Below are 48,680 nucleotides of genomic sequence, written 5' to 3' on the forward strand. Positions count from 1 at the left end.
GACGTCACGATGTACGGCCTGTTCGTCGAGCATTACCAGAAGCATCAGACGATCTGGAACGGCAACGGCGGCAAGACGTACTTCTACCAGAACGAGATGCCGTACGACCCGCCCAACCAGGCGGCCTGGATGAACGGCGCGACACAGGGATACGCCGCCTACAAGGTGGCCGACTCGGTGACCAGCCATCAGGCGTACGGGCTCGGCAGCTACTGCTTCTTCAACGTCAACAACAGCGTGACCGCGGAGCACGCGTTCGAAGTGCCCAACAACGCCAATGTGCGTTTCCGCAACATGGTGACGGTGTCGCTGGGCGGTACGGGCACCATCCGGCATGTCATCAACGACAGGGGAGGCCCGTCGAACTCGGCCACCAATGTGGCCAATCTCGTCAGCTACCCCTGAGGAAGCGGACCGGGTCCTGACCTACGGACGGACCGACGAGGAGGAACACCCCGGGCACCGGTGCGACAAGGCTGCCCGGGGTGTTCCTGTCCCTGTCACAGCCGTGCGAGCAGCTTGGCCGTCAAGCGGTCCTGGACCAGCGAGCGGAAGGCTGCTGTGATCAGCCCATGAACGATCTCCTGCCCGCCACGTTCTCCCGCCGGACCGTCGACGCCGACGGCGTCCGGATCCACACGCGCGTCGCGGGCGAGGGGCCGCCCGTCCTGCTGCTGCACGGCTATCCGCAGACGCATCTGATCTGGCGCCACGTGGCGCCGCTGCTCGCCGCCACCCACACGGTGGTCCTCACCGATCTGCGTGGCTACGGCGACAGCGACAAGCCCCCCTCGGATCCCCAGCACGCCGCCTACGCGAAACGGGTGATGGCGCGCGACCAGCTGCTGGTCATGCGTGAACTGGGCTTCGACCGCTTCGCCGTCGCCGGCCACGACCGCGGCGGCCGGGTCGCCCACCGGCTCGCGCTGGATCACCCGGAGGCGGTATCGGCGCTCGCGGTCCTCGACATCGTGCCGACGCGCCACGCCTTCCGCCATGTCGACGCCGACTTCGGGCGCGGCTACTACCACTGGTTCTTCCTGGCGGCGGGGAACGGCATCCCGGAGCATCTCATCGGCGCGGACCCGGACTTCTGGATCCGCACCCGCATGGGCGGGCGGCCCAGCGGGGACACCCCGTTCACCCCCGCCGTGCTGGACGAGTACGTGCGCTGCTTCTCCGACCCGGCCGCGATCCACGCCTCCTGCGAGGACTACCGGGCCGCCGCCGGGATCGACCTCGTGCACGACGAGGAGGACGCCGCCGCCGGGCGCCGGATCGCCTGCCCGGTGCTGGCGCTCTGGGGCGAGCACAGCTTCGTCGGGCGGCAGTACGACGTACCGGCCGTCTGGCGTGAGTACGCCGACGAGGTACAGGGGCAGGCGTTGCCGTGCGACCACTACGTGCCTGAGGAGGCACCCGACCGTACCGCCGGACTTCTCGCCGCCTTCCTGCGCGGTGGACGGTGACGCCGGGGACAGTGACGCGGCGGACAGTGAGTGGGCGCGGCCGGGAAGCGGCTCAGGAGGCCGGTTCGACCTCCAGGAAGCGGCGTCGCCGCGGTCCCCGGTAGAGCAGGGCCTCCCACCCCAGGCGGGTCAGTACGGCGGCGCACTCGGTCAGCGCCCGCTCCTCGTCCTGGGCGGCCCCGCCGCCGTGCGGGCCGAGCCAGTCCACCCGTACGGCAGCGGGCGGCTCGGCCGCCGATACGCGATACCCCGTCGCGACCCGCTGCCCCGAGCCGTCGACGGCGGACGCCGGCAGACCGGCGGCCTCCAGAGCGAGCGCGACGGCACGTACCGGCCGACGCCGCTCCCACTGCGCGGGAACCGCCGCCGGATCACCGGCCCGGGTGTTCGTCAGCCGTCTGATCTGGAGCAGTCCTTCGAACGCGACCCGGACCTCGGCCGCCCGTGCCTGGGGCGTCGTACCGCGCACCGGGCCGTCGCCCGTGGCCGCCTCGAAGCCGTCGGGCCGTTCCGTCTCCTCTTCTCCGCTCGCCATCCCCGCCGCCGTCCCCTTCCGCCATGTGCCTGGACCGGCCATGTGCCTGGACCGGTCATGTTGCCTGGACCGACAGAAGACCCCGACCGGACGGGGGATGCCGGTCGGGGTCGTTCAATGGAGAGCGTGGATGGCGGTCGCCTCGCGGCGATAGGCTCCATGGGGCTTCAGCCGAACGATCTTCCCCACAGGCGATTCTTATATGGGGCCCGGGGACTCAGTTCCATCCACACCCTCACTGGGTCCAACGGCGGGCCCCCGCCGATTGTTCCCGGGGCGGGTGATCAGGACGGAAGCACCCAGATCGGGTTCGAGTAGAACCACAGGTCCTTCCACGGGTCGGCGTCGCCCAGCACGTCCATCGCGGGGCCCACGGGGTCGACGGACGCGCCGTTCACTCCCGCGGCGGTGCGGTTGCCGTCCGTGCCGCGCAGGCGGACGTAGAGCGGTCCGGAGACCCGGCCGAGCTTGTACGTCAGCCGGACGGTGCCCTTCGACTTGTTGACCTCGAAGGACTTCGCGACCTTGGCGGTCGGCGCGGTGAAGGTGTCCTTGTCGTGGACGTTGCCGGTGACGTCACCCTGGATGACATCGACCCGGGCCAGCGTCGGCACGAACTGCGCCCAGTTGGCGCCGTTGGCCAGCGCGATGTCGATGGACAGCTCGACATCCGTACCACGCCTGACGTGCAGCGCGCCGCCGAGCGTGGCCCAGCGGCCGCCGCCCTTGAGCCGGGCGTCCAGACCGCTGATCAGACCGCCGTGGTCGACCCAGATCCGGCCGGCCCGCATACCGTCCATGACCGCCGCGTACGAGAACCGGTCCGCGCCGACGTGCGTACGGCTGTAGTGGCCCGGCCAGTAGTCGCCCTTCCCGAGGTCGAGACCGTTGCCGTAGACGGGGTCGGAGTGCTTGCCGTTGGCGTTGAAGTCATCGTTGGGCCCGATGACGGAGGGCTCGGCGTACACGCTGTGCGAGTCCGAGTTGGCGGTGATCCACCACGGCTTGCCCTCGGCCAGCAGGCTGTCCCAGAGACCGCCGACCGTCGAGGTCATCCAGTCGAAGCCGCCCCAGGTGCGGTAGCTCTCCGCCGGGTAGGCGGCGAAGGAGTTGGCGTTGGGCGCGTTCTCGTAGTAACCGCGGCCACCGGCGCTGCCGTTCGGCTTCGGCAGACCGGCCGCCTGGTGCCCGGGGGCGCCCTCCATGCCGATGGCGATGGGGTGGGCGGACGAGGTGGCGTCACGCCAGCCGCGGATCTCGTGAGGCGAGTCGATGCCGTTGCGGGCCGGGTGGTTGGCGAGCATCACGGCGTCGTCGACCTTGCGCCGGCGCACCTGGTCGGCGAGGAACTGGAGCCCGGAGATGGCCAGCGCCTCATTGGTGGCGTTCGAGGAGCTGGGGTGCAGGCTGCCGTCGTAGTCGGTCTCGAACTTCTTCAGCACCTCCACCTCATTGCGGCCCGGGTGGACGAAGACCGTGGCGTGCTCGGCGCCCGGGATGTTCCACTCCAGGCCCTGGAAGACGAGCTGGTCCTTGTAGGTCTCGCGGGCTTCCTTGATGTCCGGGTTGACCTTCTCCACACCGATCTTGGCGTGCGCCGCGCTGCCGTGGTCGGTGATGACCATCCAGTCGAGGCCGTGCGCGGTGCCCTGGCGCACCTGGTCGACGACGCGGTACTTGCCGTCGCTGCTGTACTGCGTGTGGATGTGGTGGTCGCCCGCCAGCCAGAGGAAGCCGTTGCTCTTGCCCCGGTCGGACGAGCCGCCGGAACCGCCCGAAGTCGCGGCCGCGGTGGCGGCCCCGCCCAGTACGCCCGCCCCGGCCAGGCCCGCGCCGAGCAGACCGGCACGGCGCAGCATCGAGCGGCGCGACAGCTGACTGGGCGACAGCTCACTGTCGGGGACATCGGCGTCGAGCGCCGGAGGCAGGGGACCGGAGTCGGCCTGATCGTGGTGCGTGTGGTCGTGCGGGTGGTGATGGCCGTGGCCCATTGCTGCTCCTCGCCGATGCCTGTGATGCCCAGCAGGCCAGATGTTCGATTGCCGGGATGAAGGCAGGGTGACGAGAGCCCGTACACATCATGTTGAATTCTGAACGGAATGCCGGACCGGGGCGCGTTGGTGCAGGTCATACGGGTGTGAGTGCCTTCACGAAATATCCGGGCGCGAGAAAGCGCCCCGCTATGCACTGTGTGTATACGTGCTATGTATAGTGCGGGTATGTCATTCGGCCATGCCCTGTCCGGGCAACTGACCCCTGCTCCGCCCTGCCCGCTGCCCGCGCCGGCGTTCCACCCCGTACGTCGCGTGACCGGCATGTCGTACATGGCGTAGCCGGCTCGTCGGGCCCTCCGGGCTCGCGGCCGAATCGACTTCACCCGGCGCGCCGTTGCGTGCGCCGGCTCCCACCCGGGCCCGGTGCGGGCTCAGTGCTGCGCGACTGAGGCTCGCTCTCTCACTCATGGGCCACTCAGTCATCGGAAGAGGGATTTGTCATGCAAAAAAATACTTCGACAGTCGGCCCGAGGGCAGCGGGCGTCCTGGCGGCGGTCGCCTCGCTCGGCCTGATGCTGAGCGGCTGCTCCGCGTACGACGCCAACTCGCCCGCCGACGCCAGAGATGACGCCAGGAGCGGGGCGAAGGTTGAGCCCGGCGCGGTCGACTGCGGAAAGGAGCGCTGTATAGCTCTCACCTTCGACGCGGGACCTTCCGAGCACACCCCCGGACTGCTCGACATCCTCAAGAAGGAGAAGGTCCCCGCGACCTTCTTCCTGCTCGGCAAGAACCACGTCGTCAAACACCCCGACCTCGTGCGCCGTATCGCGGCCGAGGGGCATGAGGTGGCCAACCACACCTGGTCGCACAAGATCCTCTCGGACCAGGACCCCGGCTCCGTGCGCGACGAGCTCGCGCGTACGCAGGACGCCATAGCGGAGATCACCGGCCACAAGCCCACGCTGATGCGTCCGCCGCAGGGCCGTACCAACGATGAGGTCGCGAAGGTGAGCCGCGAGCTCGGTCTCGCGCAGATCATGTGGAGCGCCACCGCCAAGGACTACTCGACGACGGACTCCGGGCTCATCAAGAAGCGCATCCTCGACCAGGCGGACCGCGACGGCATCATCCTGCTGCACGACATCTACGACGGGACCGTGCCCGCCGTCCCCGGGATCATCGAGGAACTGAAGAAGCGCGGCTATACGTTCGTCACGGTCCCCCAATTGATGGCGCCGGGACGCGCCGAGCCGGGGAAGGTCTACAAGCCCTGACCTCGCGAAGCGCGCGGCGCGGGCCGCTGCAGAACAGGACAAGTGGGGCAAACCTGTCATGATCGGGTACGTGGACGCCGAATACGTGGACTCCAGACACAGCATGCGCATCCGTGAAGTGGCCGCGCGTACCGAACTGTCCCTGCGCACCATCCGGCACTACGAGGAGACCGGGCTCGTCACCCCCTCCGCACGCTCACAGGGCGGTCTCCACCTCTATACCGACTCCGATGTGGCCCGGCTGATGGTCATCCGCAGGATGGAACCGCTGGGCTTCTCGCTGGACGAGGTGCGCGCCCTGCTCGCCGTCATCGGCCGGCTCGACGCCCAGGAGCCGCCCGCCCCGGACGAGCGGGACGAGCGGGACGAACTCCTGGCGCGTGTGGAGGCATTCGAGCGGGCCACCGCGGAACGGATCGCGGAGCTCCGTGCCCGGCTGGCGCGGGCGGAGGAGTTCGCCGCCACACTGCGGGCGTGGACGGCGCCCACCGCGCACGCGGCATCGGCCTCGCCCGCCGGGCCGCGCGACGGCTGAGTGCTGTCGAGGGGCTGTCGAGGGCCTGCTGAGGGGCCCGAACGGTTCAGGACGGGAATTCGTTTTCGGGGACCTCGCTGGTGGTGGCGTTGCCACCGATCGACTTGGCCAGCGAGAAGGTCAGCACGGTGTACTGCGTACCCCCGCTGACCTCCACGGTTTTGAAGTCCGCCGTGTCGTCGAACTTCTCGAAGGCGCAGTCCCGCGTGAAGGACTTCTTCGCGGAGCTCCAGTCCGAGCCCGAGGTGAAGTACACGGTGTACGAGCCGTCGCCGACGCGGCGCACCGTCGTGCTGGTGCCCTTGCGTATGTACACCGTGAAGGCCGTCTTCTTGCCACGGGTCAGGGAGACCACCGCGTCGGAGTCGGTGCCGTTCTTGACGGTCAGCCGGCCCAGCCCGCCCGAACGCGCGTCCTTCACGAAGGCGCCGTTGCCGAGCCGGCGGTGCTTCGGCTTCTCGGTGCGGGGCAGCTTCAGCCGTACGGGGTAGCCGAGGCCGGTGAGCGTGGTGCTCGCTTCACTGACGCGCCGGGGGCCGTCGGCCGAGCCCAGTTCGACGCGCGGTGAGAGGGCACAGCGCCCTTCGCCGGCCCCCGCGTCCGCCAGGTTCCGGCTCAGATCACGCAGCGAAGCGGCGAGAGCGGCGTTGCCGGTCGTGGCGTCATCGGGGGTGCCGGCCGTCTCCAGCCCGCCGGCGGCGGTGGCGGCCGCGGTGGAGGCCGTACCGAGCGCCTGATTCAGGGCGCGGCCCTCGCTCGCGCGGTCGACCGCGCGCAGGGCCTTGTCGAGCGGGCCGAGCGTGGTGTCCAGCGTGCCGCGGTACGCGGCGGGCTCGACGGTCGGCGTGGGGCTCGGTGTGGGAGTGCTGTCCGCCGCCGTGGACCCCGGACCGCCGCTGTCACCCGCCGAGCACGCGGTCAGTGGTACGGCCAGTGCCAGGACCACCCCCGCGGCCGTCGCCCGTCCCGAGATACGCGCGCGTACGTCACTCACCCTGCTGCCCCGTTTCCCCCGCTCGCCCCCCGGGCGAGCACCGAATGCCCAGGCTTCTCCCGTGCCGGACGGCTGTCAAGACGCCGCGGACCCGGCCTCGGTTCCCTTCCTGCTGGCGGTGGCGAGGGACCGGCCGTACGGTGAAAAAAAGACGACTGACTCCAAGTGATCTGTGCGAGTGACCTGTGTGAGTGACCTGTGCGGTCGGACGGGCGGCGGCGTGATGACGAACAGCGGAGAGCGCGTCGGCGGCTTCATCTGCAGTCATCTCGCGGATGTGGAGCCGGTGACTCCGGACAGCTCCGACAGCTGTACCGAGTGTGTCGCCATGGGCGACACCTGGGTGCATCTGCGGGAGTGCCAGAGCTGCGGCCACATCGGCTGCTGCGACTCCTCCAAGAACAAGCACGCGACCGCGCACCACCACGCGTCCGGACACCCGCTCATCCGTTCGTATGAGCCGGGTGAAAGCTGGTGGTGGTGTTACGAGGACGAGGTCGTCTTCGAGGTCGAGGGCGTTCCGCCGATACGGCCCGCCTGACCGGACGCCCGCCGACGCCCCCGATGCTCCCGGTGCCCCCGGCTCCCGCGTCGATCCCGCCGCGCCGGGTACGCCTCAGTACGGGCGTCAGCCCGACGTCACGGTGAACAGCGCGCCGTCCGGATCGCGCAGCATCGCCTCGGCCGGGGCCCGCGACGCGTCCGGCGGCGAGAGCAGCGCGCCGCCGCCCTTGAGGGCCGCCTCCACCGAACCGGAGACCTCGGGCACCCGGAAGTACACATGCCAGCGCGGCCGGATCCGCGGGTCGGGCGTGGCCTGTACGGCGCCGCCGCGGATCTTGGCGACCACATGCTCGTCCTGCCGCAGGACCGCGTGATCGTGTTCGCGGACGAGGGTGAAACCGCCCTCGGTCTCCGGCGCCCAGCCCAGGACCTGGCTGTAGAACCTGGCCGCGTCGTCGGCGTCGCGGGTACGCAGCTCCAGCCAGGCCGGGGCGCTGCCGCGCCCCACGGTCCAGTCGGAGCGCACCGCGCCCTCCCAGATGCCGAACGCCGCGCCGTCGGGGTCCGTGGCCAGCGCGGCCCGGCCCGTGTGGAAGGCCAGCGGACCCACCGCGACGGTCGCGCCGCGCTCCCTGATCCGGGCCGCGGCCTCGTCGACATCGGCCACCGCGAAGTACGGCGTCCAGGAGACGGCGACCTGGAGCGAGGCCGCCAGAGCGCCGATGCCCGCGACCGGCAGTCCGTCGGAAAGGGCGACACAGAAGTCGTCCCCCAGCCCCGCCGCCCGGTAGGTCCAGCCCAGCACATCGCCGTAGAAGGCCTGCGCGGCGGGCAGTTCACGGGAGAGCAGTGTCACCCAGCAAGGAGCTCCGGCCACCGTCTGTGAATCAATCTTGTCCCGCTCCACACCGCTCACTCCACCCTCGCCCCGACCCTTGTCACGCTCTGCTGTCACTACCTGCTGCCCCCATTCGGTGCCCCTACTCTGCCAGGCCCGGCACCACTTCCCCGCCGCGGAGCGGTTTCGGGGTCCGCCGGCGCCCGGCCCCCCCGGCGCGGCTCAGCGCTGGACGGCCTGTCAGCCGCCTTCCCGGCCCGCGCCCGGCTCCGCGCCGGCGTGCGCCGGTGTGTGCTCCCGGCCGCCGGGGTGCCGGTGGCGCCAGATCCAGAACACGGCGATGGACACGAACGCCCAGCCCGCCAGCACGGCGAAGGGGAACGCGTGCTGGGCCTCGCCGAAATACACCGCTGTGTGGTTGGCGTTGATCGAGGCGCCCGGTGGCAGCCACCGTCCGATGTGCCCCAGCACGGAGGGCAGCAGCGGCCAGGAGACGGCTCCACCGGAGGAGGGGTTGCCCAGCAGCACCAACAGCCCCCAGGTCGGCAGCATCGCCCATCGGCCCGTGATGGTGTTGAACATGGTGAAGACCATCCCGGACGTGAACATCGTGAACGCCAGGATCAGCCAGGACTCCACGAACGGAAGATCGAGCGCGCCGAGCCACCAGTCGACCACCGAGGCGATCGCGAAGCCGCCGAGCAATGAGTACGCGAGGGTGAAGGCGATCCGTTCCCCGGGATTGAGCGCCGGGGCCTGGACGTTCAGCTGAATCGCCCCGACGAGCCCCACGATCACGGCGGCGAGCGAGACGTAGAAGAGCGCCAGTCCGCGCGGATCCCCCTTCTGGAGCGGCTTGACGTCGCTGACCCGTACAGGGACGCCGACGGCCTTGGCCACGGGCAGGGCGGTCTCCGTGAGCAACTGCGCCACGGAGGCCCCGGCCGCGCCGGCCACCGCGAAATCGACGCGGTCCGTACGGAACGTCAGAATCGCGAAGACTTCCTGCTCCTCCACCGCGCGCCGCGCCGCCGCGTCGCTCGGATAGCGATGGAGTTCGAGCGATCCGTTGAGGGCCTTCTCCATGCCGTTCACGAAGGCGGTCGCGTCCGCCGTGTGGATGGGCCCCACCGCGGCGGCGGGGATCCGGTGGGGCGTCGGGTTCGCCATGTTGTACGTGTAGGAACCCGCGAAGACCCCGGCGGACGCGGCGAGGATGAAGGTCAGGACGATCGCCGGGAGGAAGGGTGAGGCGGTGAAGGCGGACCAGCGCTCGCCCAGGGTCCGATGCCTGCCGTGCGCACCGCCGGAGCGTGGGTGACCTTCATGATCCGCGTCCATGAAGGCACCGTAGACCACGCATATCGGAAGAGCTTCGCATAATGCTCGTGCCCGACGGACGGCCCCCGCAGCGGGTTCAGCGCAGCAGAAGCTGAAGACCGCCGAGGACGGTCGCCCCGATCACCAGCCGCTCGAAGAGCCGTTGGTCGATCCGGTCCACACACGCCTTGCCGATGAGGGCGCCCGGGAAGACGAAGAGCACCAGAGCGGCGTCCAGCAGCAGGGAACGGCCGTCGACCAGGCCGAGTCCCACGCTGAAGGGCAGCTTGGAGGTATTGACGATCAGGAAGAACCACGCGGAGGTGCCCAGGAAGCCGAGCTTCCGGAAGCCCGCGGAGAGCAGATAGAGCGACATGACGGGGCCGCCGGCGTTGGCGACCATGGTGGTGAATCCGCCGAGCACACCGTACGAACGTGCCGTGACACGACCGGCGGAGGACGCCCCCGAGCCGCCTTTCCCGGCGACCACCCCCGCCTCTTCCACTCCCTCCGCTGTCTCGGCTCCCTCCGCCTTTTCCCGCTTCTCCTTCGCGCTGTCCGCCCCGCCGCGTCGCCGCCAGACCGTGACGCCCGCCATCAGCAGCAGGATCGCGCCGATCGAAGTGCGGACAGCGGCGTCATCGGCCCAGAGCAGGAAGACCGTGCCCGCCACCACCCCCGCGGCGACCGCGGGAAACAGCCGCCACAGGGTCGGCCAGTGGGCATGGCGCCGGTAGGTGAGCACCGCCACCACATCACCGACGATCAGTATCGGCAGCAGTACGCCCGTCGACTCACGCGCCGGCAGCACGGCGGCGAATACGGCCAGACTGACCGTATTCGCGCCGCTCACCGCGGTCTTCGAGAAGCCGACGAGCGCCGCCGCCGCGGCGAGCGCGGCGAATCCCCACCAAGATATGTCCATTTCGGCAACCGATGCTATGCCCCGGTGCGGGACCGCCACCGGGCGGGCGGCGCTCGAAACGGGACTCAGTCCGGTACGGGCCGGGCCGCCGGGGCGGTCAGCCGGCCCCCGCGCGCCAGCGCGAACACCGCTCCGGCGCAGGCCAGGCCCGTACAGGTCAGCACCGTCCAGGGCAGCCAGCGGGCGTCCTGGCGCTGTGCCACATCCCACAGCGCGCCCGTGCCCAGATTGCCGAGCGTGATGCCCAGCCCGGAGACGGTGTTGTAGAAGCCGTAGTGGGTGGCGACCAGCCGGTCGCCCGACAGCGCGACGACGGTGTCCATCTCGAACGGATAGACCACCGCGCTTCCCACGGCCAGCGCGACGACCGCCGCCACCAGCGCGGCGAGCATCCACAGCCGCGCCGTACGCCCGTCACCGGCGGGGACGAGGGCCGGCGGGACGAACGCCAGCCCCATGACCGTCAGCCCCCGTACCAGCGCTCCCCGCGGACTCCAGTGGCGCGTGGCCCAGCGCGTCAGCCGGGTCTGCCCCACCACCGCCACGGCGGCCGAGATCACGAAGAGCGCGCCCGTGGCCCGCTCGGCGGCCGGCCCCAGCGCGTCGGCGGCGGCCAGCGGCAGGGCCAGATAGACCTGGAAGGTCAGTACGTACGAGCCGATCATGGCCAGCGAGAACAGCAGGAACGGCCGGTTGGCCAGCACCGTGCGCCACCGCGCGGACATCCCCGCGGGTTGTCCGCCCGCGTTCTCCCCGCCGCCCCGGGAGGGCAGCGCACGCCACTGAAGCACCGTCAGCGCGGCGAAGATCACCGCGGCGACCACACACACCAGCCGGAAGTCGGCGGCGAGCAGGGCGAGACCCACCGGCGGCCCCAGCAACATCCCCGCCTGGTAATAGACGTTGAAGACCGCGAAGGCCTCGACCCGCCGCTCGCCCGCCTCGGCCGCCAGATAGGCGCGTACCGCCGGATTGAACAGCGCTCCCGCGAATCCGGTCGCCGCCGAGGCGACGATCAGCGCGGGCAGTTGGTCCACCCACCCCAGCAGCGCGAAGCCGCCCGTGCGCAGCAGACAGCCGGCCATGATCGGTGTCTTGTAGCCGAAACGGTCGGCGAGGGCGCCGCCGATGAGGAACATCCCCTGTTGCGAGAGCGTACGTACGCCGAGCACCAGCCCGACCGCCCAGGCGGCCAGCCCGAGCGCACCCGCCAGATGCGCCGCGAGATAGGGCATGAGCATGTAGAAGGCGAGATTGATGGCGAACTGGTTCGCCATCAACAGGCGTGCCGCGGGCGGAAAGGACCGGGTCGTGGCCCACAGGCCCGTGGCCCCGGCCTGCGGGCCAGGGGCTGTCACGGAGCCCTTCACCGGGCCACCCCCGCCAGGCCGCCGCCCGCCTCCGGGCCGGCCGTGGCGAGCGGGTCCACCACCGTGGTGCAGCGCGTCCACCGGGTGACGGTGCGTTCGCCGGGATGCGAGATCTCCCTCGGACGGTCGGCGGGCCGGTGGTCGAGCAGTCCGTGCTCACGGCAGTACGTGTCGTCGAACACGGTTCCGACATAGCGCTGCGGGCCGTCCGGGAAAACCGCCACGATCCGCTCCCCGGGCGGCCGTACGGCGGCCAGCCAGCGCGCGACCAGGGAGACCGCCCCGACACTCCAGCCGCCCGTCGCGTAACGCGCCCGCGCCAGCGAACGCGCCGCCCAGACCGCTTCCGGGGCGGCCACCCAGTGCACCTCGTCGAAGAGGCCGTACGCGACATTGCGCGGGTGGATGCTGCTGCCCAGACCACGCATCAGCCGGGGCGCCGCGGGCTGGCCGAAGATGGTCGAGCCGGTGGTGTCGACACCCACCACACGCAGAGCGGGGAAGTGGTCGCGCAGCACACTGCCGATCCCGGCGGAGTGCCCGCCGGTACCGACACTGGCCACGAGTGTGTCGATCCGGCCCAGCTGGGACACCAGCTCATGGGCGAGCGGACGGTACGCGGCCACGTTGTCGGGGTTGTGGTACTGATCCGGGCACCAGGAATCCGGATACGCGGCGAGCAGTTCCGTCACCCGCCGCCGACGGGCCTCCTGCCAGCCGCCCACCGGATGCGGCGCCCGTACCAGCTCGATGTCCGCGCCGTACGCCGTCAGCAGCCCGGTCATCAGCGGTTCCATTCCCGGATCGGTGACGACGGTGACGGGATGGCCGAAGACCACCCCGGCCAGTGCCAGCCCCAGGCCCAGCGTGCCGGAGGTGGACTCCACGATCCGTGCCCCGGGCAGCAGTTCGCCGCGCTCCCGGGCGCGCGCCACCATGTACAGGGCCGTACGGTCCTTGATTCCGCCGGGGTTGTGTCCTTCCAGCTTGGCCCAGAAGCCACGGCCGGGGGCCGTGAACGGGGCGCCGATCCACAGCGTAGGGGTGTCGCCGACCAGCGCGGCCGGGCTGTGGGCCGGCTGAGGGGCGGGTGAAACGTCGAAGTGGTCCATCGCGCAGAGCTCCAGTGGCCGGTCGCGCGCGGGCGCGCCCCGGCCGTGGTGAGGGGGGAACGGTCAGAGAGCGTGGAGAGCCACCGGCGGCACGAGCGGGCGGAGCCGCGCGCGTGCTGTCAGAGGCCCGGGGCGCTCGTCAGTTCCGCCACACACCCAGCGCCGCGCGCCGCCGCTGTTCCGTGTCCCGGCCACCGCCGGCGTCCTCGCGTGCCACATGGACGCGTAGGCCCATCGGGTTCCGTACGGCGGTGTCCGCCGCGTTCGACCCGCCGTCGACGGTGAGGGGTACGGCGAACGCGTCGTCCGGGCGCTGCGGCAGGACGCTCGGTTCATCCGTGTCGGTGCAGGAGGCCGCCCCGTGGCTGGCCCGACCGGCGCATCCGGCCACCGGCGTGGGCGTGGGCGTCGCCGCGCTCTGGAGCGTGGCCGCGCTCCGGAGCGGCGCGGCGGAGACCGGACCGTGCGCGCAGCCCAGCACATGGAGCAGCGCGGCCAGCACGGTGAGCAGCACGACGCACGGTCCCGCCCCGCGCCCGCCCTTCCCGTTCCTCACCGCACCATTCATGTAGCGCAGCGTATGTGATCGGTCACCCCAGGTCGCGACCGGAGGGTGTTCGCCGCGCTGCCCGGTGCGTAACCTGAGGCTCCTGACCTGCGGCCGACCGAGAGGTGGAAGCGATGGGCGCGGAGCGACCGCCGGAGTTCGACTCGAACGTGGCCCACCCCGCACGGGTGTACGACGCGTGGCTGGGCGGCACGCACCACTTCCCCGCCGATCAGGAAGCCGCCGAGCTGGCGGCCGTGGCCAACCCGGGCATCGTGCCCGCCGTCCGCGCCAACCGTGCCTTCCTCGGCAGGGCCGTCCGGTATCTCGCCGGGGAAGCCGGGATCCGGCAGTTCCTGGACATCGGTACGGGCATCCCCGCCGCGGACAACACCCACGAAGTCGCCCAGTCCGTCGCCCCGGACTCCCGGGTCGTCTATGTGGACAACGATCGGATCGTGCTGGCCCACGCGCGGGCGCTGCTCGACGGGACGCCCGAAGGACGAACCGACTACATCGAGGCCGACGCACGCGAGGTGGAGACCATCCTCGCGGAGGCCGCGCACACACTGGACTTCAGCCGGCCGGTGGGGCTGATGCTCGTGGCGATCCTCCAGTACATCCCGGACGCGGACGACCCGTACGGCCTCGCGGCCCGGCTGCTCGACGCGCTGCCCTCGGGCAGCCATCTCGTGCTCTCGCATCCGGCGAGCGACATCGGCGCCCACGCGGTGGCCGAGTCGATGCGCGTGTACAACGAGCGGGCCGCCGCCCACGGCGCCGCCACGCCCCGCACACGGGATCGGGTACGACGTTTCTTCGACGGTACGGAACCGCTGGCGCCCGGAGTCGTCGCGCTGCCGGACTGGCGGCCGGACCCGCACGACACGCGGGCCGCGAACATCCCGATGTGGGGCGGAGTGGGCCGTAAACCCTGAGCGCGGAAAACCCGGAGGACACCGGCCGTCGTCATCCGTAACGTCCTGGTGGGCGTGGCACGTGACGGCCGCGTGGGCCGCACCGAGCCGGCCCGACCCCGCCCCGGTTGAGGCCGGGGCCACGAGTTGACGAGTTGACGGGTATGGAGAACGCGATGCACGCTGTCGGCCGACCGATCGTCGATCTGTTGTCCCGGTACCGGACACGGGATCCGCTGGAGGCCGCCGACGCGGCCCGCGTCCGGGCGCTCGCGGAGGGCGCGGACGATCCCTGGCTGCGCTCGATTCCGCTGCATGTGACGGCGTCCGCGCTGATCGTGCACCCCGCGAGCGGACGGGTACTGATGCGCTGGCACGCGCGCCAGCGCTCCTGGCTCCAGATCGGGGGCCATGGCGATCCGGGCGAGAGCGACCCCTTGGAAGTCGTGTCGCGGGAGGGCCTTGAGGAGACCGGGCTCGGGGACCTGGTCCCGTATCCGGACGCGTCCTCCGCGCGGCTCGTACAGGTGGTGATCGTGCCGGTCGCCGCGGGCGGCGGTGAACCGGCGCATGAACACGCGGACCTCCGGTTCGTCCTGGCCACGGCCGCCCCCGACGCGGCACGGCCGGAGAATCCCGACGCCCCGTTGCGCTGGATGACCCCGGCCGAGGCACGGGAGGCCACCTCCGAGGAGAATGTCCGTGAAGCGCTGCGGCGGGTGGAGGAGCTGCTGGCCGTCGCCGTGGAAAGCGGCTGACCGGCGGGCGGACGGCGCGTGCCGGGCGCCCTCAGACTGTGGCGTCGTCCGGCGCCGGCGCCAGCGCGAAGACACAGGCGACCCCCGCCACCAGGACGGCGGCCAGCCCGACGACTCCCGCCAGCGTCGTACGAAGCAGTAGCGCGCCGACCGCCGCCCCGGCCAGCATGGCCAGCAACGAGCCGATCTTGCGATGCGGTTTCGTACCGGTGCCCGTTCCGAGCGCGCTCTCCGCCGTGAGCCCGGTGAGCGTCTGGGTGAGGACGGTCGTCATCAGATCCCGGGGGGCGAGCACGCGCACCGTCGCGTTCTGCAGACCGCTGCAGCCACCGAGGAGCGCGATGATCACCAGTACGAGCCGGCCCTCGGGACGGAGCACCCCCGTACCGAGCAGCAGAGCCGTCAGCGTGAGTCCGGCGGCCTGGCAGGCGAAGGCCCAAACCAGCCAGCACCGGGGCCGGCCGCCGAGGAACTTGCTGAGATGCCCGCCGAAGAACGCCCCCACGACGAAGGCCGCCATGGCCACGATCGGTGCCAGCACCGACATCCGGTCCGTCTTCGCGAGGGAGAACCCGAGGAAGACGACGTTGCCGGTCATATTGGCGACGAAGACATGCCCCAGCCGCAGATAGCTCACCGCGTCCACGAGACCGGTCGCGAAGGTCATGACCAGCAGCGCGCCCACGGCCCACCGCGGTGCCACGGGAAGTCTCTCGGGCACGGGGGGCACCTGCTTTCCTTCGCGCTTGCCCTCAACGGCGGACGGTTTCCCGCGGACGGCCTGTCGCACGGACCAACGGATCGACACCCTAGCTTTGGAGTGCGGGCCGCCCTGTCCGCACCACGCTGGCCGGCGCCGCGTGGTCATGAGGTAAGAAGTAGGGGAATGGGCATGGCCGCCACGCCCGACCGCAGAGAAGGAGAACTCCGTGCTCCAGCCGCCCGGAAGCCCCGATGTTCCCACTGCCCGGGCCATACCTCCGGTGATGAGGAACTGGGCCGGCAACATCACCTTCAACGCGGCCCGCGTGCACACACCCTCATCGGTGGAGCGGCTGCGGGAGATCGTCGCCGGAAGCGGCTCGGTGCGCGCGCTGGGCAGCGGCCACTCGTTCAACACCATCGCGGACACTCGCGGCGATCTGGTCTCGGTGGCCGGACTGCCCCGGATCGTGGAGGTCGACGAGACGGCCGCCACCGTCACGGTCAGCGCCGGTCTGCGGTTCGCCGAGTTCACCGGAGCGCTCCACCGGGCGGGCCTCGCCCTGCACAACCTCGGCTCGCTCCCGCATATCTCCGTCGCCGGTGCCTGCGCCACCGGAACCCACGGGTCCGGGGTCGGCAACGGCACGCTGGCCTCCGCGGTACGCGCGCTCGAACTCGTCACGGCGGACGGCGAACTGCTCGTCCTCGACCGGGACGACGAGGACTTCGCGGGGGCGGTGATCGCCCTGGGCGCGGCCGGCGTCGTGACCCGTATGACACTCGACCTCGTTCCCGCGTACGACATCCGGCAGTGGGTGTACGAGGGACTTCCGTACGAGCGACTGCGCGAGCGGTTCGATGAGGTGCTTTCCGCCGCGTACAGCGTGAGTCTCTTCACCAGCTGGCGTACGGAGCGGATCGAGCAGATGTGGCTCAAGCAGCGGATCGGCGACGGCGACGGCGACCCGGATCCGGCTCCGGACCACCGATTCGGTGCCGTACGTGCCGACGGCACCCGGCACCCGGTGCCCGGTATGGACCCGTCGACCTGCACGGCACAGTCCGGCGTCCCCGGGCCGTGGCATGAACGACTGCCGCACTTCCGGCCCGAGTTCACTCCGAGCAGTGGCGAAGAACTGCAGAGCGAGTACTTCGTCGCGCGGGAGCACGGGCGGGCGGCCTTCGACGCACTGGCGCGGATCGGGGAACGCGTCGCGCCGGTCCTCCAGATCGGTGAGATCCGGACGGTCGCGGCCGACGGACTGTGGCTCAGTCCCGCCTACGGACGGGACACCGTGGCCTTCCACTTCACCTGGCACCCGGACACCGCGGCCGTCACGCCCGTGCTGGACGCGATCGAGGAAGCCCTCGGGCCGTTCGACGTCAGACCGCACTGGGGAAAGCTGTTCACGATGGGCCCGGAGCGGGTGGCGGCGCTGTACGAGCGGTACGCCGACTTCGAGACGCTGACGGCGAAGCTGGACCCGCGCGGAGTCTTCCGTAATGACCTGCTGGAACGGTACTTCCCGGGCGGGCGCGGATAGCGGCGGAGGACGGCGGACAGCGGTCCCCGGCCGATCCGCACCACGTAAAAATGGCGGGATTTACCCCGGAAGATCCTCCGGTCCCGCGCTCGGGGATCACCATTTTGCGGCACTCTACTCGGGTGAGCGCGAACCCCGATGAGGCAGCGGACGATGAGACGGCGGACGGTGAGTCCGCGGGCGAGTTATTCGATGACGCGGCGGCCCGGCGGCTGCTGGAGCTGGGCCAGCGTGAGGAGGCGCTGCGGCGCAAGTTCCCGGTGAACGGCCCGGACTGGGAGCGTACGTCGGTCTCGCATTACACGGCGTATTCGGCGATGCTCCACGAGGACGGGGGCTGGCGGCAGCTCTTTCCGGCCGTTCCCGCCGAGGCGGAGGCCAGGACGGATCTGCGTGATGTGCTGCGAGTACGGGCCATGGACGCGGGCGAGCTGGGACCGCGCTTCACCCGGGCCGCCGAGGCGGTCGTACGCGGCGAGGACCAAGTGATCATCGGCGGTGATGTCTACCGCGTGGTGCGGATCGAGCAGACCATCATCATGACCGGCCACGGTCCGCAGCCGCCGCGGCCACGGGATCAGGAGTTCCCCGAAGTGCTCGACGAACGTCCGGGGCCCCGGGGACCGGGACGGGCGCTGGACGACTGACCGGATCCGGATCCGGTCAGGGCCCGCGGGGGTACGGCGCTCACTCCCGGCGTGCCACCACCAGGGCACATCGAGGGCTCCCGTCGGGGCGTCGGCCGAGATCCGTGAGCGGGCGGAGTTCCGTGGTGAAACCCGTACGGGCCAGTTCGTCCAGTACCCCGGGAAGCCTGAACGTGCGGTAGTACATGACGAATCGCGGATGCCAGAGCAGATTGCGCAGACGCATCGCCGTGTCGAAGCCCCAGAGCGTCCAGTAGAGCGGGGAGCCGACGCGGGGCGGGGCGGGAACGGGAAAGACGAACAGGCCGCCCGGCCGGAGCACCGCGTGCGCCCGCGCGAACAGTACGGGCCGTTCGGCGGGCAGGAAATGCCCGAACGCCCCGAAGCTGACGGCCAGATCGAAGACCGGCGCGAAGGGCAGGGCGCGCGCGTCGGCCCGTACCCAGTTCACGGCCGCCGAGGTGAACTCGGGGGAGGCGGCGGACGCGGAGCGGGAGGCGGAGGCAGCGGCGGCGAGCATGCCCGCGCTGAAATCGACACCGGTGACCCGCTCGTCGCACAACCGCCGCAGCACACTCACTCCGGCCCCGGTCCCACAGCAGATGTCGAGCCCCGTGGCGAACGGCCCGAGCGGCCGGACCGTACGTACCACCGCGTCCAGAAGATGATCGGGCGTACGGAACGGTGTGTGGTCGAACTTCGGCGCCAGCAGGTCGTAGCCGTGCTCGATGGACGAGAACGCCTGCACGGCGAGTTCGCGAAAGGTCGGGCCCTGAGGTGTGAACATCAAGGCCCAGGGTAACGACATGGCCCCCCGCGTCCTCAGGAGGTGCCGGTCACAGACTCCCGAGCCGCCGCGATACGTCCGACAGCGTCCCTGAGACGGTCCGGGGGCTGCGTGAAGGGCAGACGCAGCCAGCGCTCCAGCCGGTCCTGTACGCCGAAGTGGGCTCCCGGCGCGAGGAGCACACCGTGCTGTTCCGCGGCGGCGACCAGACGCGGCCCGATCGGGGACGGCAGCCGGCACCAGAGGACGGCACCACCGTCCGGCAGCCGGAAGGTCCAGTCGGGGCACTTCGCGCGCAGCGCCGCGGCGAGGGTGTCGCGCCGCTCGCGCAGCTCCCGACGGCGCGTCCGCACATGGGGCGCCGCCGGATCGGCGAGGAGTTCGGACAGCCAGAGCTGCTCGAAGAGCGGTGAGCCGAGGTCCAGCGAGACACGGCGCTCGCCGAGCCTGTCGATGAGTTCCCGAGGTGCCCTGATCCAGCCAATACGCAGGCCGCCCCAGTGCGATTTGGCGGGCGAGCCCACAGTGATCGTCCAGCGCGGGGCGAAGGCGGCCAGTGGCGGTGGCGCGGCTCCGTCCGTCCGGTCCGAGGGGTGGCTGAGATCGAGATCCACCGCTGATTCGTCCACGACGGTGTAGGTGCGGGTCGCGCTGAGCACGGCGCCCAGCCGCTCGCGGCCCGCCGCGTCCAGTCTGCGGCCGGTCGGATTGTGGAAGTCCACCATCAGATACGCCAGCCGGGGCGCGGTCCGGCGCACGGTCGCCTCGATACCGTCGATGTCCCAGGCGGGCGCGGCGAACGGGTCGACCGGTACCGGTACCGGCTGGGCCCGCGCGGCCGCTACGGCCGCGAACGCGTGCGGATAGCCGGGCTGTTCGACCAGCACCCGGTCGCCGGGCCCCGCCAGCAGATGGAGCGCCACCACAAAGCCGTGGTGCGCACCGTTGGTGATCATGATCTCGGAGGGCACGGTGGGCAGCCCGCGGGCCGTGTACCGGGCGGCGAGCCGTTCGCGCAGCGACGGGATGCCCAGATCGTCGTAGGTCTCGTCGTGGAGCGCGTCCCGCATCGAGACCCCCGCTGTTTCGAACGCGGGCAGCAGGCCCGGGACCGCCGCAGGGGACGCGCGGGCGAGATTGATCAGGCCGGAACCTCCCGGCAGACCGGTCGTACCGCCCCGTTCGCCGGGGGGAGCGGCGGTCCAGGACCCCGCTCCCTGGCGGGACGCGATCAGACCCCGGTCGCGGAGACGGTCGAGGGCCGCGCCGATCATGGTCCGGCTGACGCCGAGGGCGGCTGCCAGTTCGCGTTCGGGAGGAAGGCGGACGCCTGGAGGCAGCCGGCCGTCGTGGACGAGGGCCGCGAGGCCGTCGGCCAGATCCCTGCCGCCGCTGCGCGGCCCGCCCGTACGCCAGCTCCCGAGGGTGTCCGCCAGCCGGGCGGCGGAGATCCGGCCGGTCACGCGGCTGGGGAAGGGCGGCGTGGCGTTCATGGGGCCACTGTATGCGGATTGGTTGTCCGCGGGTTGGTCACGGAGATCGTCCGCCGGACGGCGGGTGCCGCGCGGGCTGCGCGGGATGCCACAGGGGGCGGCCGGGATGTCACAGGGGGCGGCCGGGGTGTCGCGCGGGTCGGCCGGGGTGTCGCGCGGGTCGGCCGGGGTGCTGCGCGGGGGCCGGGGCGCGATGGGCGGATCCCGGCCACGCGGGCCCGCCCACCGGCGGAATTCATGCGATCGCAATGCCCTGATCTCGACAGATCCCCCCGTGCGGTGCCACTCTCCCGCCATGCACCTCACCGCCCGAAGCCTTCTCCCCGCGCTTCCCGCCCTTCTCGTCATCGCCGCCGCCACGGGCTGCGCCCCGCAGGACAGCTCGACCGAAGCCGACGCGTCGTCCTCCGGCTCCTCCGCGTCCTCCTGCGACCCGGGCGCACTGGCCACGGAAGCGAAGGGGAAGCTGACGGTGGGCACGGACAAGCCGGCCTACGCGCCCTGGTTCCAGGACGACGACCCGGCGAGCGGCAAGGGATTCGAGTCGGCGGTGACGTATGCCGTGGCCAAGGCCCTCGGGTACGAGAAGGACCAAGTCGTCTGGCAGACCGTGCCGTTCAACAACTCGTTCGCACCCGGTGAGAAGAACTTCGACTTCGACATCAACCAGATCTCCATCAGTGACGAGCGTAAGAAGGCCGTCGACTTCTCCTCGGGCTACTACGACGTACGGCAGGCCGTCATCGCGCTGAAGAACTCCCCGTACGCCGAGGCGACGACCGCCGCCGGCCTCAAGGGCGCCAAGCTCGGCGCGCAGGTCGGCACCACGAGCCTCGACACGATCAACCAGATCATCAAGCCGACGCGGCAGCCCGCCGTCTTCCAGAAGAACGACTTCGCCAAGTCGGCGCTGCGCAACGGCCAGGTCGACGCGATCGTCGTCGATCTCCCCACCGCCTTCTACATCACCTCGGCGGAGGTGCCGGACGCGAAGGTGGTCGGCCAGTTCGCGGACTCGGCGGGCGCCGCGGAGCGGTTCGGACTCGTCCTCGACAAGGGCAGCGCGCTCACGTCCTGCGTCACCAAGGCCGTTGACGGGCTGCGGGCGGACGGCACGCTCGCCGCGCTGGAGAAGCGGTGGCTCTCCGACGCCGTGGACGCCCCGGTGCTCAAGTGACCTCCTCGAACACCGTCCGGCTGACGAAGGACGATGGCGAGGACACGTACACGCCCTCGGCGCGGCGGATCGCGCGCGAGCGGTACAAGCGCGCCCGCGCCCGCCGGGCCACCGCCGTCGCCGCGCTCTCCACCCTCGTGACGGGCGTGGTCCTGTTCCTCGTCATCACGGGCTCGCCCGGCTGGCAGCGCACACGCGAGACCTTCTTCAGCGCCGAGTACGCGCGGATGGCCCTGCCCAAGGTCCTCGACGGACTGCTCCTCAATCTGCGGCTGCTGGCGATCTGCGGGGTGTGCGTCCTGCTGCTCGGGCTGCTGCTGGCCGTCGCCCGCACCCTGCGCGGCCCGGTCTTCTTCCCGGTGCGCGCCCTGGCCACCGCCTACACCGACTTCTTCCGCGGACTGCCCCTCATCATCTGCCTGCTGATGGTCGTCTTCGGAGTCCCGGCGCTGCGGTTGGAGGGCGTCACCACGGACCCGGTACTGCTGGGCGGGACGGCGCTGGTCCTGACGTACTCCGCGTATGTCGCCGAGGTGTTCCGGGCGGGCATCGAGTCCGTACACCCCTCCCAGCGGGCGGCGGCCCGTTCGCTGGGACTGTCCAGCGCCAAGACGCTGCGGTACGTGGTGCTGCCACAGGCCGTACGACGCGTCGTGCCGCCGCTGCTCAACGATCTGGTGTCGCTGCAGAAGGACACCGGTCTCGTATCGATCGCCGGTGCCGTGGACGCCGTGTACGCGGCGCAGATCATCGCCGGAAAGTACTTCAACTACACGCCCTATGTGGTCGCGGGCCTCGTCTTCGTCGCGCTGACGATCCCGATGACCCGCTTCACGGACTGGGTCACGGCCCGGATGGACCGCCGACGCGCCCAGGGAGGAACCGTATGACGGCCGACGACACCCGTACGGCGGCTGGCGACGCCGGCGTGACGGGCGGCGGCGATGCCCCGGTGCTGCGCCTGGAGTCCGTACGCAAGACCTTCGGGCGGGACCGGGTCGTCCTGCGCGATGTCAGCCTCGATGTGGCCCCGCACACCGTGACCGCGCTGATCGGCGCCTCCGGCTCGGGAAAGTCGACCCTGCTGCGGTGCGCCAATCTGCTGGAGGAGATCGACGACGGCGCGATCTTCCTCGACGGCGAGGAGATCACCGACCCGCGGGCCGATCCGGACGCGGTGCGCCGCCGTATCGGGGTGGTGTTCCAGTCGTACAACCTCTTCCCGCATATGACGGTCCTTCAGAACATCACGCTCGCCCCGCGCAGGGTCCTCGGCGTCTCCCGTGAGGAGGCGGAGGCGCGGGCGCGTGAGCTGCTGGTACGGCTCGGTCTCGGGGACAAGGCGGGGGAGTACCCGGACCGGCTCAGCGGCGGCCAGCAGCAGCGCGCCGCGATCGTACGCGCGCTCGCGGTACGGCCGCGACTGCTGCTCCTGGACGAGATCACGGCGGCGCTCGACCCGGAACTCGTCGGTGAGGTGCTCTCGGTCGTACGCGATCTGAAGGGCGACGGGATGACGATGGTGCTGGCCACCCATGAGATGGGCTTCGCCCGTGAGGTCGCCGACCAGGTGTGTTTCCTGGACAACGGGGTGGTGCTGGAGCGCGGCACGCCTCAAGAGGTGTTCGGGAATCCGCGGCAGGAGCGTACGCGGCGCTTCCTGCGGCGGATTGTCGAGGCGGGCCGGCTGTGACCGGGGTCTGAGGGCGAACGGGGGTTTTCCACACCCCTGTTGTGTGGCCGGCAGGGTGGTCCGCGACCACCGTCGATCAGATCATGGAAGTCGTACCTGAACGATCGACGGGGGAGGACATGACCATGCGCGGGGGATTTTCTCGGGCCGGGCCGGTCGGCCGACCGAACGGAGCCGCGTCCCGCCCGGTGCCGCCGACCCGCCGGGATGTCTCTCAGCCGCTCGCTGTCAGCCGCACCGGAAGGGTGGTGGAGCTGTTGGAGAACAGGGACGGTACGGGGATCAGCCCGCCGGGATCGACGGCCAGCGAGAGTTCCGGGTACCGCGCGAACACGGCGGGCAGCGCCACCGCCGCCTCCAACCGGGCCAGTGGAGCTCCGAGGCAGAAGTGCGGCCCATGGCCGAACGCCAGATGCTTGCGCTGCTCGCGGGTGAGGTCGAACTGTCCGGCGTCCTCGCCGTGGTGGGCCGTGTCGCGGCCCACGGCGCTGTACGGAGCCATGATCGCCTCGCCCTTGGGGATACGTACGCCGGCGATCTCGACGTCCTCCAGGGGATAGCGAAAGGGGAAGTTACCGATCGGGGCGTCCCAGCGCAGGGTCTCCTCGACCACGTCCGCCCAGACCGAGGCGTCGCCCTTCTCCGCCAGGGCGCGCTGGCCGGGGTGGGTGAGCAGGGCGCGTACCGCGTTGGTGATCAGGCTGAGTGTGGTCTCCTGCCCCGCCGACAGCATCACCAGCAGGGTGCCGACCAGTTCCTCCTCGCTGAGCGCGTCGGGGTCCGCGTCACGGGCCGTGACAAGGGAGCTGGTCAGATCATCACCGGGCTCGCGGCGACGGGTCTCGACCACCCGGGCCAGCAGTTGGTACTGCTCGATCTGGCTGGCGGTGACCTCCTCGGGCGGAAGATCGGAGCGGAAGATGTTGTCCATCAGCTCGCGCAGCCGCGGTCGCTCGTGGTCGGGCACACCGAACAGTTCACAGATCACCCGCATGGGCACGGGGTGCGCGAAGTGCAGCCGCAGATCGACGCTGCCGTCCGGTTCCGCGTGCGAGGGGAGCGCGTCCAGCAGATCGCTGACGATCCGTTCGATCCGGGGGCGCAGTTCCTGGACCCGGCGGGGGGTGAAGGTCTGGGTCACGAGCTTGCGCAGCCGACGGTGCTCCTGTCCGTCCGCCGTGACCATATTGGTGACCTTCACCATGCCTATGAGCGGCCAGCCGTCCGCTATCTCGCCTCGGCGGATGGCGTTCCAGTTGTGCCAGTCCTTGCTGAAGCGGGGGTCGGCGACCATCTCGTGGAGCAGGGCGTGGTCCGTGACGGACCACGCCAGCACCTCGCCGGGAAGCCGGACCCGCACCACGGGGCCCAGTGCGCGGAGCCTGGCCGCCTCGGCGTGGTGGTCGGTGCCGTGCGGATCGAGTTCGACGACGGGTATCCGCTCCTCGGGGGGAGCCGGTCGCGAGGTCATGTGTTCTCCAGAGGGCGGGTCGGACGGGACGGTTCTATCGGGGTCCGGGGGCCAGGGCCCCGGACGCGGAGAATTCCACGGGGAGGGAGACCGGCACGCGTGTCCAGGGAGAGGGGCGCCAGGCCAACTGGCTGGTGGGGATCGCGAGTCTCATGTCGGGCAGCAGATGGAAAGCCGTATTCACGGCGGTGCGGGTGATCAGTCGGGCGGGTACTTGCGCGGGGCAGACGTGGGGGCCGGCGGAGAAGGCGAGGTGGGCGCGGTTGCCCGGTTCTCCGGCGGTGTCGTCGGGGCGGATGGCGGGGTCGTCGTTGGCGGCGGCGATGCCGAGGATGAGGACGTCGCCGCGGCGGATGTGGCGGCCGCCGAGTTCGGTGTCGCGCAGTGCGTAGCGGGCGGGCATGTTGTTCATGGGCGGGTCGCGCCAGAGGGCTTCGTCGAGGGCGTCGTCCACCCCGAGCCGGCCGCCGTGCATCCGGGCGGCGAAGCGCGGATCGGTGAGCATCAGCCGGAGTGTGTGCGAGATCCAGGCCGTGACGGTCTCGTTGCCCGCCGAGATCATCACCACCATCGACTGAAGACGCTCCGCGTCGCTCTCCAGATTCGGGTGGTTGATGAACGCCGTGGTCAGATCGTCCGTCGGAGTCTCCTGCCGTGTGCGCAGGGTGTCGGAGAGGATCTCCTCGAAGTGGCGGTTGCCGTCCTGCGAGTCATCGGCGCTGCCGAACAGCGCGATGAGCGCCCGCAGCAGCTCCTGGCCCTCCGCGCTGTCCAGTCCGAACAGGGAGGCGATGGAGAGCATCGGCACGATCGTGGCGTAATCGTTCACCAGATCCGCCCGGCCCCGCTGGGAGAATTCCTCGATCAGCTCCGCGCAGAGCGCCTCGACCTGGAGCCGTGCCTTGCGCTGGTCGATCCGTGCCACACCGTCGTCCAGTGGCTGGCGCAGCCGCCGGTGCTCGGGTCCGTCGGCTCCTATGACGTTGGCACGCCAGGCCATCATCGGCAGCAGCCCCGAATGCGGCGGGACCACACCCTCGTTGAGATCGCGCCAGTTGCGCGCGTCGCGGGAGAAGACCTGTTCCTGCCGGGTGATCGTGAGCAACTCCCGGTAGCCCATGACGAGCCAGGCCGGTACGCCCGGCTCCAGCTCGACGCGGGCGACATTCCCGTACCGCTCACGCAGTTGGCGGTAGACCTCGCGGGGCTGGTACGCGCTGGTCGCGGCGGAGAGCGGAAGCAGGTCCGTATCGAGGGAGTCGAGAGAACCGAGGGAATCGACGGAATCAGGGGAAGGCGAGAGGGAGTGCGCGGGGCAACCGGGCGGCGGGGAGAGCGCCGGGGGCGGGGCGGACGGCGAGGAGCGGTTCATGAAGCGGTCTCCTTGGCACGTACCGTACCGACGTTCGACACATATTCGACCAGGCTGATCAGCGCGTCCACCGACGCGGCACGCTCCCGCGCGTCGCACATCACCACGGGTGTCTCCGGCAACAGGTCGAGCGCGGCCCGCAGTTCCTCCACGCCGTACTCCTCGCTGTCCGGGAACTGGTTGACCGCCACCGCGAACGGCAGTCCCCGGAGCTCCAGTTGCTCCAGGACATCGAAGCTGTCCTCCAGCCGCCTGGTGTCGACGATGACGAGCACACCGAGGGCGCCTTCCGCGAGGCCGTCCCACAGATCCCAGAACCGCCGCTGTCCGGGGGTGCCGAACAGATAGAGGACCAGCCAGGAGTTGAGGGTGATCCGGCCGAAGTCCATGGCGACCGTCGTGGTGGTTTTCGTGCTCATACCGGCCAGATCGTCCACGCCGACACTCGCTTCCGTCATCACCTCCTCCGTGCGCAGCGGTGCGATCTCGCTGACCGAGCCGACCAGGGTGGTCTTCCCGACGCCGAAAGCGCCCACCACGAGAATCTTGACGGCCTGCTGGACCGTGTCGGGCAAGTAGCGGTCAGCGGAGCCGACGGAGACCATCCAGTACCTCCTGAAGCAGTTGCGAGTCGGGCAGAACGGCCTGCGGAACGCCGGAGCGCGCGGACAGATGGCCACTGTCGACGAGATCGGATGCCAGCACCTTCACCAGACTGACCGGCAGTTCGAGATGGGCGGCCGCCTCCACCAGCGACAGCAGCCGCTCGCACATCCGCACCAGCGCGCGCTCCTCCCGCGTCGCGGAGACCGGAACGTCGCGCGGGGGATCGACGGCGATAAGGAGGGTCTCGACTCCTATGGTGTTTCGGGAGGGCCTGGAGCGTCCCTTGGTAATCACATAGGGACGTAACGCACTGGCCGCGTACTCACCGTCCGGTTCACTCACCGCGCGGACTCCTGTCGCGGCGGGCTGCTCAGATTGCCGGCGCCGATCTTCATGACCTGCGCCTGCATCTGACGGGCGACCAGCTTCGGGTCCACCACGGGACCGGTCACCACCGCGAGATGGGCACCGTTCGCGCTGCGCATGAACAGGAACCCGCCGTTGAACTCCACCATCTGCTGATGGACGGCCCCGCCGTCCTCGCCGAACTCCCGGCCCAGGCTGCGGGCCAGGGACTGGAGACCCGAGCAGTTCGCCGACAGCCGGTCGGCGGAGTCCCGGTTCATCCCCTCGGAACTGGCCAGCAGCAGTCCGTCGGCGCTGAAGACGATCACCTCGCGCACCCCCGGGACCGCGGCGACCTCGGCGATCATCCAGCCTCGCTGCTCCGGGTTCTCCACGTAACTCATGTTCACGTCAGTCCTTACGGTGAATCGGGGGTGGGGGAGGAAGAGCCGTCCTGGCCCTCGTACGGGACGGAGTCGGACGTCGGGACGGTCCGGCCGCCCTCGAAGAACTGCTCCATCCAGTCACCGGCCTGTTCCGGTGTGCCCGGCGGGGTGAGGGCGGTGGGGGCCGCCTCGACCGCGGGTGCGTACTCGTCGCGTCGTGAACGGCGCTGGGGGAGCCGACGGCCGTTCCGCGACGGGAGGACCGGCGCGCCGGAGGCCGGCGCGTCCTGGACCGCCGCGTCGCGCGCGGCGGGAACCGACACATCCGGTGCCGGGGTCGCGGCGGTTTCCGGGGCGGCGGGCCGGGAAGCGACCGCCTCGGGCGCGGCGGACTCGCGAGCGGCGGTTCCGGGAGCGGCGGTTCCGGGAGCGGCGGCTTCGGGAGCGGCGGTTTCGGGGGCGGCCGGCTGAGCGGCGGCCGGCCGGTCGGCGGCGAGGCCGTCCCCGGGGGCAGTCCGCTCCGGCGGGGTGCCGGACGCGTCGGGCGCTGAGCTGGGCTGGGGCACTTGAGGTACCTGGGGTACGGGAGGGACGGGCGCCGTGGTACCGGCGGGGGCAAGGGTCTCCAGTACCCCCGTGGGCACCAGCACCACGGCGCGGACACCGCCGTACGGCGAAGGACCCAGGTCGACCTGGAAGCCGTGCCGGTCGGCGAACCGGCCCACGACCGCGAAGCCGGTCTGCGGGATCTCACCGACCTCGCCGACCCCGAGCAGCCGGCAGCCGGAGACGATCTCGCGCGCCTCGGCCAGCCGGTACTCGTCCATGCCGAGACCGCCGTCGTCCACCTCGATGACCGCGCCGCGCTGCACCGTACGCACGGTCACGGGCACACCCGTACGCGGCGGTGAGTACTCGGTGGCATTGGCGAGCAGTTCGGCGAGCAGATGGATCAGCGGTTCGACGACCGACGGTGTGACCCCGACGTCCGGGTCCCCGGTGACCTCGATGCGCTTGTACGCCACGATCCGTCCGGACGCGGCCCGGACCACGTCCACCATCGCCAGCGGCTTCTGCCACTGCTGTCCGGGCCACTCGCCGCAGAGCACCTTGAGGCTCTGCGCGTGCCTGGCCTGCTGGGTCGCCGCGTGATCCACCTGCATGGTGGTCTCCAGCAGATCGGCGTCACCGGGATAGCGGTCCGCCAGCCCCGTCACCGCCGCCTGGATCCGGTGGGCCGAGGTCTGCACCCGGCTGGCCAGCTCGACCAGGGCGAGCCGCTGCGACTCCTCGCGGTGGTCCACGGCCTCGGCGACCTCGGCCAGCAGCCGGCCGAACCAGTCGGTGACCCCTTCCCCCAGCCGTTCGGGGCCATGCAGCGGGCCGGGGATCTCCGTCCTGGAGAGTGCGGCGGGCAGCCGCTCCTTGACGAGATGCTCGACCTCCTCCCGTACCAGTTCGGCCTGGTGCTGGACATGGGAGCGCCAGCGAGTGTCGCGACGGGCCGCGTCCGCCTCCCGCTCCCGTGTCTCGTCGCCGTGGCGGACCACATCGGACTCGGCGCGCCGGTGCTGTGCGCGCAGCACCGACAGGGAGACGAGGACCAGCAGCACGATCACGCCGTAGGCCACGGCCGCGCCGGTGCCGAGGCGCGCTATGGGCACGATCGCTACAGCGAATGCGGCGAGGGCGGCCAGCAGGGTCGTCGGCCAAAGCCACGGCGACCTGCGGGAGCGGGGAGAGGGCGCGGGGGAACGTGCCATGGAGAACCTTCGAGTTGGCTGAAAAATGTGGTGCGGAGGATTCACCCGGCAGTGGTCACGGGGAGTTGGGGTGGCGCGAAGCCGGTGCGACTGCCGGGTGCGAGGGGGTCGGTGGGCGGGGTATCTCAGTCCCACCACGGCCATGCGACTTGATCACGGGTTGAACTACCTCTTCACCAGACGTTGTTGGGGGATCGTATATCCGCCCGGCCTCCCCTGAGGTCATATTCGGGCCACTGGTGGTGACAAGGGTGTGGTACGCGGTGGGCGCACGCCGGTGTTGTTCTGTGCATGATCGTCGCGGTGGAGCCGGGGCTCGGGAGCCCCGCGGGACCCGTCTGACGGGGTGGTCCGCCCCTCGCCTCTGCCGGCTCCGGGGGCGCGAGAAAGGGCGGCGGACGCCTCGTGTATTCCCTTCCGGGTTGCCTGGGTGACATTTGTTCATAAAAGCAAAGAAAGGGCAAAGGTGGGTAGGCCCGTTGCCATCAGCGCTTCATACGGTCGATCTCGCGGATCTTGTTGGTCACATCGAGCGCGGCGACCTTGTAGGACTCGGCGAGCGTCGGGTAGTTGAACACCGCGTCCACCAAGTAGTCGACCGTACCGCCGCACCCCATCACGGCCTGGCCGATATGTATCAGCTCCGTCGCCCCCGAGCCGAAGCAGTGCACTCCGAGCAGCCGCCGGTCCTCCGGGGACACCAGCAGTTTCAGCACCCCGTGCGCGTCCCCGACGATCTGGCCCCTGGCCAGTTCGCGGTAGCGGGAGACACCGACCTCGAACGGCACCCGCTCCTTCGTCAGCTGGTCCTCGGTCCGGCCGACGAAGCTGATCTCAGGGATGGTGTAGATACCGATCGGCTGGAGATGGTGCATCGGATTGACCGGCTCGTCACACGCGTGGTACGCGGCGGCCCGGCCCTGTTCCATCGAGGTCGCGGCCAGGGCGGGGAAGCCTATGACATCACCGACGGCGTAGATATGCGGAACCTCGGTGCGGTAGTGCTCGTCGACCGTGATCCGGCCGCGCCCGTCGGCGGAGAGACCCGCCTTGCCGAGATCGAGTTCATCGGTCAGCCCCTGGCGCCCGGCGGAGTACATCACGGCGTCGGCGGCGATCTTCTTACCGCTCTCCAGAATGGTGAGTGTGCCCTGATCGTGCCGTTCGACCGCCGCCACCGTCTCGCCGAAGCGGAACGTCACGGCCAGATCCCGCAGCCGGTACTTGAGCGCCTCGACCACTTCGACATCGCAGAAGTCCAGCATTCCCGGGCGCTGTTCGACCACAGTGATCTTGCTGCCGAGGGCGGCGAACATCGACGCGTATTCCATCCCGATGACGCCGGCGCCGACGATCACCATGGACCGGGGGACCCGCTCCATGCTGAGCACACTGTCCGAGTCCATGACCGTACGGTCGTCGAACTCGACGCTCGCCGGGCGGGCCGGCCGCGTGCCGGTGGCGATCACGATATGGTCCGCGGTCAGCAGCCGGTCCTGGCCCGAGGCGTCCCGTACGGCGACCGTGTGGTCGTCCATGAACCGGCCGGTGCCCGAGAGCAGCGTGATCTGGTTCCTGGCCAGCTGACTGCGTACGACATCGACCTCCAGGCCGACCACATGCCGCGTCCGTGCCGTCAGATCGGCGACGGTGATCTCTTCCTTGAGCCGGTAGCTCTGGCCGTACAGATCCCGCTGGGCCAGCCCGGTGAGATAGAGCACCGCCTCGCGCAAGGTCTTGGAGGGGACGGTTCCGGTATGAATGGAGACACCACCGACCATGTCGGGGCGGTCGATCACGGCGACCCGGCGACCGAGCTTGGCCGCCGCGATGGCGGCCTTCTGGCCGCCAGGTCCTGATCCGATGACAAGCATGTCGAAGTCGGGCACGGGAGGAGTCTGTCAGCCGTGCGTGTTTCCGGGAAGAGCCGGCTTCACGGTGAGACCCTGACCGGGCCTCACCGAGGGGAGGGCCCGGCCTCACCGAGGAGAAACGGATAAGCAGTGGTTCTGAAAACATTCGGATGGGCGTTTGTCGTCACCGCGGCGGGCCTCGCCGTCGGGGGGCTCTACGGGGGTTGGGCCGCTCTGGGGATCGTCGCCATCCTCGCTGTCCTGGAGATCTCGCTCTCCTTCGACAACGCGGTGATCAACGCCGGGATCCTGAAGAAGATGAGCGCCTTCTGGCAGATGATCTTCCTCACCGTCGGTGTGCTGATCGCCGTCTTCGGCATGCGGCTCGTCTTTCCCGTCCTGATCGTCTCCCTCACCGCCAGGATCGGCCCGGTCAAGGCGGTGGAACTGGCCATCAACGACAAGGATCGCTACCAGCAACTGGTGACGGACGCTCATCCGTCGATCGCCGCCTTCGGTGGCCTCTTCCTGCTGATGATCTTCCTCAATTTCATCTTCGAGGACCGGGAGATCAAGTGGCAGGCCTGGCTGGAGCGGCCACTGGCGAAGCTCGGCCAGGTCGACATGCTCGCGGTCTGTATCGCCCTGATCGTGCTGCTCGTCGCGTCCATGACGGTCGCCACCCAGGCCCACCAGCACGGCGGCGCACACGCGGACAAGGCCCAGACGGTACTGACGGCCGGGATCGCGGGGCTCATCACATATCTGATCGTCGGCGGGCTCTCCCGCTTCTTCGAGAACCGCATCGAGAACGAGGAGGAACGGGTCGAGGAAGCCGCGAAGAAACGCGGACCCGGCTCGGCGGTCGCGCTCACCGGCAAGGCCGCCTTCTTCATGTTCCTGTACCTGGAGGTCATCGACGCCTCGTTCTCGTTCGACGGGGTCATCGGCGCCTTCGCCATCACCAACGACATCGTGCTGATGGCCCTCGGCCTCGGTATCGGCGCGATGTATGTCCGGTCGCTCACGGTCTATCTGGTCCGGCAGGGAACACTCGACGACTTCGTCTATCTGGAGCACGGCGCGCACTACGCCATCGGCGCGCTCGCGCTGATCTTGCTCATCACCATCCAGTACCAGATCAGCGAGCTCATCACCGGACTCGTCGGCGTCGTCCTGATCGGCTGGTCCTTCTGGTCCTCGGTCCGTCGTAACGCCCGTCTGGCCGCGTGACCCCTGAGCCGCGTGATCCCTGAGCCGCGTGACCCCTGAGCCGCGTGACCCCTGCGCGCGTGGCGCCCTCACCCCGAGGTGACGGTGAAGAGGCCGCCGTCGGGGTCCCGGAGGGTCGCCTCCTCCCCGGCCGGAGTGAGGCCCGGCGGAGTGACGACGACCCCTCCGGCCTCGGCGGCGGCCCGCGCGGCGGTGCTCACCTCGGCCACCCGGAAGTACACATGCCAGCGCGGTCTGATCTGCGGGTTCGGGGCGCTCTCGATCGCTCCGCCGCGCAGCGCCGCGACCGTGTGCGCCCCCTCGCGCACCAGCACCTGATCGTCCTCGTAGTGGACCTCGCAGCACTCCTTCTCGTCCGAACCCCAGCCGAGTACCTGCCCGTAGAAGATGGCGGCGGCGAACGCGTCCCTGGTACGCAGCTCCAGCCGCGCCGGCGCGCTGCCCCGTCCCACGGACCAGCCGGCGATGGTCCTGCCCTCCCAGAAACCGAACACGGCGCCGTCCGGATCGGCGGCGAGGGTGGCACGGCCCGTATGCATGGGGAGCGGTCCTACCGCCACGGTCGCGCCCCGCTCCCGGATACGGGCGGCGACCAGGTCGGCGTCCTCCACGGCGAAGTACGGGGTCCAGGCGACCGCGGCCTGGAGACTCGGAGCGAGAGCCCCGATCCCGGCGACCGCCGCGCCGTTGTTGAGCGCGAGGCTGAACTCGTCGCCCAGGGCCGTGGGCCGGAAAGTCCATCCGAGGACCGCGCCGTAGAAGGCCTGGGCCGCCTCCAGGTCGCGGGCCATCAGGCTCACCCAGCAGGGGGCCCCGGGTACGGGGTGACGTGACGCCGGCATGGTTCCTGTCCGCTCCCTTCCGGTCCGGCCCTCAGCCCATCGCCCGGTCGAGGTTGATCGCCGAGCTGATCAGGGCGAGGTGGGTGAACGCCTGCGGGAAATTGCCCAGATGCTCGCCGGTCAGCCCGATCTGCTCGGCGTACAGGCCCACATGGTTGGCGTACGTGAACATCTTCTCCAGCGCCAGCCGCGCCTGCTCCACCTCACCGGTGCGGGCGAGCGCCTCCACCCACCAGAACGAACAGATCGAGAACGTGCCCTCGGAGCCGTCGAGCCCGTCCGGGGCCTCCGACGGGTCGTACCGGAACACCAGGTTGTCCATGACCAGCCGGTCGGCGATCGCCTCGACGGTGGACAGGAACCGCGGATCGACCGGTGAGATGAACTTGACCATGGGCATCAGCAGCAGCGAGGCGTCCAGGATGCTCTCGGGAGGCCGGCCGGGCTCGACGGACAGCCGCTGGACGAAGGTACGGGTCCGCGGATCCCAGCCCCGGTCCATGATCTGGTGGTAGATCTCGTCCCGGGCGGACGTCCAGCGGACCAGATCCCCGGGCAGTCCGCGCTGGCGCGCCATCCTGATCATGCGCTCGACGGCGACCCAGCACATCAGCCGTGAGTACGTGTGGTGCTGCTGGCCCGCCCTGGTCTCCCAAATGGACTGGTCGGCGCTGTCCCAGTGCCGCAGCAGCCATTCCAGGATCTCGCACAGATCGGTCCAGCTCTCGTGCGTGATACCCGCGCCGTACTTGTTGAACAGATAGATCGAGTCGATCAGTTCGCCGTAGATGTCCAGCTGGCGCTGGTCGCTGGCGTTGTTGCCGGTACGCACCGGATGCGAGCCCCGGTATCCCTCCAGATGCCCCAGCACCTCCTCGGGGAGATGGTGGTGACCGTCGATCGAGTACACGACGCGCAGCGGGCCCACCCTGCCGTCCGACGCGTCCCGCAGCCGTTCGGCCAGCCAGCTGATGAACCCCTGGGCCTCCTGGGTGAAGCCCATCCGCAACAGCGCGTACAGGGAGAACGCGGCGTCCCTGATCCATACGTACCGGTAGTCCCAGTTGCGGGCGCCGCCGAGCTGTTCGGGAAGGCCGAGCGTCGGCGCGGCGATGATGGCACCCGTCGGTTCATGGTTGAGCAGCTTGAGGGTCAGCGCCGAGCGGTGGACCATCTCCCGCCAGCGGCCGGTGTACGTGGACTGCCGCAGCCAGCGGCGCCAGAAGTCCTTGGTGGCCAGGAAGAGCGCCTCGGCGGCCTCGGCGTCGACCGCGCACGGGACCGGCCCGGCGGCCGAGCCGATGCCCGCGTCCGCGGCGACGGACTCGGAGGCGTAGTCCGTTTCGAGGTCGAACAGGGCGGTTTCGCCCTCATCGAGGTCGAATGTCGCGTAGGCGTCGGTGTCGTCGAGTTCCAGTGGGATGGAGGACCGCAGTGACAGCGCGAGGACGTCGCCGATGAACCGTACGCCGTCGGTCATCCGCTCCAGCCGGTGCCGGTCCCGGCCGTAGTTCAGCCGCGGCGCGATCCGCACCCCCAGCCGCATCCGGCCACGCACGTTGACCACCCGCCGCACCAGCCGCTGCCGGTGGTACGGGTCCTGCTCCCGCACGATCGGCATGAAGTCCTGGACCTCCACGATGCCGTCGGCCGTGAGCATGCGGGTGATCAGGATGTTCGTGTCGGGGAAGTAGAACTGGTTGTGGGTGGAGACCTGGCACACCGGCCGGATGGTCCAGCAGCCGCCGCGCTCCGCGTCCACCAGGGACCCGAAGACGCTGGGAGCGTCGAAGCGGGGAGCGCAGAACCAGTCGATCCGGCCGTCGGTGCCCACCAGCGCCGCGGTCCGCAGATCCCCGATCAGACCGTGCTCGGCGATCGGCAGATACCTCTCGTCCCGTTCGTCCCCGGCCGGGGTGTCCGTCTTCTGAGCGTCCTCGTTCATCGTGCTGTCGAGTCTCGCGCACCGGCCCCCGGCCCGCATGTCGGTTCAGCCGCGGGCGCCGTACACCCGCAGGTAGTCGACCCGGTACGACATGGCGGTCACCCCCGGCCGCGGGGCGGGGTGGTACCGGCCGGCGCAGACGGAGAGATTGACGATGAGATGGGCCCGCCAGTCGCGGCCCACGCCCCTGCCATCGGCGAAGACGCGCCGGCCGTTGACCCACCAGACGACGGTCCTGGACCGGAACTCCACCTTCAGCTCCACCCGGGCGCCGGGGCCGATCGCCGGGTGGGTGTAGTAGCGCTCGCTGCCCCGCACATGGTTCGACAGCTCCAGCAGATGGGGGTTGTCCGGGTGGTACTCGAAGATGTCGATCTCGTTCCCGCCGTCCAGCCAGGTCCAGATCGCGGGCCACGCGCCGGTCTCGGTGGGCAGCTGTACGCGCGTCTCCAGCACGTCGCCGGTGCGGATGGTGAACTCCTCGGGGCTGCCCTCGGTGGTCAGCAGCCCCGCGTTCCAGTAGCCGTCGGAGCGCGACGTCGCCCGGAAGACGCCACCGCGGCTGTACTCCGCGTCGGGTACGAGATGATCGAGCTTGTTGTCTCCCGGATTGGTCGGCCCGCCGTCGGGATACGCCCACGAGCGCCCCGCGACCCACTGCTCAGTGGAGGAGAAGTCGGCGGTGAAGCGTGGCGTACGGGGTGGACGCGGCGTAAGGGCCGGGTCGGGCGTACCGCTGCTCATGACGTCCCTCCCGAGACCCGGGCCACGCGGCGACCGCCGGAGCCCTCTCATGTTAGGGATCCTGGCCGGGCGCGCGGGTGGACGTACCGCGTGGGCGGAGGCGGTCCTTTGTTCGTATGTCAGCCCGTGCGTGGCCGGTGGACCGCCGGGAGGCGCCGGGTCCATACGAGGACCAGGACGGACGCCACCGCCGCGAGGGCGCACCAGGTGGAGATGAACTCCAGCCGCCAGAGCGCCGCGCACAGCACCGCTCCGTACCCGACGACCAGGCCGAGCAGCCGTACCGCCGGATCGCCGCTCATGAGCAGGGCGCCGACCGTGGCCAGGAGATAGGCCACCACGAACAGCGGGGTGTGCGGGAGACCGAGCGCGTACCCCACGGTGTGGCCGCGGATCTCGGCCGTCACCGTCCGATGGATGAGGAAGTACGACAGCGCCGCCGCGGTGCCGAGCCCGATCGCGGCCGGGATCATCAGCCGGCGCCTCGCCCGGGGCGGCGCGGCGAGCAGGACGGCGAACGGCACCCACACCGCCAGTACGGGCAGCGCGATCACGGCCCAGGCGAGGGTGGCCGGGCCCGCGCCGCCGCCCGAGCGCCACACGACCGATTCGATGATCTGGTGGGCGCCCAGGAGCAGCGGCAGCGCGGCGAGCGGTAGATCACGGGCCCTGTGGACGCGCGCCATACAGGCCACGCCGACCGCGGTGATACCGGCGCCCGCCACAAGATCGGCTGTCGCACTCCAGCACACCCGTACCACGGTACGCGGCGGCCCGTTTCCCGCCCGGCCGGCCGCGCGGCGCCAATATCTGTGGTCGCTGACGCAGAAATCAGCTTGATGAGTGATGAAGATTTGTGGCACGGCGGGCGGAGTGATAATGCCCGCTGTGCCCGGCAGCTCGCGCCGTGCTACTGTTGATCTCAGTTGCAGTTGTGGTTCCCAAAGACTTCAAGTGCTCTTACCGGCTTTATGTGCCGGTGGGTGCGCTTTTGTATTTCCGGGCATTCTCCGGACGGGGTAATCATCGCGGCGACGTGAGGTGCGCACAGTGCGGACCTCCGGGCTATATGCCCCGAAGGAGATCAACATGGCCAGTGGCACCGTCAAGTGGTTCAACGCGGAAAAGGGTTTCGGCTTCATCGAGCAGGACGGCGGCGGCGCCGACGTCTTCGCCCACTACTCGAACATCGCCGCCCAGGGCTTCCGCGAGCTGCAGGAGGGCCAGAAGGTGAACTTCGACGTCACGCAGGGCCAGAAGGGCCCGCAGGCGGAGAACATCGTTCCCGCCTGACGCTGAATTCTGACGTAGCTGGGGTCCGCACCTGGAAAGGCGGGCCCCAGCTCGTTGTTTTCCATGTTCTCCCGTTTTTCCCATGTTTTCCCAAGCTTTTCACAGAGCCCGTTCCATGCGCCATGACGGTGCCCGGAACGCGACGCACGGTTCCGGCTGTTTTCCGCCCCGGCGCGGCTCTGGTCTCTGTATGTATCGGCTCGTTCTTGCGATTCTTTGCGCGGATTTTTTGCCGAGAATTCTCGATACGTGCCCATCGAGAAAGGTTCTGAATGAACCGCGCAGCACGTACGAACGACCGTTACTCCCGAACCCGTACGGGCGGCTCCGCCGGCTCCGGCCGGGGCAGCCGCTTCGGCTCGGGTGCCGCCGGCCGCTCCGGCTCCCAGGGACGCTCCGGAGCCCCGGGCCGTTCCGGTGGTGGCTCCGCGCGGCGCCCCGCCGCGCTGAAGGGTGAGTTCGCCCTCCCGGTCACCCTCACCCCGGCCCTGCCCGCGGTCACGGCCTTCGCCGATCTGGACATGCCGTCCGAACTGCTCAAGACGCTCACCGGCCTGGGGGTCAACGAGCCGTTCCCGATCCAGGCGGCCACGCTGCCCAACTCGCTGGCCGGCCGGGACGTTCTCGGCCGCGGGCGTACCGGCTCCGGCAAGACCCTCGCCTTCGGCCTGGCGCTGCTGGCCCGTACCGCCGGACAGCGCGCCCAGCCCAAGCAGCCGCTGGCGCTGATCCTCGTTCCGACCAGGGAGCTGGCCCAGCAGGTCACCGACGCGCTCACCCCGTACGCCCGGTCGCTGAAACTGCGGCTGGCCACGGTCGTCGGCGGTATGTCGATCGGCCGGCAGTCCAGCGCGCTGCGCGGCGGCACGGAGATCGTCGTCGCCACCCCGGGACGGCTCAAGGACCTCATCGACCGCGGCGACTGCAGGCTGGACCGGGTCGCCATCACGGTGCTCGACGAGGCCGACCAGATGGCCGACATGGGATTCATGCCCCAGGTCACCGCGCTGCTCGACCAGGTGCGCACCGAGGGCCAGCGGATGCTGTTCTCCGCCACCCTCGACCGCAATGTCGACCTCCTGGTCCGCCGCTATCTCCACGACCCGGTGGTCCACTCCGTCGACCCGTCCGCGGGCGCGGTCACCACGATGGAGCACCACGTACTCCACGTACACGGCGCCGACAAGTACGCCACCACCACCGAGATCGCGGCGCGCGACGGCCGGGTGCTGATGTTCCTGGACACCAAGCACGCCGTCGACCGGCTCACCGAGCATCTGCTGAACAGCGGCGTGCGCGCCGCCGCGCTGCACGGCGGCAAGTCCCAGCCCCAGCGCACCCGTACCCTCGCGCAGTTCAAGACCGGCCATGTCACGGTGCTGGTGGCCACCAATGTGGCGGCCCGCGGCATTCACATCGACAATCTCGACCTCGTCGTCAATGTCGACCCGCCCAGCGACCACAAGGACTATCTGCACCGGGGCGGGCGCACCGCACGGGCCGGCGAGTCCGGCAGTGTCGTCACGCTGGTCCTGCCGAACCAGCGGCGCGAGATGAGCCGGCTGATGGCTGACGCGGGCATCACCCCGCGGACCGCCCAGGTCCGCTCGGGCGAGGCCGAACTGAGCCGCATCACGGGTGCCCAGGCGCCCTCGGGCGTTCCGGTCACGATCACCGCGCCGGTCGCCGAGCGGGCCAAGCGCGGCCCCTCCCAGGCCCGTGGCCGTGGTCGCGGGGGCCAGGGCCGCCGCACCTCCGCCGGCTCCGCGTCCAAGGCACGCACCGGTGGCGCGCAGCGCCAGTCACCCCGTAACGGCACGGCCTGAGCCAGGGGCCGACACAGCGGAGGAGCCCCGGTACCGAGTTGGTACCGGGGCTCCTCCGCTGTGGTGTGCCGTACCGATACGGCCCAAGAGGGTTCGGAGGGGGAGGGGACGGTCTCAGCCGTCGGAGTAGCTGAGGTCTCCCACCGTCCAGGCGTTCACATCCCCGATGGCGATGCGGTACATGCCGCCGGTCTCCGGGATCCCGAGACTTCCCTGGAGGATTCGGGCGACATGGAAATGCAGATGGGTGGGCGGCTCGTCCGGCCGTGGTGAGCGGGTATCCGCGCCGGCCGGTCCGAAGACGGCGGCGAACGGTCCCAGCCGCTCGGAGTCCTCCAGGACCTCGGCGACCCGCTCCCTCCACACAACTTCCGGCGCCAGCCGTCCTGTGATGACGGCGCCCTGGACGACCACGGTGAGGGACATCTGATTGCTTTGCTCGGACTCCACGGTGGTGGCGATGTCAACAAGCAGATGATCAGGCTTCGACATGGGCGCCGACTCTACTACGCGGGCGGCGCCCTGAGTGAGTGTACGAAACGCCGCCCGCGGCCCGTCCGGCGTGTATCAGTCCCGCACGCCGGGGCCGAGCAGCGCCGACGCGGTTTCGAGCGGGGTGAGCGGCTCCGGAGCGACGGGAGCCGGGACGGCGTGGCAGGTGAAGCCGAGCCGCGTCAGTGCCCTGGTCACCTCGGAGGAGGTGAAATCGCGGCGGTCCTGCCGTGTGATGACTTCCCCCACCTGCTTGACGGGGTAGGCACGGCGGCCGATGACCACGGATTCGCCGGTGATGGGTTCGGGCTTGATGCCCTTCATCGCCTGCTGCACCTCGCTCTTGACCAGTTCGAAGGGGAAGCGGGCGATGACGCAGCGCATAGTGCCTCGGGGGGAAGAAGGGGACGTGCGGAGACTTCAGCATCCCACACGAACCGGTGCCGGGGGTGCCGGTGACGGGCGGCGGGATCAGGGAAGCCTCTCCGTATAGGTGATCCGCTTCAGGTGGTAGTAGTCGGCGACACAGCGGGCCGGCCAGACCCTGCTTCCCCTGCCCCCGAACGGCTCACCCATCCCGCTGACGGACAGCGGCTTGTACGGGAGGACCCGCGCGCCGCGCGCCGCCCGCTCCCGCAGCCACTGGTCCTGGTGGTCCCACTTCTCGGCCCGTACGCGCATGTTCTCGCCCAACTCCCCGAGCGGAAAGGCGAGTCCGACGCACACCGCGACGCACATCGCCGCCCCGGCGGCTGTCGCGACGACGCCCGTACGCCCCGTACTCCCCGTGTGCCTTCGCAGCGCCCGCCCCAGGAGTGCTCCGGCGACCACCAGGAGCGCGACATACAGCAGGAGGTAGTCGTTCCAGGTCCGGTGCGCGGTCACCACATGCGATCCGAAGAGTGGGTACGTGATGACCGTGCAGAGGTATCCGGCGACCAGGAACGTGACGGTGCCGGCGCCCAGCAGGAAGAGCGGGCGGCACGGCAGCAGCACCGGCGCGCGCCCTTCCCGGTTCCCGGTCAGCAGCGCCAGCAGCACACCGGCCGCGAGGGCGCCCAGATACTGCCAGGTGGTGAGCAGGGACCCGAGGATGTCCAGGTACCCGTCCAGCGAGTCCGCCAGCGATTCGGGCGCGAACATCGAGGCGGTGCCCGCGTCGAACCGCTGACGGCGGTTGCGCGATCCGGGGGAGGTGAGCAGCAGCAGTGTGCCGATCCCGATCCCGGCCACACCGGCCAGACACCAGACGCGTGCCTGGGCCCGTACGCGGGGGGCGAGGATCCGGCGGTTGAGCAGCAGCAGGGCCGTGAGCACGACCAGCGCGACGACCGATGTCTCCTCCGAGAGCGTGCCGAGGAAGGCGCCCGCGACGAGCGCGGAGGCCACCGCGACGACGCGTCCCCGGCGCGATCCGGCCCACAGCAGGGGGACCGTCGCGGCGGACGCCAGTACCGGTGCGACGGTGTGCGAGACGGAGGAGGCGGGCCAGTAGAACGTCTTGTACGTGTTGAGGCTCGCGAAGAGAAACACCACCGTCACCATCGACGCCACGAACAGTGGTACCCCGCGCGGCGCGGTCCGGCCCGCCAGGCGCAGCAGCAGTACGGTCACGGCCCACAGCAGCCCCAGCATCACCACACCACTGACCAGGCCGAACCACTGGTGGCCCGCGACGCCGAACTTCGCGTACAGCCCGACCAGCAGGCCGTTGCCGAGCCGTCCGTTGTCCGTGAAGTAGAACTTCCCGACCAGCGCCGCGATGCCGTGATCGCGCACGCTGGGCAGGAAACACCACTCGTCCGCGCTGGGACGTACATGGCGGCCGAGCCAGAAGGCCGACCCGAGAAGGCCCAGTGGCAGTGTCAGCAGGCCCAGTACCCCGTATCCCGTCCATGAACGTGCGGAGGGTGCGGATGGCCCGCGGCCGTTCTCCCGCTCCCGCCCGGTTCTGTCGCCCGGCTGTTCCGGGATGATGACGCTTGACGCGCCCGCGGCCATCTACACCACTGCCTTTCGAGAGGGGACGGGGCTTTCGGGGCTTCGGAGAGCGGGCGGGGACGTTCCGTTTCCGGCGGGATCGCGGCCGGCCGCCGGTGCCTTATCGCTCCGAACGGGCTTGTCCCACGGAAGCCGCCGACGGCGCACCGGACGGAAAGGGCGTACGCGTCGAGTCCGTTTCCCGGACCACATAGTGCGGACGGCGCTTCGCCTCGTGGTAAATCCGCCCGACGTATTCGCCGATGACACCGAGCGTGGCGAGCTGAATTCCGCTCAGCGCCACGATGGCGGTCATGAGGGTCGTATAGCCAGGCGCGTCCACACCGTTCAGGGCGACATTCGCGATGATCCACAGCGCGTAGACGAGCGCGGAGAGAAAGAGCCAGAGGCCGGTATGGATGGCGAGACGCAACGGGCGGCTGTTGAAGGAGAGCAGCCCGTCGATGCCGTAGTTGAGCAGATTCCGGCCGCCCCATTTCGAGGTGCCGGCCGCGCGCTTGACATTCCGGTAGGTGAAACTCGCCGTGTCGAAGCCGATCCAGGAGAAGATTCCCTTGGAGAACCTGTTGCTCTCCGGCAGGGACAGCACGCTGTTCACCGCATGGCGCGAGAGCAGTCTGAAATCACCTGCCCCGTCCACGACATGGACATCCATACAGCGCCGCACCAGCCGGTAGTAGACCCTGCTGAGCGCGGTGCGCAGGGCGCTCTCGCCCGCCCGGTCGCGCTGCGCCACGACCTGGTCGTAGCCGTGCCGGTGCAGCTCCAGCATGCGGGGCACCAGCTCCGGGGGGTGCTGGAGATCCGCGTCCATGAGCACGACCGCGTCGCCCCGGGACATGCGCAGCCCCGCGAGCATGGCGGCTTCCTTGCCGAAGTTGCGGCTGAAGGAGGTGTAGCGGACGCGCGGGTCCGCCGCCGCCAGCTCGCTGAGCTGTCTTCTGGTTCCGTCCGCGCTGCCGTCGTCCACGTAGCAGATCTCTAAAGTCCGCCGGGTCGGTTCGAGGGCGGCGAGCAGAGCGGTGTGAAAGGTACCGAGCACCTCGCTCTCGTTGAAACACGGTACGACAATGGAAATCTGAGGGGTTGTCATCTCACTCCACATACCCGTGGTGGGGCGGGAAGGAATGGTCACCGAAAGGGAACGGGTCGCGAGGGGAAACCGTTGATCTACGGTGCTGTTCATGGTGTTGAGGGGGCGTTACCCGGTCCTGCCCGTACGGTTTCCGGAGCTGTCACGGAAAAGGGGTACGAGCGCGTGGGGACGTGTATGTCAGCGGGTGCCGGCCGGCGGGCATATGGGCAGGAAGAGCTGTGATGGAACGTTCCTCACTCTTCTTCCTCCGGTTCACGCCGCGTTCACTGATGCGGTGGCAACTATAAGATTTATCTATCTCCTGCTCAAGCGTCACGACGGCATGGCGCCCAGCCAGCTGAAGCGTTTCTGCAACACCGTCACGCCGTGTAGGCATGCCCGGCGGACTATGGAAAGCGAGACCCGCGTACTGTGATGTGCGGCACAGTCGACGGCCCGGAGACAGATCCTGCATTTCATGGGCATGACAGGCCGATATCGCACACGTGATCCGCGGATTGCGGCCCCGGGAAGACGTCCGATTGCTGCCCCCTCGCGAGGGTTCTTCGGCTACGGAGTGTGTGGGCCGACGGCGATGTGTAACTCGTCGCTCACTGTGACGAGTTGACCCCTGGGAGGCAAGGCCAGTTAACTACCGGCCAGTCAACCTCCATGGTCTGCCCCCCACGGTCAACCCCCCACTTCGATCCGGGAGACTTCATGCGGATGCCGGAATCCGTCGCGTCCATTGAGTCCTCACTGCCTCAGTCGGTCATCGCCGTCAACCCGCTGCACCGCTCGTCGCCACGGCTGACGGCCGCCGCGGCGCGTGCGGGTGCGCTCAGTGTGCTGGAGCTTCCCACCGGAGACCCGAGGAGCGTCGCCGACACACTCGACCGCACCCTGCGCTGGTCGTCGCTGCCGTTCGGTGTGCGGATACGGCCGGGCTGCACGGTCACCGCGGCGGATCTGCCCGAGCCGGTGGACACCGTGCTGCTGGCGGACCCCGGGCGCACACCGGGGGAGTTCGCCGGCCGCCGGGTCCTGGTGGAGGTGACCGATCCGGCGGGCGCGCGGCAGGCCGCCGCGGCCGGGGCGGCCGGGCTGATCGTGCGCGGTGCGGAAAGCGGTGGCAGGGCGGGTGAGCTGAGTACGTTCGTCCTGCTCCAGCGAGTGCTGGCGGACCCGGACATCGTGCTGCCGGTCTGGGCATGGGGTGGCATCGGGCCACACACGGCCGCCGCCGCTGTCGCGGGAGGCGCGGCGGGTGTCGTACTCGACACCCAGCTCGCGCTGTTCGACGAGGCGGGCCTGCCCGCGGAGCTCACCGGCGCGCTCACCGGACTCGACGGCTCCGAGACCGTGCTGCACCACGGGACGCGGGTGCTGCGCCGCCGTGGCCCCGGCGCCCCCGAACTCCCCGCCGATCCAGCCGAGTTCGCGGCCAGGGTCGGCAGTGACGACCTGCGCGCCCAGTTCCTGCCGGTCGGTCAGGACGCCTTCCTCGCGGCCTCCTTCGCCCGGCGCTGGAAGTCGGTGGGCGACGCGATACGCGGCGTCAGGGCGGCGATATCCGCGGCCGTCGAGGACGACCTGCCCGCCGCCGCGCTGGCCGCGGGCTCGCCGGGCGCACGGGCGCTCGGCACCCAATTCCCCATCGCCCAGGGGCCGATGACCCGGGTCAGCGACGAGCCCGAGTTCGCCGCCGCCGTCGCGGCCGGGGGCGGCCTGCCGTTCCTGGCGCTGGCACTCGCGAACGCGGACCGCACCCGGACGATGCTGGAGCGCACCCGCGACGCCCTCGGCGACGCCCCCTGGGGAGTCGGTGTGCTCGGGTTCGCGGACGAGGAGATCCGATCCGCTCAGCTGGAGGTCGTACGGGAGCTGAGGCCGACGCACGCGATCATCGCGGGCGGCAGGCCGGCCCAGGCCGCCGCCCTGGAGGCGGAGGGCATCGCCACCTTCCTCCATGTGCCCTCCCCGGGGCTGCTGCGGCAGTTCCTCGCGGCCGGCGCGCGCCGGTTCATCTTCGAGGGCGCCGAGTGCGGCGGGCATGTCGGACCGCGCAACAGCTTCCCGCTGTGGGAGGCGCAGACCGAGGTCCTGCTCGACTTCCTGGCCGAGACCGGTGACGAGACCGCCGCCGAGCTGACCGTGCTGTTCGCCGGCGGCATCCACGACGCGCGCTCCGCCGCGATGGCGGCGGCCCTCGCCGCCCCGCTGACCCGCGCGGGAGCCGCGTTCGGCGTACTGATGGGCACCGCGTACCTCTTCACCGAGGAGGCGGTCGCCGCCGGTGCCATCCAGCCGCTCTTCCAGCGCCGTATCGTCGCCGCCGAGCGGACCGACCTGCTGGAGACCGCCCCCGGGCACGCCACCCGCTGCGCCCACAGCGCCATCACCGACGACTTCGCGCACCTCAAGGCCGAACTGCGCGAACAGGGCGTGCCCGACCGGGAGATCTGGGAACAGCTGGAGCGGTTCAACGTCGGCAGGCTCCGGCTCGCCAGCAAGGGCATCGAGCGGATCGGCGACGAGCTGCGGCCGGTCGACGAGACACGCCAGTCCGACGAGGGCATGTTCATGGCGGGGGAGGTCTGCGTCCTGCGCGAGTCCGTCACCACCGTCGCGGCGCTCCACGAGTCCGTCTCCGACGGGGCCGCCGGATGGCTGCGCTCCCGGGCCGCCGGACTGCGCACCGCACTCGGCCTCGACCGGGTGGACGAGGACGCGGAGCGCGCCCCCGAGCCGCTGCGGATCGCCGTGGTGGGCATGGCCGGCATGTTCCCCGGCGCCCCCGACCTCGCTGAGTTCTGGGCCAACATCCTGGCGGGGAAGGACTGCGTCACCGAGGTCCCGGCCCACCGCTGGGACGCGGAGCGGTACTACGCGCCGGACGGCGACGGCGAGCGCACCCCCTCCCGCTGGGGCGGATTCCTGCCCGAGATCCCCTTCGACCCGCTGCGCTACGGCATCCCGCCGGCCTCGCTGGCCAGCATCGAACCCGTACAGCTGCTCGCGCTGGAGGCCGCGCGGCGCGCGCTCGCGGACGCCGGCTACGACGGCGCGGACACCGATCACGCCCGTACCTCCGTGGTGTTCGGCGCGGAGGCGGGCAGCGATCTGTCCAACGCGACGACCCTGCGCACGGTGCTGCCCGGCTACGTCGGCACGATCCCGTCCGCCCTCGACGAGCAGCTGCCCCGGCTGACCGAGGACTCCTTCCCCGGGATGCTCGCCAATGTCATCGCGGGCCGGATCGCCAACCGGCTCGACCTCGGCGGCGCCAACTACACCGTCGACGCGGCCTGCGCGTCCTCGCTCACCGCCGTGGACGTGGCCTGCAAGGAACTGGTCACCGGCACCAGCGATCTGGTGCTCTGCGGCGGCGCCGACCTGCACAACGGCATCAACGACTATCTGCTGTTCTCCTCCGTGCACGCGCTCTCCCCGACCGGCCGCTCCGCCACCTTCGACGGCGCCGCCGACGGCATCGCGCTCGGCGAGGGCGTGGCCTGCGTGGCGCTCAAGCGGCTGGCCGACGCCGAGCGTGACGGAGACCGGATCTACGCCGTGATCGACGGCGTCGGCAGCGCCAGCGACGGACGGGCGCTCGGTCTGACTGCGCCCCGCCCGGCGGGCCAGCGCTCCGCGCTCACCCGCGCCTACCGCAACGCCGGTGTGTCCCCCGCCGATGTCGGTCTGATCGAGGCCCACGGCACCGGCACCGTCGTCGGTGACCGCACCGAACTCGCCACGCTGACCGAGGTGTTCACCGAAGCGGGAGCCGAGCCGGCCGGCTGCGCGGTCGGCTCGGTGAAGTCCCAGATCGGCCACACCAAGTGCGCGGCGGGACTCGCCGGACTGATCAAGACCACGCTGGCCCTCTACCACGGAGTGAAACCGCCGACCCTGCATGTCCGCGAACCCAACGCGGCCTGGGACGGTGACAGCAGCCCGTTCGTCTTCCACACCGCCGCCCGGCCGTGGGCCGCGGAGCCCGCGGACCGAATCGCGGGAGTGAGCGCTTTCGGATTCGGCGGCACGAATTTCCATGTCGTTCTACGCGCGTATGACCAGGCGCCGCCCGCCCATGCGCTGGACACCTGGCCCGCGGAGCTGTTCACGTTCCGTGGCCGGGACGCCGCCGCGGCGCGCCGCGCGGCCCGTGCGCTGCTCGACCTGATCCAGCGCGGAGGCGACTGGCGGCTGCGTGACTACGCGCGTCACGCCGCCCACCGCGCCGACCAGGCCGCGGTACGTGGCGAGCCGGTACGGATCGCCGTGGTGGCCCAGAGCCTCGCGGCGCTGCCCGAGCTGCTGCGCGGGGCCGCCGACGGGGAGCACGATCCGGAGGCCGGGCTGCATGTCCGCGACGACATCGCGACCGACGACACGGGCACCGATCGCACCGCGACCGACGGCACGGGCGCCGACGGGGAGGGTCCCGGAAAGCTGGCCTTCCTCTTCCCCGGACAGGGCAGCCAGCGCCCCGGCATGCTCGCCGAACTCTTCGTAACCTTCCCCGAGTTGCAGCGCTATCTCCAGCTCGGCGCGCGCTGGGCGGACGCGCTGTACCCGCCGGCCGCCTTCGACGAGGAGACCAAGGCCGGCCAGCTGGCCCGGATCACCGACACCGCCGTCGCCCAGCCCGCGCTCGGTGTGGTCGAACTCGCCGCTGCCGAACTGCTGGCCTCGGTCGGCGTACGCCCGGCCATGGCCGCGGGCCACAGCTACGGCGAACTGGTCGCGCTCGGCGTGGCCGGGGCGCTCGCACCCCAGGACGTCCTCACCGCGAGCGCCGCCCGCGCCGAGGCGATCCTCGCCCACGTGGCGGACGGTGACGCCGGCACGATGGCGGCCGTCACCGCCACCGTCGAGCAGGTGGAGGAAGTGCTGCGGCTGGCCGGTCTCGCCGAGGACGTCGTCGCCGCCAACCGCAACGCGCCCCGGCAGACCGTCATCTCGGGACCCACCGAGCCGATGGCCGCCGCTGTGACCCATCTGCGGGACGCCGGGCACTCGGCGAAACCGCTCCAGGTGGCCTGTGCCTTCCACAGCCCCCTGCTGGCCGGCGCGGGCGACGCCTTCGCCGACCGTCTGGAGTCCATGACCGTCTACCCGACCACCTTCGACGTCTGGGCCAATCGCACGGCCGAGTCGTATCCGGCGGAGCCCGCGGCGATCCGGGCCGGTCTCGCCGCGCAGATCGGCGCGCCCGTCCGGTTCACCGAGCAGATCGAGGCCATGTACGCGGCGGGCGCCCGGGTCTTCGCCGAGGTGGGTCCCGGCCGCGTACTGAGCAGGCTGGTCTCCGCCGTCCTCGGCGACCGCCCGCACCGCACGATCCCGCTCGACGGCGGCCGGGGCGCCGGACTGACCGGCTTCCTCACCGCCCTGGCCCGGCTCGCCGTCAGCGGAGCCGATGTCCGCACCGGCCGGCTCTTCCAGGGACGCGACGCGGTCGACCCCGGGACCGCGGTCCTCGAGCGCACCGCCGGCTGGACGGTGGACGGCCAGCTCGTCCGTCTCGCCGACGGCACCATCCCCACCAACGCCCTGCACCCCGCCAGACCCGTTACGGAGCTGATCGTGCCGGAGAACTACGCCCCCCACGGCGCCGCGGCGTCCGGTCCCGACGCACTCGTCGCCGAATTCCTGCGCACCAGCCGGGACCTGGTGGCGGCGCAGCGAGACGTCATGCTGAGCTATCTCGGCGGCCCCGCGGCCGTCCCGGCGGACCGGCCGCCCGTCTACGCCGCCGCGCCACAGCTGTCCGCCCCCGCCGAGCTGCCCGCGCCCGTCCCGGCGACCGCCGTCGTCACCACCGCCGCTCCGGCGCCCGCTCCTGCCGCTGTTCGGCCGGTGCTGGACCGTGCTGCGGTGCTTGACGCGGTGTTGGCGGTGGTGGCGGAGCGTACGGGTTATCCGGTGGACATGATCGAGCCTGATCTTGATCTGGAAGCGGATCTGAGTGTGGACTCGATCAAGCGGACGGAGATCGCGGGTGAGTTGGCGGTCAGGCTGGGGCTGCCGGTCGATGGCGGCGCGGAGCTGGATGGGCTGAGCGCGGCCCGTACCGCCGCCGGGATCGCCGGACTGCTCACCACGAAGGTCGCCGAACTGCCCGCGCCCGCGTCCGCCGCCGCCGTTGAGCCTCCCGCCGCCGGTCCGGTGCTGGACCGTGCGGCGGTGCTTGGCGCGGTGTTGGCGGTGGTGGCGGAGCGTACGGGTTATCCGGTGGACATGATCGAGCCTGATCTTGATCTGGAAGCGGATCTGAGTGTGGACTCGA

43 protein-coding genes (1 of these 43 running past the window's edge) are annotated in these 48,680 nt (G+C 70.5%); 16 read left to right on the forward strand and 27 right to left on the reverse strand.

All coding sequences use genetic code 11. From position 1 onward, the window contains the following. Both ACFRMN_RS05415 and ACFRMN_RS05420 read left to right on the forward strand, forming a co-directional pair. Positions 1-405 carry the end of an RICIN domain-containing protein gene (locus ACFRMN_RS05415; protein ID WP_383013557.1) on the forward strand. 1,827 nt of this gene lie to the left of the window's left edge, so only the last 405 of its 2,232 coding nucleotides appear in the window; the start codon falls outside the window, past its left edge; the stop codon is at positions 403-405. A 167-nt stretch (positions 406-572) separates the two neighbouring features. After that, positions 573-1,469: an alpha/beta fold hydrolase gene (locus ACFRMN_RS05420; RefSeq protein WP_383013560.1), complete on the forward strand. Its 897-nt coding sequence runs from the start codon at positions 573-575 to the stop codon at positions 1,467-1,469. 52 nt (positions 1,470-1,521) lie between these two features. On the opposite strand, the gene ACFRMN_RS05425 is transcribed toward ACFRMN_RS05420, so the two are convergent. Both ACFRMN_RS05425 and ACFRMN_RS05430 read right to left on the reverse strand, forming a co-directional pair. Beyond that, the gene (locus ACFRMN_RS05425) at positions 1,522-2,004 is read right to left on the reverse strand and encodes a hypothetical protein (RefSeq protein WP_383013563.1); all 483 of its coding nucleotides are present in this window, start codon (positions 2,002-2,004) and stop codon (positions 1,522-1,524) included. 284 nt (positions 2,005-2,288) lie between these two features. Beyond that, on the reverse strand, positions 2,289-3,995 hold the full coding sequence (locus ACFRMN_RS05430) for a PHP domain-containing protein (protein WP_383013565.1): 1,707 nt from the start codon (positions 3,993-3,995) through the stop codon (positions 2,289-2,291). Between the two features lie 503 nt (positions 3,996-4,498). Here ACFRMN_RS05430 and ACFRMN_RS05435 point away from each other — a divergent pair. Together ACFRMN_RS05435 and ACFRMN_RS05440 are read left to right on the forward strand one after the other, a co-directional pair. After that, positions 4,499-5,272 carry a polysaccharide deacetylase family protein gene (locus ACFRMN_RS05435; protein ID WP_383013568.1) on the forward strand — a complete coding sequence of 258 codons (774 nt, stop codon included), beginning with the start codon at positions 4,499-4,501 and terminating at the stop codon, positions 5,270-5,272. Positions 5,273-5,375: 103 nt separating this feature from the next. Then, the gene (locus ACFRMN_RS05440) at positions 5,376-5,807 is read left to right on the forward strand and encodes a MerR family transcriptional regulator (protein ID WP_383013776.1); all 432 of its coding nucleotides are present in this window, start codon (positions 5,376-5,378) and stop codon (positions 5,805-5,807) included. 46 nt (positions 5,808-5,853) lie between these two features. Here the strand turns inward: ACFRMN_RS05440 and ACFRMN_RS05445 are convergent, their stop codons facing one another. Then, a complete protein-coding gene (locus tag ACFRMN_RS05445) occupies positions 5,854-6,801 on the reverse strand; it encodes a hypothetical protein (RefSeq protein ID WP_383013571.1) in 948 nt (315 codons plus the stop codon). A 223-nt stretch (positions 6,802-7,024) separates the two neighbouring features. Between ACFRMN_RS05445 and ACFRMN_RS05450 the strand changes: the two genes are divergently transcribed. Beyond that, on the forward strand, positions 7,025-7,342 hold the full coding sequence (locus ACFRMN_RS05450; RefSeq protein WP_383013574.1) for a UBP-type zinc finger domain-containing protein: 318 nt from the start codon (positions 7,025-7,027) through the stop codon (positions 7,340-7,342). 87 nt (positions 7,343-7,429) lie between these two features. On the opposite strand, the gene ACFRMN_RS05455 is transcribed toward ACFRMN_RS05450, so the two are convergent. The 6 genes from ACFRMN_RS05455 to ACFRMN_RS05480 form a co-directional block, all read right to left on the reverse strand. Continuing rightward, positions 7,430-8,161 (reverse strand): VOC family protein, encoded by a 732-nt coding sequence (locus ACFRMN_RS05455; RefSeq protein ID WP_383013577.1) that lies wholly within the window; start codon positions 8,159-8,161, stop codon positions 7,430-7,432. A 222-nt stretch (positions 8,162-8,383) separates the two neighbouring features. Beyond that, entirely contained in the window at positions 8,384-9,484 is a 1,101-nt protein-coding gene (locus ACFRMN_RS05460) for an ABC transporter permease (protein ID WP_383013579.1), read from the reverse strand. Positions 9,485-9,560: 76 nt separating this feature from the next. Continuing rightward, positions 9,561-10,388 (reverse strand): sulfite exporter TauE/SafE family protein, encoded by an 828-nt coding sequence (locus tag ACFRMN_RS05465; protein ID WP_383013582.1) that lies wholly within the window; start codon positions 10,386-10,388, stop codon positions 9,561-9,563. Between the two features lie 65 nt (positions 10,389-10,453). Then, entirely contained in the window at positions 10,454-11,665 is a 1,212-nt protein-coding gene (locus ACFRMN_RS05470) for an MFS transporter (RefSeq protein WP_383013779.1), read from the reverse strand. 89 nt (positions 11,666-11,754) lie between these two features. Further along, complete coding sequence (locus tag ACFRMN_RS05475) at positions 11,755-12,870, reverse strand: PLP-dependent cysteine synthase family protein (protein WP_383013585.1); 1,116 nt, start codon at positions 12,868-12,870, stop codon at positions 11,755-11,757. Positions 12,871-13,009: 139 nt separating this feature from the next. Then, positions 13,010-13,438 (reverse strand): hypothetical protein, encoded by a 429-nt coding sequence (locus ACFRMN_RS05480; protein ID WP_383013588.1) that lies wholly within the window; start codon positions 13,436-13,438, stop codon positions 13,010-13,012. Between the two features lie 113 nt (positions 13,439-13,551). On the opposite strand from ACFRMN_RS05480, the gene ACFRMN_RS05485 reads away from it, so the two are divergent. Next, positions 13,552-14,355 (forward strand): SAM-dependent methyltransferase, encoded by an 804-nt coding sequence (locus ACFRMN_RS05485; RefSeq protein ID WP_383013591.1) that lies wholly within the window; start codon positions 13,552-13,554, stop codon positions 14,353-14,355. A 155-nt stretch (positions 14,356-14,510) separates the two neighbouring features. Beyond that, positions 14,511-15,092: an NUDIX hydrolase gene (locus tag ACFRMN_RS05490; RefSeq protein ID WP_383013594.1), complete on the forward strand. Its 582-nt coding sequence runs from the start codon at positions 14,511-14,513 to the stop codon at positions 15,090-15,092. Positions 15,093-15,123: 31 nt separating this feature from the next. Here the strand turns inward: ACFRMN_RS05490 and ACFRMN_RS05495 are convergent, their stop codons facing one another. Then, positions 15,124-15,813 carry a YoaK family protein gene (locus tag ACFRMN_RS05495; RefSeq protein WP_383013597.1) on the reverse strand — a complete coding sequence of 230 codons (690 nt, stop codon included), beginning with the start codon at positions 15,811-15,813 and terminating at the stop codon, positions 15,124-15,126. A 265-nt stretch (positions 15,814-16,078) separates the two neighbouring features. Between ACFRMN_RS05495 and ACFRMN_RS05500 the strand changes: the two genes are divergently transcribed. Then, positions 16,079-17,341 (forward strand): FAD-binding protein, encoded by a 1,263-nt coding sequence (locus ACFRMN_RS05500; RefSeq protein WP_383013600.1) that lies wholly within the window; start codon positions 16,079-16,081, stop codon positions 17,339-17,341. 122 nt (positions 17,342-17,463) lie between these two features. Next, a complete protein-coding gene (locus tag ACFRMN_RS05505) occupies positions 17,464-17,988 on the forward strand; it encodes a DUF5954 family protein (protein WP_383013603.1) in 525 nt (174 codons plus the stop codon). 40 nt (positions 17,989-18,028) lie between these two features. On the opposite strand, the gene ACFRMN_RS05510 is transcribed toward ACFRMN_RS05505, so the two are convergent. Together ACFRMN_RS05510 and ACFRMN_RS05515 are read right to left on the reverse strand one after the other, a co-directional pair. Continuing rightward, entirely contained in the window at positions 18,029-18,775 is a 747-nt protein-coding gene (locus ACFRMN_RS05510) for a class I SAM-dependent methyltransferase (protein ID WP_383013606.1), read from the reverse strand. Between the two features lie 35 nt (positions 18,776-18,810). After that, positions 18,811-20,268, reverse strand: a complete 1,458-nt coding sequence (locus ACFRMN_RS05515; protein WP_383013609.1) for a PLP-dependent aminotransferase family protein — start codon at positions 20,266-20,268, stop codon at positions 18,811-18,813. Between the two features lie 295 nt (positions 20,269-20,563). Between ACFRMN_RS05515 and ACFRMN_RS05520 the strand changes: the two genes are divergently transcribed. The 3 genes from ACFRMN_RS05520 to ACFRMN_RS05530 are packed head-to-tail and all read left to right on the forward strand — an operon-like array spanning position 20,564 to position 23,138. Continuing rightward, the gene (locus ACFRMN_RS05520) at positions 20,564-21,445 is read left to right on the forward strand and encodes an ABC transporter substrate-binding protein (protein WP_383013612.1); all 882 of its coding nucleotides are present in this window, start codon (positions 20,564-20,566) and stop codon (positions 21,443-21,445) included. After that, on the forward strand, positions 21,442-22,335 hold the full coding sequence (locus ACFRMN_RS05525; protein WP_383013615.1) for an amino acid ABC transporter permease: 894 nt from the start codon (positions 21,442-21,444) through the stop codon (positions 22,333-22,335). Before ACFRMN_RS05520 ends, ACFRMN_RS05525 begins: the two co-directional genes overlap by 4 nt. Further along, positions 22,332-23,138: an amino acid ABC transporter ATP-binding protein gene (locus tag ACFRMN_RS05530; RefSeq protein WP_383013618.1), complete on the forward strand. Its 807-nt coding sequence runs from the start codon at positions 22,332-22,334 to the stop codon at positions 23,136-23,138. The genes ACFRMN_RS05525 and ACFRMN_RS05530 overlap by 4 nt, the downstream gene beginning before the upstream one ends. Before the next feature lie 214 nt (positions 23,139-23,352). Here ACFRMN_RS05530 and ACFRMN_RS05535 read toward each other — a convergent pair whose 3' ends face one another. From ACFRMN_RS05535 to sthA, 7 genes are all read right to left on the reverse strand, one after another. Beyond that, the gene (locus ACFRMN_RS05535; protein ID WP_383013619.1) at positions 23,353-24,609 is read right to left on the reverse strand and encodes a cytochrome P450; all 1,257 of its coding nucleotides are present in this window, start codon (positions 24,607-24,609) and stop codon (positions 23,353-23,355) included. Between the two features lie 34 nt (positions 24,610-24,643). After that, positions 24,644-25,981: a cytochrome P450 gene (locus ACFRMN_RS05540; RefSeq protein WP_383013622.1), complete on the reverse strand. Its 1,338-nt coding sequence runs from the start codon at positions 25,979-25,981 to the stop codon at positions 24,644-24,646. Continuing rightward, the gene (locus tag ACFRMN_RS05545; protein WP_383013625.1) at positions 25,978-26,586 is read right to left on the reverse strand and encodes an ATP/GTP-binding protein; all 609 of its coding nucleotides are present in this window, start codon (positions 26,584-26,586) and stop codon (positions 25,978-25,980) included. Before ACFRMN_RS05545 ends, ACFRMN_RS05540 begins: the two co-directional genes overlap by 4 nt. Continuing rightward, positions 26,564-26,929, reverse strand: coding sequence for a DUF742 domain-containing protein (locus ACFRMN_RS05550; protein WP_030353841.1), 366 nt, complete (start codon positions 26,927-26,929; stop codon positions 26,564-26,566). The genes ACFRMN_RS05545 and ACFRMN_RS05550 overlap by 23 nt, the downstream gene beginning before the upstream one ends. Continuing rightward, on the reverse strand, positions 26,926-27,336 hold the full coding sequence (locus ACFRMN_RS05555) for a roadblock/LC7 domain-containing protein (protein ID WP_030353840.1): 411 nt from the start codon (positions 27,334-27,336) through the stop codon (positions 26,926-26,928). Before ACFRMN_RS05555 ends, ACFRMN_RS05550 begins: the two co-directional genes overlap by 4 nt. Positions 27,337-27,350: 14 nt before the next feature. Next, a complete protein-coding gene (locus ACFRMN_RS05560) occupies positions 27,351-29,081 on the reverse strand; it encodes an ATP-binding protein (RefSeq protein ID WP_383013628.1) in 1,731 nt (576 codons plus the stop codon). Positions 29,082-29,566: 485 nt separating this feature from the next. Next, positions 29,567-30,970 carry a Si-specific NAD(P)(+) transhydrogenase gene (sthA, locus tag ACFRMN_RS05565; RefSeq protein WP_383013631.1) on the reverse strand — a complete coding sequence of 468 codons (1,404 nt, stop codon included), beginning with the start codon at positions 30,968-30,970 and terminating at the stop codon, positions 29,567-29,569. Positions 30,971-31,084: 114 nt separating this feature from the next. On the opposite strand from sthA, the gene ACFRMN_RS05570 reads away from it, so the two are divergent. Beyond that, positions 31,085-32,167 carry a DUF475 domain-containing protein gene (locus ACFRMN_RS05570; RefSeq protein ID WP_383013634.1) on the forward strand — a complete coding sequence of 361 codons (1,083 nt, stop codon included), beginning with the start codon at positions 31,085-31,087 and terminating at the stop codon, positions 32,165-32,167. Between the two features lie 68 nt (positions 32,168-32,235). On the opposite strand, the gene ACFRMN_RS05575 is transcribed toward ACFRMN_RS05570, so the two are convergent. From ACFRMN_RS05575 to ACFRMN_RS05590, 4 genes are all read right to left on the reverse strand, one after another. Beyond that, positions 32,236-33,009, reverse strand: a complete 774-nt coding sequence (locus ACFRMN_RS05575) for a VOC family protein (RefSeq protein ID WP_383013637.1) — start codon at positions 33,007-33,009, stop codon at positions 32,236-32,238. Between the two features lie 31 nt (positions 33,010-33,040). After that, a complete protein-coding gene (locus tag ACFRMN_RS05580) occupies positions 33,041-34,954 on the reverse strand; it encodes a glycoside hydrolase family 15 protein (RefSeq protein WP_383013640.1) in 1,914 nt (637 codons plus the stop codon). A 45-nt stretch (positions 34,955-34,999) separates the two neighbouring features. Beyond that, positions 35,000-35,698, reverse strand: a complete 699-nt coding sequence (locus ACFRMN_RS05585; RefSeq protein ID WP_383013643.1) for a beta-glucanase — start codon at positions 35,696-35,698, stop codon at positions 35,000-35,002. A gap of 119 nt (positions 35,699-35,817) precedes the next feature. Then, positions 35,818-36,450 carry a DUF6629 family protein gene (locus tag ACFRMN_RS05590; RefSeq protein ID WP_383013645.1) on the reverse strand — a complete coding sequence of 211 codons (633 nt, stop codon included), beginning with the start codon at positions 36,448-36,450 and terminating at the stop codon, positions 35,818-35,820. A 337-nt stretch (positions 36,451-36,787) separates the two neighbouring features. Between ACFRMN_RS05590 and ACFRMN_RS05595 the strand changes: the two genes are divergently transcribed. Continuing rightward, the gene (locus ACFRMN_RS05595; protein WP_014061102.1) at positions 36,788-36,991 is read left to right on the forward strand and encodes a cold-shock protein; all 204 of its coding nucleotides are present in this window, start codon (positions 36,788-36,790) and stop codon (positions 36,989-36,991) included. Positions 36,992-37,263: 272 nt separating this feature from the next. Next, the gene (locus ACFRMN_RS05600) at positions 37,264-38,817 is read left to right on the forward strand and encodes a DEAD/DEAH box helicase (RefSeq protein ID WP_383013648.1); all 1,554 of its coding nucleotides are present in this window, start codon (positions 37,264-37,266) and stop codon (positions 38,815-38,817) included. A 114-nt stretch (positions 38,818-38,931) separates the two neighbouring features. On the opposite strand, the gene ACFRMN_RS05605 is transcribed toward ACFRMN_RS05600, so the two are convergent. From ACFRMN_RS05605 to ACFRMN_RS05620, 4 genes are all read right to left on the reverse strand, one after another. After that, positions 38,932-39,309 (reverse strand): hypothetical protein, encoded by a 378-nt coding sequence (locus ACFRMN_RS05605; RefSeq protein ID WP_383013651.1) that lies wholly within the window; start codon positions 39,307-39,309, stop codon positions 38,932-38,934. A gap of 75 nt (positions 39,310-39,384) precedes the next feature. Next, complete coding sequence (locus tag ACFRMN_RS05610; RefSeq protein ID WP_383013654.1) at positions 39,385-39,693, reverse strand: SCO5918 family protein; 309 nt, start codon at positions 39,691-39,693, stop codon at positions 39,385-39,387. Between the two features lie 87 nt (positions 39,694-39,780). Then, positions 39,781-41,310, reverse strand: coding sequence for a DUF6056 family protein (locus tag ACFRMN_RS05615; RefSeq protein WP_383013657.1), 1,530 nt, complete (start codon positions 41,308-41,310; stop codon positions 39,781-39,783). A 100-nt stretch (positions 41,311-41,410) separates the two neighbouring features. Next, entirely contained in the window at positions 41,411-42,403 is a 993-nt protein-coding gene (locus ACFRMN_RS05620; protein WP_383013660.1) for a glycosyltransferase family 2 protein, read from the reverse strand. Between the two features lie 702 nt (positions 42,404-43,105). Here ACFRMN_RS05620 and ACFRMN_RS05625 point away from each other — a divergent pair. After that, positions 43,106-48,680 (forward strand): beta-ketoacyl synthase N-terminal-like domain-containing protein (locus ACFRMN_RS05625; protein WP_383013663.1); only part of this gene is annotated, 5,575 nt, incomplete at its 3' end.

This window comes from Streptomyces sp. NPDC056835 (assembly GCF_042789485.1).
In the GTDB taxonomy this organism is placed as follows: Bacteria; Actinomycetota; Actinomycetes; order Streptomycetales; family Streptomycetaceae; genus Streptomyces.

Excerpts from the sequence above, each read along its gene's own strand:
- ACFRMN_RS05560 (WP_383013628.1), bottom strand. The coding sequence starts at position 29,081 with ATGGCACGTTCCCCCGCGCCCTCTCCCCGCTCCCGCAGGTCGCCGTGG.
- ACFRMN_RS05460 (WP_383013579.1), bottom strand. The coding sequence starts at position 9,484 with ATGGACGCGGATCATGAAGGTCACCCACGCTCCGGCGGTGCGCACGGC.
- ACFRMN_RS05520 (WP_383013612.1), top strand. The coding sequence starts at position 20,564 with ATGCACCTCACCGCCCGAAGCCTTCTCCCCGCGCTTCCCGCCCTTCTC.
- ACFRMN_RS05420 (WP_383013560.1), top strand. The coding sequence starts at position 573 with ATGAACGATCTCCTGCCCGCCACGTTCTCCCGCCGGACCGTCGACGCC.
- ACFRMN_RS05485 (WP_383013591.1), top strand. The coding sequence starts at position 13,552 with ATGGGCGCGGAGCGACCGCCGGAGTTCGACTCGAACGTGGCCCACCCC.
- ACFRMN_RS05450 (WP_383013574.1), top strand. The coding sequence starts at position 7,025 with ATGACGAACAGCGGAGAGCGCGTCGGCGGCTTCATCTGCAGTCATCTC.
- ACFRMN_RS05555 (WP_030353840.1), bottom strand. The coding sequence starts at position 27,336 with ATGAGTTACGTGGAGAACCCGGAGCAGCGAGGCTGGATGATCGCCGAG.
- ACFRMN_RS05575 (WP_383013637.1), bottom strand. The coding sequence starts at position 33,009 with ATGCCGGCGTCACGTCACCCCGTACCCGGGGCCCCCTGCTGGGTGAGC.
- ACFRMN_RS05465 (WP_383013582.1), bottom strand. The coding sequence starts at position 10,388 with ATGGACATATCTTGGTGGGGATTCGCCGCGCTCGCCGCGGCGGCGGCG.
- ACFRMN_RS05585 (WP_383013643.1), bottom strand. The coding sequence starts at position 35,698 with ATGAGCAGCGGTACGCCCGACCCGGCCCTTACGCCGCGTCCACCCCGT.
- ACFRMN_RS05435 (WP_383013568.1), top strand. The coding sequence starts at position 4,499 with ATGCAAAAAAATACTTCGACAGTCGGCCCGAGGGCAGCGGGCGTCCTG.
- ACFRMN_RS05440 (WP_383013776.1), top strand. The coding sequence starts at position 5,376 with ATGCGCATCCGTGAAGTGGCCGCGCGTACCGAACTGTCCCTGCGCACC.
- ACFRMN_RS05605 (WP_383013651.1), bottom strand. The coding sequence starts at position 39,309 with ATGTCGAAGCCTGATCATCTGCTTGTTGACATCGCCACCACCGTGGAG.
- ACFRMN_RS05475 (WP_383013585.1), bottom strand. The coding sequence starts at position 12,870 with ATGGACCACTTCGACGTTTCACCCGCCCCTCAGCCGGCCCACAGCCCG.
- ACFRMN_RS05490 (WP_383013594.1), top strand. The coding sequence starts at position 14,511 with ATGCACGCTGTCGGCCGACCGATCGTCGATCTGTTGTCCCGGTACCGG.
- ACFRMN_RS05535 (WP_383013619.1), bottom strand. The coding sequence starts at position 24,609 with ATGACCTCGCGACCGGCTCCCCCCGAGGAGCGGATACCCGTCGTCGAA.
- ACFRMN_RS05425 (WP_383013563.1), bottom strand. The coding sequence starts at position 2,004 with ATGGCGAGCGGAGAAGAGGAGACGGAACGGCCCGACGGCTTCGAGGCG.
- ACFRMN_RS05530 (WP_383013618.1), top strand. The coding sequence starts at position 22,332 with ATGACGGCCGACGACACCCGTACGGCGGCTGGCGACGCCGGCGTGACG.
- ACFRMN_RS05510 (WP_383013606.1), bottom strand. The coding sequence starts at position 18,775 with ATGTTCACACCTCAGGGCCCGACCTTTCGCGAACTCGCCGTGCAGGCG.
- ACFRMN_RS05540 (WP_383013622.1), bottom strand. The coding sequence starts at position 25,981 with ATGAACCGCTCCTCGCCGTCCGCCCCGCCCCCGGCGCTCTCCCCGCCG.
- ACFRMN_RS05595 (WP_014061102.1), top strand. The coding sequence starts at position 36,788 with ATGGCCAGTGGCACCGTCAAGTGGTTCAACGCGGAAAAGGGTTTCGGC.
- ACFRMN_RS05470 (WP_383013779.1), bottom strand. The coding sequence starts at position 11,665 with ATGGCGAACCAGTTCGCCATCAATCTCGCCTTCTACATGCTCATGCCC.
- ACFRMN_RS05610 (WP_383013654.1), bottom strand. The coding sequence starts at position 39,693 with ATGCGCTGCGTCATCGCCCGCTTCCCCTTCGAACTGGTCAAGAGCGAG.
- ACFRMN_RS05480 (WP_383013588.1), bottom strand. The coding sequence starts at position 13,438 with ATGAATGGTGCGGTGAGGAACGGGAAGGGCGGGCGCGGGGCGGGACCG.
- ACFRMN_RS05515 (WP_383013609.1), bottom strand. The coding sequence starts at position 20,268 with ATGAACGCCACGCCGCCCTTCCCCAGCCGCGTGACCGGCCGGATCTCC.
- ACFRMN_RS05545 (WP_383013625.1), bottom strand. The coding sequence starts at position 26,586 with ATGGTCTCCGTCGGCTCCGCTGACCGCTACTTGCCCGACACGGTCCAG.
- ACFRMN_RS05615 (WP_383013657.1), bottom strand. The coding sequence starts at position 41,310 with ATGGCCGCGGGCGCGTCAAGCGTCATCATCCCGGAACAGCCGGGCGAC.
- ACFRMN_RS05430 (WP_383013565.1), bottom strand. The coding sequence starts at position 3,995 with ATGGGCCACGGCCATCACCACCCGCACGACCACACGCACCACGATCAG.
- ACFRMN_RS05580 (WP_383013640.1), bottom strand. The coding sequence starts at position 34,954 with ATGAACGAGGACGCTCAGAAGACGGACACCCCGGCCGGGGACGAACGG.
- ACFRMN_RS05600 (WP_383013648.1), top strand. The coding sequence starts at position 37,264 with ATGAACCGCGCAGCACGTACGAACGACCGTTACTCCCGAACCCGTACG.
- ACFRMN_RS05500 (WP_383013600.1), top strand. The coding sequence starts at position 16,079 with ATGAGGAACTGGGCCGGCAACATCACCTTCAACGCGGCCCGCGTGCAC.
- ACFRMN_RS05620 (WP_383013660.1), bottom strand. The coding sequence starts at position 42,403 with ATGACAACCCCTCAGATTTCCATTGTCGTACCGTGTTTCAACGAGAGC.